The 57671-nt window shown below is 34.6% G+C and carries 55 protein-coding genes (1 of these 55 cut by a window edge); 15 read left to right on the top strand and 40 right to left on the bottom strand.

Features of this window, described 5'->3' with window-relative positions:
• Nucleotides 1-318 precede the first annotated feature (318 nt).
• Entirely contained in the window at nucleotides 319-1587 is a 1269-nt protein-coding gene (gene serS / locus AC1QSP_RS10515; RefSeq protein WP_322971343.1) for a serine--tRNA ligase, read from the top strand.
• A gap of 69 nt (nucleotides 1588-1656) precedes the next feature.
• On the opposite strand, the gene rfbD is transcribed toward serS, so the two are convergent.
• The 9 genes from rfbD to AC1QSP_RS10470 form a co-directional block, all read right to left on the bottom strand.
• Complete coding sequence (gene rfbD, locus AC1QSP_RS10510; protein ID WP_484078654.1) at nucleotides 1657-2514, bottom strand: dTDP-4-dehydrorhamnose reductase; 858 nt, start codon at nucleotides 2512-2514, stop codon at nucleotides 1657-1659.
• 2 nt (nucleotides 2515-2516) lie between these two features.
• Nucleotides 2517-3071, bottom strand: a complete 555-nt coding sequence (gene rfbC, locus AC1QSP_RS10505; RefSeq protein ID WP_484078653.1) for a dTDP-4-dehydrorhamnose 3,5-epimerase — start codon at nucleotides 3069-3071, stop codon at nucleotides 2517-2519.
• A 57-nt stretch (nucleotides 3072-3128) separates the two neighbouring features.
• Nucleotides 3129-3644, bottom strand: coding sequence for an OmpH/Skp family outer membrane protein (locus AC1QSP_RS10500; protein WP_322971346.1), 516 nt, complete (start codon nucleotides 3642-3644; stop codon nucleotides 3129-3131).
• Between the two features lie 31 nt (nucleotides 3645-3675).
• Complete coding sequence (locus AC1QSP_RS10495; RefSeq protein ID WP_484078652.1) at nucleotides 3676-4290, bottom strand: OmpH/Skp family outer membrane protein; 615 nt, start codon at nucleotides 4288-4290, stop codon at nucleotides 3676-3678.
• 58 nt (nucleotides 4291-4348) lie between these two features.
• Nucleotides 4349-6868: an outer membrane protein assembly factor BamA gene (gene bamA / locus AC1QSP_RS10490; RefSeq protein WP_484078651.1), complete on the bottom strand. Its 2520-nt coding sequence runs from the start codon at nucleotides 6866-6868 to the stop codon at nucleotides 4349-4351.
• Nucleotides 6869-6890: 22 nt separating this feature from the next.
• On the bottom strand, nucleotides 6891-7634 hold the full coding sequence (locus tag AC1QSP_RS10485) for an isoprenyl transferase (RefSeq protein WP_484080403.1): 744 nt from the start codon (nucleotides 7632-7634) through the stop codon (nucleotides 6891-6893).
• A gap of 14 nt (nucleotides 7635-7648) precedes the next feature.
• Complete coding sequence (porG, locus tag AC1QSP_RS10480; protein WP_484078650.1) at nucleotides 7649-8422, bottom strand: type IX secretion system protein PorG; 774 nt, start codon at nucleotides 8420-8422, stop codon at nucleotides 7649-7651.
• A 123-nt stretch (nucleotides 8423-8545) separates the two neighbouring features.
• Nucleotides 8546-9430 (bottom strand): NAD kinase, encoded by an 885-nt coding sequence (locus AC1QSP_RS10475; RefSeq protein ID WP_484078649.1) that lies wholly within the window; start codon nucleotides 9428-9430, stop codon nucleotides 8546-8548.
• Nucleotides 9430-10086 (bottom strand): CBS domain-containing protein, encoded by a 657-nt coding sequence (locus AC1QSP_RS10470; RefSeq protein ID WP_484078648.1) that lies wholly within the window; start codon nucleotides 10084-10086, stop codon nucleotides 9430-9432. Before AC1QSP_RS10470 ends, AC1QSP_RS10475 begins: the two co-directional genes overlap by 1 nt.
• Before the next feature lie 245 nt (nucleotides 10087-10331).
• On the opposite strand from AC1QSP_RS10470, the gene AC1QSP_RS10465 reads away from it, so the two are divergent.
• From AC1QSP_RS10465 to AC1QSP_RS10455, 3 genes are read left to right on the top strand one after another with little or no spacing between them, the layout of a single operon-like run.
• Complete coding sequence (locus AC1QSP_RS10465) at nucleotides 10332-11249, top strand: mevalonate kinase family protein (protein WP_484078647.1); 918 nt, start codon at nucleotides 10332-10334, stop codon at nucleotides 11247-11249.
• A 15-nt stretch (nucleotides 11250-11264) separates the two neighbouring features.
• A complete protein-coding gene (locus AC1QSP_RS10460; RefSeq protein WP_484078646.1) occupies nucleotides 11265-12191 on the top strand; it encodes a geranylgeranylglycerol-phosphate geranylgeranyltransferase in 927 nt (308 codons plus the stop codon).
• A gap of 2 nt (nucleotides 12192-12193) precedes the next feature.
• The gene (locus AC1QSP_RS10455; protein ID WP_322971355.1) at nucleotides 12194-13177 is read left to right on the top strand and encodes a pseudouridine synthase; all 984 of its coding nucleotides are present in this window, start codon (nucleotides 12194-12196) and stop codon (nucleotides 13175-13177) included.
• A 47-nt stretch (nucleotides 13178-13224) separates the two neighbouring features.
• Here the strand turns inward: AC1QSP_RS10455 and AC1QSP_RS10450 are convergent, their stop codons facing one another.
• The 3 genes from AC1QSP_RS10450 to rluF all read right to left on the bottom strand — a co-directional run bounded on the left by AC1QSP_RS10450 (nucleotide 13225) and on the right by rluF (nucleotide 17285).
• Complete coding sequence (locus AC1QSP_RS10450; protein ID WP_484078645.1) at nucleotides 13225-13734, bottom strand: hypothetical protein; 510 nt, start codon at nucleotides 13732-13734, stop codon at nucleotides 13225-13227.
• Nucleotides 13735-13784: 50 nt separating this feature from the next.
• Complete coding sequence (locus tag AC1QSP_RS10445; RefSeq protein ID WP_484078644.1) at nucleotides 13785-16253, bottom strand: alpha/beta hydrolase family protein; 2469 nt, start codon at nucleotides 16251-16253, stop codon at nucleotides 13785-13787.
• Nucleotides 16254-16361: 108 nt separating this feature from the next.
• Entirely contained in the window at nucleotides 16362-17285 is a 924-nt protein-coding gene (gene rluF, locus AC1QSP_RS10440; RefSeq protein WP_484078643.1) for a 23S rRNA pseudouridine(2604) synthase RluF, read from the bottom strand.
• A gap of 83 nt (nucleotides 17286-17368) precedes the next feature.
• Here rluF and AC1QSP_RS10435 point away from each other — a divergent pair, with 83 nt between their 5' ends.
• Genes AC1QSP_RS10435 through AC1QSP_RS10425 form a run of 3 tightly spaced genes read left to right on the top strand, consistent with a single transcriptional unit; the run spans nucleotide 17369 to nucleotide 21641 of the window.
• Nucleotides 17369-19120, top strand: coding sequence for a BACON domain-containing protein (locus AC1QSP_RS10435; protein WP_484078642.1), 1752 nt, complete (start codon nucleotides 17369-17371; stop codon nucleotides 19118-19120).
• A gap of 36 nt (nucleotides 19121-19156) precedes the next feature.
• Nucleotides 19157-19507: an arsenate reductase family protein gene (locus tag AC1QSP_RS10430; RefSeq protein WP_484078641.1), complete on the top strand. Its 351-nt coding sequence runs from the start codon at nucleotides 19157-19159 to the stop codon at nucleotides 19505-19507.
• A gap of 1 nt (nucleotide 19508) precedes the next feature.
• Nucleotides 19509-21641: a S9 family peptidase gene (locus AC1QSP_RS10425; protein WP_484078640.1), complete on the top strand. Its 2133-nt coding sequence runs from the start codon at nucleotides 19509-19511 to the stop codon at nucleotides 21639-21641.
• Between the two features lie 32 nt (nucleotides 21642-21673).
• Here the strand turns inward: AC1QSP_RS10425 and AC1QSP_RS10420 are convergent, their stop codons facing one another.
• The 10 genes from AC1QSP_RS10420 to AC1QSP_RS10375 all read right to left on the bottom strand — a co-directional run bounded on the left by AC1QSP_RS10420 (nucleotide 21674) and on the right by AC1QSP_RS10375 (nucleotide 32729).
• The gene (locus tag AC1QSP_RS10420) at nucleotides 21674-22714 is read right to left on the bottom strand and encodes an acyltransferase family protein (RefSeq protein WP_484078639.1); all 1041 of its coding nucleotides are present in this window, start codon (nucleotides 22712-22714) and stop codon (nucleotides 21674-21676) included.
• A 48-nt stretch (nucleotides 22715-22762) separates the two neighbouring features.
• On the bottom strand, nucleotides 22763-24964 hold the full coding sequence (locus AC1QSP_RS10415) for a M1 family metallopeptidase (protein WP_484078638.1): 2202 nt from the start codon (nucleotides 24962-24964) through the stop codon (nucleotides 22763-22765).
• Between the two features lie 84 nt (nucleotides 24965-25048).
• Entirely contained in the window at nucleotides 25049-26278 is a 1230-nt protein-coding gene (locus AC1QSP_RS10410; RefSeq protein WP_484078637.1) for a DUF6051 family protein, read from the bottom strand.
• A 160-nt stretch (nucleotides 26279-26438) separates the two neighbouring features.
• Nucleotides 26439-27050 (bottom strand): DUF4254 domain-containing protein, encoded by a 612-nt coding sequence (locus tag AC1QSP_RS10405; RefSeq protein ID WP_484078636.1) that lies wholly within the window; start codon nucleotides 27048-27050, stop codon nucleotides 26439-26441.
• Between the two features lie 91 nt (nucleotides 27051-27141).
• Nucleotides 27142-27312 (bottom strand): twin-arginine translocase TatA/TatE family subunit, encoded by a 171-nt coding sequence (locus AC1QSP_RS10400; RefSeq protein ID WP_322971364.1) that lies wholly within the window; start codon nucleotides 27310-27312, stop codon nucleotides 27142-27144.
• 37 nt (nucleotides 27313-27349) lie between these two features.
• On the bottom strand, nucleotides 27350-29017 hold the full coding sequence (locus tag AC1QSP_RS10395) for a murein hydrolase activator EnvC family protein (protein ID WP_484078635.1): 1668 nt from the start codon (nucleotides 29015-29017) through the stop codon (nucleotides 27350-27352).
• Nucleotides 29017-29808, bottom strand: coding sequence for a lipoprotein insertase outer membrane protein LolB1 (gene lolB1 / locus AC1QSP_RS10390; RefSeq protein WP_484078634.1), 792 nt, complete (start codon nucleotides 29806-29808; stop codon nucleotides 29017-29019). Before lolB1 ends, AC1QSP_RS10395 begins: the two co-directional genes overlap by 1 nt.
• Nucleotides 29809-29819: 11 nt before the next feature.
• A complete protein-coding gene (locus tag AC1QSP_RS10385; RefSeq protein ID WP_484078633.1) occupies nucleotides 29820-30842 on the bottom strand; it encodes a sugar phosphate nucleotidyltransferase in 1023 nt (340 codons plus the stop codon).
• 28 nt (nucleotides 30843-30870) lie between these two features.
• Nucleotides 30871-31302, bottom strand: a complete 432-nt coding sequence (gene dut, locus AC1QSP_RS10380; protein WP_322971369.1) for a dUTP diphosphatase — start codon at nucleotides 31300-31302, stop codon at nucleotides 30871-30873.
• A gap of 5 nt (nucleotides 31303-31307) precedes the next feature.
• Nucleotides 31308-32729: a lipopolysaccharide biosynthesis protein gene (locus AC1QSP_RS10375; protein WP_484078632.1), complete on the bottom strand. Its 1422-nt coding sequence runs from the start codon at nucleotides 32727-32729 to the stop codon at nucleotides 31308-31310.
• Nucleotides 32730-32823: 94 nt separating this feature from the next.
• Between AC1QSP_RS10375 and AC1QSP_RS10370 the strand changes: the two genes are divergently transcribed.
• The 8 genes from AC1QSP_RS10370 (at nucleotide 32824) to AC1QSP_RS10335 (ending at nucleotide 39079) form a co-directional block, all read left to right on the top strand.
• Nucleotides 32824-33825, top strand: a complete 1002-nt coding sequence (locus AC1QSP_RS10370) for an NAD(P)H-dependent glycerol-3-phosphate dehydrogenase (protein ID WP_484078631.1) — start codon at nucleotides 32824-32826, stop codon at nucleotides 33823-33825.
• 1 nt (nucleotide 33826) lies between these two features.
• Nucleotides 33827-34237 carry a hypothetical protein gene (locus AC1QSP_RS10365; RefSeq protein WP_484078630.1) on the top strand — a complete coding sequence of 137 codons (411 nt, stop codon included), beginning with the start codon at nucleotides 33827-33829 and terminating at the stop codon, nucleotides 34235-34237.
• Between the two features lie 140 nt (nucleotides 34238-34377).
• A complete protein-coding gene (locus AC1QSP_RS10360; RefSeq protein ID WP_484078629.1) occupies nucleotides 34378-34659 on the top strand; it encodes a hypothetical protein in 282 nt (93 codons plus the stop codon).
• 120 nt (nucleotides 34660-34779) lie between these two features.
• Nucleotides 34780-35088 carry a hypothetical protein gene (locus tag AC1QSP_RS10355; RefSeq protein WP_484078628.1) on the top strand — a complete coding sequence of 103 codons (309 nt, stop codon included), beginning with the start codon at nucleotides 34780-34782 and terminating at the stop codon, nucleotides 35086-35088.
• 7 nt (nucleotides 35089-35095) lie between these two features.
• Nucleotides 35096-36748: a hypothetical protein gene (locus AC1QSP_RS10350; RefSeq protein ID WP_484078627.1), complete on the top strand. Its 1653-nt coding sequence runs from the start codon at nucleotides 35096-35098 to the stop codon at nucleotides 36746-36748.
• Nucleotides 36749-36910: 162 nt separating this feature from the next.
• The gene (locus AC1QSP_RS10345) at nucleotides 36911-37789 is read left to right on the top strand and encodes a bifunctional 5,10-methylenetetrahydrofolate dehydrogenase/5,10-methenyltetrahydrofolate cyclohydrolase (protein WP_484078626.1); all 879 of its coding nucleotides are present in this window, start codon (nucleotides 36911-36913) and stop codon (nucleotides 37787-37789) included.
• A gap of 3 nt (nucleotides 37790-37792) precedes the next feature.
• Nucleotides 37793-38440 carry a 7-carboxy-7-deazaguanine synthase QueE gene (locus tag AC1QSP_RS10340; protein WP_484078625.1) on the top strand — a complete coding sequence of 216 codons (648 nt, stop codon included), beginning with the start codon at nucleotides 37793-37795 and terminating at the stop codon, nucleotides 38438-38440.
• A gap of 120 nt (nucleotides 38441-38560) precedes the next feature.
• Complete coding sequence (locus tag AC1QSP_RS10335) at nucleotides 38561-39079, top strand: plastocyanin/azurin family copper-binding protein (RefSeq protein ID WP_484078624.1); 519 nt, start codon at nucleotides 38561-38563, stop codon at nucleotides 39077-39079.
• Nucleotides 39080-39366: 287 nt separating this feature from the next.
• Here AC1QSP_RS10335 and aspA read toward each other — a convergent pair whose 3' ends face one another.
• From aspA to AC1QSP_RS10245, 18 genes are all read right to left on the bottom strand, one after another.
• On the bottom strand, nucleotides 39367-40767 hold the full coding sequence (gene aspA, locus AC1QSP_RS10330) for an aspartate ammonia-lyase (RefSeq protein WP_484078623.1): 1401 nt from the start codon (nucleotides 40765-40767) through the stop codon (nucleotides 39367-39369).
• A gap of 212 nt (nucleotides 40768-40979) precedes the next feature.
• The gene (gene pgi, locus AC1QSP_RS10325; RefSeq protein ID WP_484078622.1) at nucleotides 40980-42632 is read right to left on the bottom strand and encodes a glucose-6-phosphate isomerase; all 1653 of its coding nucleotides are present in this window, start codon (nucleotides 42630-42632) and stop codon (nucleotides 40980-40982) included.
• Nucleotides 42633-42689: 57 nt separating this feature from the next.
• The gene (locus AC1QSP_RS10320; protein ID WP_484078621.1) at nucleotides 42690-42824 is read right to left on the bottom strand and encodes a hypothetical protein; all 135 of its coding nucleotides are present in this window, start codon (nucleotides 42822-42824) and stop codon (nucleotides 42690-42692) included.
• A gap of 439 nt (nucleotides 42825-43263) precedes the next feature.
• Entirely contained in the window at nucleotides 43264-44157 is an 894-nt protein-coding gene (locus tag AC1QSP_RS10315; protein WP_484078620.1) for a hypothetical protein, read from the bottom strand.
• A gap of 36 nt (nucleotides 44158-44193) precedes the next feature.
• Nucleotides 44194-44664, bottom strand: coding sequence for a ribonuclease H family protein (locus AC1QSP_RS10310; protein ID WP_484078619.1), 471 nt, complete (start codon nucleotides 44662-44664; stop codon nucleotides 44194-44196).
• Nucleotides 44664-46517, bottom strand: coding sequence for a M1 family metallopeptidase (locus AC1QSP_RS10305; protein WP_484078618.1), 1854 nt, complete (start codon nucleotides 46515-46517; stop codon nucleotides 44664-44666). The genes AC1QSP_RS10310 and AC1QSP_RS10305 overlap by 1 nt, the downstream gene beginning before the upstream one ends.
• Nucleotides 46505-47326 (bottom strand): lysophospholipid acyltransferase family protein, encoded by an 822-nt coding sequence (locus AC1QSP_RS10300; RefSeq protein ID WP_484078617.1) that lies wholly within the window; start codon nucleotides 47324-47326, stop codon nucleotides 46505-46507. The genes AC1QSP_RS10305 and AC1QSP_RS10300 overlap by 13 nt, the downstream gene beginning before the upstream one ends.
• Before the next feature lie 344 nt (nucleotides 47327-47670).
• A complete protein-coding gene (locus AC1QSP_RS10295; protein WP_484078616.1) occupies nucleotides 47671-48807 on the bottom strand; it encodes a DegT/DnrJ/EryC1/StrS family aminotransferase in 1137 nt (378 codons plus the stop codon).
• A gap of 477 nt (nucleotides 48808-49284) precedes the next feature.
• Nucleotides 49285-49878 (bottom strand): acetyltransferase, encoded by a 594-nt coding sequence (locus AC1QSP_RS10290; RefSeq protein ID WP_484078615.1) that lies wholly within the window; start codon nucleotides 49876-49878, stop codon nucleotides 49285-49287.
• 98 nt (nucleotides 49879-49976) lie between these two features.
• Nucleotides 49977-50861 (bottom strand): hypothetical protein, encoded by an 885-nt coding sequence (locus tag AC1QSP_RS10285; RefSeq protein WP_484078614.1) that lies wholly within the window; start codon nucleotides 50859-50861, stop codon nucleotides 49977-49979.
• Complete coding sequence (locus AC1QSP_RS10280) at nucleotides 50858-51793, bottom strand: DUF2334 domain-containing protein (protein ID WP_484078613.1); 936 nt, start codon at nucleotides 51791-51793, stop codon at nucleotides 50858-50860. The genes AC1QSP_RS10285 and AC1QSP_RS10280 overlap by 4 nt, the downstream gene beginning before the upstream one ends.
• Entirely contained in the window at nucleotides 51780-52418 is a 639-nt protein-coding gene (locus tag AC1QSP_RS10275; protein ID WP_484078612.1) for a sugar transferase, read from the bottom strand. The genes AC1QSP_RS10280 and AC1QSP_RS10275 overlap by 14 nt, the downstream gene beginning before the upstream one ends.
• 21 nt (nucleotides 52419-52439) lie before the next feature.
• A complete protein-coding gene (locus tag AC1QSP_RS10270) occupies nucleotides 52440-53600 on the bottom strand; it encodes a glycosyltransferase family 4 protein (RefSeq protein WP_484078611.1) in 1161 nt (386 codons plus the stop codon).
• Entirely contained in the window at nucleotides 53590-54165 is a 576-nt protein-coding gene (locus AC1QSP_RS10265; RefSeq protein ID WP_484078610.1) for an acyltransferase, read from the bottom strand. Before AC1QSP_RS10265 ends, AC1QSP_RS10270 begins: the two co-directional genes overlap by 11 nt.
• Nucleotides 54162-55037 (bottom strand): glycosyltransferase family 2 protein, encoded by an 876-nt coding sequence (locus tag AC1QSP_RS10260; protein ID WP_484078609.1) that lies wholly within the window; start codon nucleotides 55035-55037, stop codon nucleotides 54162-54164. Before AC1QSP_RS10260 ends, AC1QSP_RS10265 begins: the two co-directional genes overlap by 4 nt.
• Nucleotides 55037-55957 (bottom strand): EpsG family protein, encoded by a 921-nt coding sequence (locus tag AC1QSP_RS10255; protein ID WP_484078608.1) that lies wholly within the window; start codon nucleotides 55955-55957, stop codon nucleotides 55037-55039. Before AC1QSP_RS10255 ends, AC1QSP_RS10260 begins: the two co-directional genes overlap by 1 nt.
• A 172-nt stretch (nucleotides 55958-56129) precedes the next feature.
• On the bottom strand, nucleotides 56130-57236 hold the full coding sequence (locus AC1QSP_RS10250; protein WP_484078607.1) for a glycosyltransferase family 4 protein: 1107 nt from the start codon (nucleotides 57234-57236) through the stop codon (nucleotides 56130-56132).
• On the bottom strand, nucleotides 57237-57671 hold the 3' end of the coding sequence (locus tag AC1QSP_RS10245) for a glycosyltransferase family 4 protein (RefSeq protein WP_484078606.1). Its footprint extends 642 nt past the window's final position; the window shows 435 of its 1077 coding nt (coding positions 643-1077); its start codon lies off the right edge, out of view — the gene reads right to left on this strand; its stop codon occupies nucleotides 57237-57239. It abuts the gene before it with no gap.

The raw sequence follows: 57671 nt of genomic DNA, 5'->3' as shown, positions 1-57671 counted from the left end.
TACCTCACATTCAATACGTTACACAGAAAATTAGTCGTAATCGAATTGTAGATTAAAATTTCTAATCATTAAAAGTTCATTCTATTGAATATCAATATGTTAATAATTTCATTGTAAAATAAAAATAAGATTTTGTAAACAATAAATTTTAGCTATTTATCTAATTAAGAACATTTTAAATTTAAATTCATCATTAAAATCGTATAATAAATATAAATTTTATAATATTCTCCCCAATCTTCCATAAAACTTAAACAATATTCTACCGATAACAATATATTCTTTTTACATTTGTATTGTATAAAATAAAAAATAGATATGCTTGTAGTTTCTTACATTCAAGAAAACAAAGACCGAGTAATTGAAGGGTTACAGAAACGTAACTTCAAAAACTTAGGTATTGTTGACGAAGTGTTAAATGTTGACGAACTTCGTCGTAAAACACAATTTGAATTAGACAATGTATTAGCAGAATCCAATAAATTAGCGAAAGAAGTCGGTAATTTATTTAAGCAAGGGAAAGCGGAGGAAGCCAATGTATTAAAAGAAAAATCGGTTGAATTAAAAGCTTCATCCAAAGAACTACAAGATGTATTATCGCAATACGAAGAGTCTTTAAAAAACTTATTATACCAAATTCCTAATATTCCTCACGAAAGTGTAAAAGCGGGGAAAGATGCGGAAGATAATGAAACGATCTTCGAGCACGGAGAAGCGATTCCAAAGCCAGAGAATTTACCACACTGGGAAGTAGCGAAAAAATTTGATTTAATTGACTTTGAATTGGGTGTTAAAATCACAGGAGCAGGTTTCCCTGTGTATAAAGGAAAAGGAGCTCGTTTACAGCGCGCCCTAACTCAATTCTTTTTAGATCAAAATGCCGATGCGGGATACAGTGAAATTGTTCCTCCATTTGTTGTGAATGAAGCTTCTGGATACGGTACGGGACAATTACCTGATAAAGAAGGGCAAATGTACTACATCAACGAAGATGATTTATATTTAATCCCTACGGCTGAGGTTCCTGTAACTAACATTTACCGTGACGTCATTGTTAAAGCTGAAGATTTACCAATTTGTAATACAGCTTATTCTCCATGTTTCCGCCGTGAAGCTGGATCTTATGGAAAAGATGTACGTGGATTAAATCGTTTACACCAATTCGAGAAAGTAGAAATTGTTCGTATCGAAAAACCTGAAAATTCTTACAAAGCATTAGAAGGGATGGTAGAACATGTTAAAATGTTATTAGAAAAATTAGAATTACCTTACCGTATTTTAAGATTATGTGGGGGTGATACTGGTTTTACTTCAGCATTAACTTACGATTTCGAAGTATTCTCTGAAGCACAAGAAAAATGGTTAGAAGTTTCATCGGTATCTAACTTTGAAACATTTCAAGCCAATCGTTTAAAATTACGTTATAAAGATGAAAATGGAACGCAATTAGCTCATACATTAAATGGTTCTGCTTTAGCATTACCGCGTATTTTAGCTTCTATTTTAGAAAATCACCAACAAGCGGATGGATCAATTCGTATTCCAGAAGCATTACGTCCTTACACGCGTTTTGACGAAATTAAATAAGAAAATTTATAATTCAAGATAAGAAAAGCCACTCAATTGAGTGGCTTTTGCTTTTTATCATTTGGGTGATTAAATCATTGCTTTTAATTCTTTTTTCAAACTTTCTTCCCAATGTGGAATAGTGATTTGATAAGTCTCTTTGATTTTTGTTTTATCCAATAAACTATACGCTGGTCGTTTTGCCGGTGTTGGATAAGCTGTGGTAGGAATCGCATGAATGATTGCTGATGCATTGGTCAATTCTTTGATTTTAGAAGCAAAATCAAACCAAGAACATTCGCCTTCATTCGAATAATTGTAAATGCCATAAGACAATTCATCTTTCGATAAAATTTGTGCAATAGCATCCGCTAAATCAATGGCATTGGTTGGAGAACCAATTTGATCATCAATGACACTTACTTCTTCGCGTTCCTTAAACAACCTTAGCATGGTTTTAACGAAGTTATTTCCATATTTCGAGTAAACCCATGCTGTACGGATAATAATCGTTTGAGGGTTGATGGAAAGAGCGTATTCTTCACCTTCTAATTTGGTTTGTCCATATATTCCTATGGGATGAACAGCATCTGTTTCTAATCGTGGAGTAGAAACCGTACCATCAAAGACATAATCTGTTGAAATATGGATCAACGGAATTTCTTTTTCTTTTGTCGCAAGCGCCAAATATTTCGTTGCAGTCGCATTGATTAATCGCGCATTTTCAATATCTGATTCTGCACGATCAACTGCCGTATAAGCTGCACAATTCACAACAGCATTTACTTCATGAGACGCAAAATAATCGTTAACCAATGCTTCATTGGTAATGTCCAATTCATTACGGGTTAAAAATATAAAATTGAATGCTTTATACGCGTTTGAAATCTCATGTAAGGCTTGACCTAACTGCCCATTAGCTCCTGTAACTACAATATTTTTAACCATGATTAACCGTTTTTAGCTTGAAACTCAGCGTATGATTGTGCTTCTTGATCTTTTTCAGATAAAATCATTTGGTCCACTGGAATTTGCCAATCGATATTTAAAGTGTCATCCAATGGATTGATTCCATCTTCTGATGCTTTGTGATATCCATTATCACACTTATAAAAGAAGGTTGCTTTTTCCGAAATCACCGAAAAACCATGTAGAAATCCACGCGGGATAAACAGTTGTTTTTTATTGTCCGCCGATAGTTCAACTGCGATCCATTGACCATACGTCTCCGAACCTGGACGAACATCAACCGCAACATCAATTACTGCACCTTCTACAACACGGACCAATTTAGCTTGTGCAAATTCTCCTGCTTGCATGTGTAGTCCACGGACTACCCCATAGGATGATTGGGATTGGTTATCTTGTACAAACGTAGGCTTATATCCTAAAATTCCTTCCATTTTGTTTTCGTTATACGATTCAAAGAAATATCCTCTTTCATCTTCAAAAACAGTAGGTTCTAGGATAAAACATCCTTTTAATTTCGTTTCAATTGCGTTCATTTGATTGTATAAAAAAAGCCACTACTAATAGTGGCTTAAAGATATTTAAAATAAGGATTATAATCCTAATTCTTTTTTCACGTCGTTGATTAAATCGTATCCTCCGTTTTTGTAGATTGTTACTCCTGCAGGGATTACATATTTAATTCCTTTTTTAGCTGCTGCTGCAGAAATTGCGTCGTTCATTCTTTTTTCGATAGGCTCGAATAAAGCTTTTTCTTTCGCTGTAATTTCTTCTTGAGCTGCTTGACGATAAGCTTGGAATTTTTGTTGTAATTCTTGATCTTTCTCTTGGTATTTATTTGCTACAATAATTTTTTGAGACTCTTCTTGAGATTTACCTGCTAATTGTTTTTGAACACCTTCTACGAAAGTTTTGTACTCAGCTTCCATTGCTGCAATTTTTTCTTGGTGTTTTTTACCTAAAGCTTCCATATCTGCTTCAGCCTTTTTGTAAGCTGGCATTGATTCTAAAACCACTTGAGGATCGATGTGAGCGATTTCTTGTGCGAAAGAGATTACACTTCCGAAAACCATCATTGCGAAAAACGCTATTGCCTTAACTTGTTTCATTTCTACGTATGTTTAGTTTTTAATTTAAAATTTATTTTTTTGTTCGATTTGGTGTCGATTTCGTATTTGTTCTACTGTTCGACGATTGATTAGAGTTGTTCGCTCTAGGGTTTGTTTGTCTATTATCTTTATTATTTTCCGGTTTTAAAACATTAATCACTTCACGCGTAATGTCAAATTTTGGATCGGTATAAATCATCACAAGATCAGAACCTTTATCAAAAACAAATCCGTAACCTCTTTTATCCGCTACTTGCTTAGTCGCATTGTAAATTTGATCTTGAATAGGCTTAACTAACGCACGACGCATAAAAACTAAATCGCCATTTGGCCCGTAACGTTTGTCTTGTAACTCTTTAATTGCCTTTAACTCGTCTGCTATTTTTTTCTCTTGTTCTTTAACTTGTTCTGGTGTTAAAAGAATTTTCTCCGCTTCAAAACTGGCTTGTACTTTCGCTAAGTTTTCTTGTTTTGCTTCAATTTCTTTTTGCCAAGCTTCTGTTTGAGTTTTTAATCGATTCTGAGAATTTGTATATTCTGGTAAACTCTCTAAAATGACTTGTGTATCTACATAACAGAACTTTTGTGCCATCACAGAGCCATAAAACCCTAAAAAAACAACAATAAAGCTAATCCATTTTTTCATATTCGATTGGTGTTAATTCTAAAACTGTGCCGTTTTTGATAATGCTAATGTAATAAAATTAGAATTGCTGTCCAATAATAAAGTGTGTTTGCCATCCAGAACGCTCCATTTGACCAAATCCTTTATCAAATCCATAACCGAAATCAAATCCTAATAATCCGAATGCAGCCATATAGATACGGACACCTGCTCCAACTGAACGTTTCAATTCGAATGGGTTATAATCACGAGTCGATCCCCAAACATTTCCACCTTCTGCGAATGTTAATCCATAAATTTTAGCCTGTTGGCTCATGGTAATTGGATAACGTAACTCCAATGAAAATTTATTATAAATTGATCCTCCTCCAGATGGTGTGATATCTCCGACTTGTCCACCAGCATTTGATGCATCTTCATATCCACGTAATGAAACAATTTCACGTCCATCAAAACGAGATTGCGCTAATCCTGTACCTCCTAAGTAAAAACGTTCGAAAGGAATAGTTCCTACTTTACGGTTGTAGTTTCCTAAAACTCCGAATTCACCTCCTACTCTTAACACTAATTTTCCTGCTACTTGTTTGTACCAATACGCTCTTGCTTTGATCTTGTAGTATTCCAACCATTCGAATTTTTCCGTATCCTTCATATTCGCATAGTCTTTATTTCCACCAAGCAAAGAGTATGGTAAAGTTGCAGTAGCCGAAATACTCATCTCTGAACCATCTTCTGGGAAAATTGGGTCAGGACCAGCTGAATTACGCGTTAAACCAATCGTATAATTGATATTATTCGATGATCCATTTTCATAATTCAAGTTACCTACTGATAAGTTATAGTTATCAAAGTTATAACGTTGGAAAGAGATGGAGTTCGATAAACGGAAGTAATCATCTGGCCACGTTAATAATTTCGTTAAACCAATAGTGGCTCCTAAGATATCTAAATTCGCTTTTTCACCCCATTGATCGGTATACCCATACTGAGACAAATAGAATGACGTAGATAACGCTGTAGGACGTTTTCCTCCAATCCAAGGCTCTGTAAACGATAAGCTATAGTTGGTATATCCGTTCCCTGCTTGCGCACGAATGGATAACGATTGACCATCTCCCATAGGAACAGGTTTCCATGCTTCACCGCGGAATAAATTTCCAATAGAGAAGTTACCAAACGTTAAACCTAATGTACCAATGAAACGTCCTGCCCCATAACCACCTTGTAACTCAACTTGAGATGATGATTTTGGTGCTACTTTCCACTCGATATCTACCGTATTATTTTCTGGATTCGGTTGAATATCTGGTGAAATTTGCGTTGGCTCAAGGTATCCTAAAGAAGCCAACTCCATTAATGTACGACGAATCTCTGTTTTAGAGAATAAGTCTCCTGGTTTTGTTCTTAACTCACGATATAAAATGTGATCGTGGGCTTCAGAATTCCCAAGAATAGTCACTTTATTTAATGTTGCTTGTGTTCCTTCGTAAATTTTAATGTCTAAATCGATTGTATCATTTTTGACATTTTTCTCTACGGGGAATACACGAGCGAATAAATATCCGTTGTTCATGTATAATGTTTGGATATCATCATCTTTATCTGATCCTGAAATCTTTTTATTGATACCCACAGCATCATAACGATCTCCTGATTTGTATGAAAACACACGTTGTAATTGTTCTGACGTATAAATAGAGTTACCAGAGAATGTTACATTTCCTAAGAAATATGGTTTTCCTTCTTCTACTTTTACTTTAACTACGTAGTTTTTTGGATCAACTTGGATAATGGTATCCGATACAATTTTTGCATCACGGAAACCCACCGATTTGTATTCGTTCACAACATTTACCAAATCCGCTTCATATTTTTCAGGTATTAACTTTGAAGCTTTGAAAATGTTGATGGATTTACGCTTTGTATCTTTCATGGATTTGCGTAATCGTTTAGAAGATAATTCATTATTCCCCTCGAAAACAATGTCTTTAATCTTAACACGTTCTCCACGATTCACATTTACCAATAAGTTTTCTTTATCTGATGTATCTGCTACAGCTTCACGATTAAAAGTAACTACTGCATTTGGAAAACCTTTCCCCGTATAGTATGTTTTAATTTTGTTTTTGGTAGCGTTCATCAAATTACTCGTAATCTTAACCCCAGGATTTAATTTATTATCTTTGATAATATCCTCGCGTTGCGATTTCTTAATCCCTTCAATTTTGATATCTGCTAGTTCAGGTACCGAAACCAAAGCTAAAGTCAAAACAACTTTATTGTCTTTTATTTCTTTGATGTAAATATCAATATCCGAGAACATTTTAGAACGCCATAACTTTTTTACAGCATTGTTCACTTTAGTTCCTGGTAACTCGATTTCTTCACCAATAGAGAATCCAGCATAACGAATAATCTGATTTTTTGAGAATTTAATATCCCCTACTACTTCAATGTCTGATAAAGTAAAGGTTCTTGGATTCATATAATCCAATTCGTTATTCTCTAGCTGTGTTGAAACAATGTTTTGTGTGGAATCTACTTGCCCATGAGCATAGTATGCTCCTAACATACACATCGTCCAAATAATTTTCTTCATAATCTCCCTATTTCCAGTCTGGTCAGTTCGTTAATTGTTCACTTGTTTTGCCAAAACGCCTCTCTCTTCCTTGATAATTTAAAATGGCTTCATAAAAATGCTCATGCGTAAAATCAGGCCATAAAACAGGCGTAAAATAGAGTTCTGCATAAGCAATTTGCCATAAAAGAAAGTTGCTAATACGTGTTTCACCACTGGTACGGATCATTAAATCGACCATAGGCATATCATGCGTATATAAGTTTTTTTCGACAAGTTCTTCGGTTAAATCTTGATCTGTAATTGAACCATTTTTGAATTGATTGGCAATATTTTTAATTGCCACAAGAAGTTCTTCCTTTGCACCATAGTTTAGGGCTAAAGTAAGGACTGGTCCTGTATTATTTTTGGTTAGATCAAGTGCTTTCTCTAAATCTTTGCGAGCGGATGAAGGTAATTTCGATAAGTCGCCAATGATATTGAATCGTACATTCCCTTCATGAAGTTCTTTAATTTCTGCCTTAATGGTAGAGCTTAATAAGGTCATTAAAAAACTAACCTCCAATTTAGGGCGATTCCAATTTTCTGTAGAGAAGGCATAAAGTGTTAAATACTTAATTCCTAAATCTCTACACGTTTCAATAGATGCTCTTACTGCCTTCAAGGCATTTTTATGCCCAAAAGTGCGTTCTTTTCCATTCTGTTTTGCCCAACGACCGTTGCCATCCATAATGATGGCGACATGATCGGGCAATTTATTTCTATCAATCTGATCTATTAAACTGATCTCCATTATTTAAATTAGTTGCAATAACATGCAGGTCTTCCAAAGCTGTATGTTAAGGTAATACCTGTTTGTACATACCAGTCTTTATTACTCATATTCCCAAAATTTAATCCACGCATTTCACGCGCAATGTCAGGATTAGAGTTGGCTGCATTTGTTAAATTTTTTGTATAATCAGCGACATTATAATCTAAAAAATCCTGATTAGTATATCTAAAACCAGTTTCTAATGATATCAACCAGTTGTAATTAAATCTTATTTTGTAACCTACTCCAAATGGGAAAGTTAACTTACGTTTATTGTACGTATCATGTATGATTTCGCCTTCTTCAGCATCATAATCATAGATTCTGTACTTTGCTTGAAATGCTCCTCCACCAAAGAAAATATAAGGTGAATGTGCAAATTCTTGAGCTTCGTTAATATCTTTAAAGTTATATTCAAATAATACTGCTCCTTCTACAATATCATTTTCAAAACTTTTATTTCGATCACGTTTGTATTGTTCTCCCGATTTAAAATCTCCTGCCCCTACGTGAGAATACGTTAAGTTTAGTCGAAATCCCATGTGGGGATTGATATTAAAACGGTACAATCCTCCTATCGAAATAGGTAAAACAATACTCCCTCCTTGTTCTGTTCTCGTTGGAAATGGATTAATATAATTCGCTTTTCCAACGTCCCCAATTACGTTTGCCCCTCCAGCAAAAATCCCGATTTCATGTCTTTGCGCAAAAATGCTTTGTGATATACACAATACAAAGATGAATAAAAAAAATTTCTTCATGTGTTAATGTTAATTTTTCGGCTTTTGCTTACTTATTAAAAATGTTAATTATTCGAACAAATATAAACAAAAGTCAATTCAAGATAACTGATTTAACAAAAATTAAGAAGATTTATTGTTAAATTAATTTCTTTTGTCGGATCCCCACAACATTTTATCCCTCAAAGTAGTAAAATAACTGGCCTCTTTCGCCTCTACAATGTTGATTTTAAAATCAGCTTTCGAGATACGAAGCTCAACATCAGTCGATAAAGCTATGTTTCGTGAATCTAAGGATAGGAAGTACTCGTTGGCACGACTTCTAATTTTTAAATCAATGACTGAATCCTCTGAAACAATCAATGGTTTAACGTTTAAGTTATGTGGCGCAACAGGAGTAATAATAAAATTTTGATTGGATGGATGAACAATCGGTCCTCCACAGCTCAGGTTATACCCGGTGGATCCCGTAGGAGTAGAAATAATTAAGCCATCGGACCAAAATGAATTTAAAAATTCATTATTTAAAGAAGTATCAATTGTAATCATCGAAGTCGTCTCACGACGAACTACGGTAATTTCGTTAATGGCAAAATTATCTTCAATTTCAATTCCATCATTTCGTTCAATTTTAATTAACGAACGTGGAATTATATTATAATTTCCATTAAAAAAATTATCCAATTGTTCCAATAAAACACTTTTATTTATCGTCGCTAAAAATCCTAATCGGCCCGTGTTTACTCCTACAATCGGAATTTCTGAATTGCGAACAATCGTCGCTGCAGATAAAATAGTACCATCTCCACCAAAAGTGAAAAAGAATTTCACATTTTTATCTAAATCTTCATGTGAAGTAAATGTTTCTACCGTCGTCAGATTGACGTCTGTTAACACTGAAATGGTCCTTAAAAACTTTTTTTCAATACAAAACTCAATGTGGTGTACTGATAAGTAGTTTAAAAATGGTGTGATAATGTCTTCTAACGAAGTGCTTGTTTTTTGGCCGAAAAGAGCGACTTTAATCATTATGTGTTCATGTATTTTAAAAGTTGTGCGTATCGATTTTGCAACAACTCTTGTTTCTCATCATTATAAAATTTCTGAATCACTTGGTATCCATAACGCTCGAATGTTTCACCAATTGAAAGTAAATTAGACGAAGCAAATCGAACTAATACATTTACTTGATCATCCGATTCATCAATCACCATCAAACCAAATACTTTCCCATTATTGGACTCGATGATATTGGTAATGACGCTCATGGATAAATCTTTGGCTGCAATAGAGACAATCATCGAAACGGCAACTTCAGCAATGAACGGAAATTTTGCCATGGCTTCGATAATGCATTGCTCATTAACTAGTCCAAGATACTGATGTTCTTTTGATAATACAGCCAATACGTTGGTGTGATTCGTGTACATCATCTGGATGGCATCAAAGATGGTTTGTTCTTCTGTTAAAAAATAATTTTCCGTGAAGTCCGACAAGGATTCCTTTTGATCTGAAAATGTCAATTCAACCAAATCTTCTTCCGCAATATTTCCTACAAATTCCAATCCATCAAAAATCGGTAAATGCGTCAATTTCATCTCCTGTACCATTTGTAGCAAACGTTCAGCAGAGTAAGTGGCTTTACCAGGTTTTAATTCGTGGGATAAATACGATGTGATGTACATGATGCAAATTTAAAATTTTTAATAAGAAATGGCGAAACTTTATAATTCCTTTTCGTTTTTAACAATTTCTTTTCATTATTGTTAAAATTTTAATCTTTAATCACTTAAACAAATAACATTCCATTTTAAATAATATCATTTTCGGAAAAGAGTGGTTTACTTCTTGCTATAAAATGGATACCTTTAATTTTAAATCACGAACGAGAAAGTTTTTGTAAATTTGCTCAACAGAATTAACTTATTCAATGAAAAATCCATTGTTTTACGCTAAAATCTTGTTATTTGGAGAATACGGGATTATTGAAAACTCGAAAGGGCTAACAATTCCTTATAACTTCTATCAAGGTGCATTAAAATTTGAGCCCTCTGAAATGGCTGCAGATTCGAATGCTCATCTTCGCAAATATGCCCACTATATTGCGGAACATTTTTCAAATCAATTCGATACAGAGGCTTTACACCGTGATGTAGAGGCCGGAATGTATTTTGATTCGAATATTCCACAAGGGTATGGTGTCGGAAGTTCTGGCGCTTTAGTAGCTGCGATTTATGACAAATATGCGTTAAACAAAATTGAAATTCATAACGATTTAACGAAGGAAAAGATTTCTGAATTAAAAGCCACTTTTGGTTTGATGGAATCGTATTTTCATGGAAAATCTTCAGGAATTGACCCTTTGATCTGTTACATGAACATTCCTTTATTAATCCAATCCAAAGATGACATTTCTACTGTTGGATTACCCGAAGCCTCAGCTAACGGAAAAGGAGCAGTCTTTTTAATTAATTCTGGCGAACCTGGAGAGACGGCTCCAATGGTTCAAATCTTCTTTGAAAAAATGAAAAAAGAAGGATTTCGTAATACCTTAAAAGAAGAATTCATCAAATACAATAATGCCTGCATTGAATATTTTGTAAAAGGAGAATACAATCCTTTATTCCATAATTTGCAAAAGTTATCGTCTTGGGCATTTGAACACTTCCGTCCAATGATTCCACAAAAACTGGTGAACGCTTGGAAGACAGGAATCGATACGAATACGTATTATCTTAAACTTTGCGGATCTGGTGGCGGCGGATATGTGTTAGGATTTACGCAAGATTATGAGAAAGCGAAAACATATCTTAAAGATTTCAATACTGAAGTGATCTACCGTTTCTAATCTAAAATCATTACTATGAATGTGCAGAAGATAATCGTTCAACTTTTTGCATTATTTTCTGTGGTGCGTGGCTACAATCTGATTATTTTGATGTTGGCCCAATACCTTGCATCTTTATTTATTTTTGCTCCACATGAAAGCCATTTGAGCATCTTAACCAATCATAAGATCAATGGAATTATTTTGGTTTCGGTCATGTGCGTAGCTGCAGGCTATATCATCAATAACTTTTATGATTTAGAAAAAGATCTTATCAAACGGCCGATGCAGACGTATTTGCAAAAACAAGTCTCGCAAGGATTTAAGCTCACCGTATACATCATTCTTAATGCTTCAGCTTTGCTGATTGCCGCAGCTATATCGTGGCGGGTTTTTGTTTATTTCTTTATTTATCAATTTTTGATGTGGTTTTATAGTCATAAGATGAATCGCTTTGCACTTATCAAAAATTTTTACCTGGTGATTCTTCGCATCTTGCCCTTTTTTGCGTTATTAATTTATTTTGATAATTATGAGTTTGGCTTATTTATGCACGCGGGTTTCTTAACCCTTTTACTTTTGATTACTGATATCGTTAAAGATTTAGCTTCAAAACGAGTCGATTTAATCTATAATTACAATTCCATTCCCATCAAATATGGGAATACATTCACTAAAAATATTGTCTTTCTCTTAATCGGAATCGATTGTTGTATTGGTTTTTATCTGATTAAGAGTCATGAAATTGGGTTAATGAAATATTTTTTTATCGGTGCAATAATTCTATTCATAATCAATACGTTCCTCTTATTTAGGGCGAAAACCGAGCAAGAATATAAAATTTTACATTATTTTTTTAAAGGAATGATCGTTGCAGGGGTTTTCAGTATCGCATTTATCGAAATAAATCCCTTAACTTTGCAAACTATTGCGCAAAATTTTAGGGCGCATCAATCAATATAATCATGAATAATAGACGAAATCAATCCAACAACAGAAATTCCCAAGGCGGGAATAATCGTGGTAAAGGAGGAAACAGTGGTTCTTCTTCATCAAGACCTAACGGCGGGAAAGGTAAACCAAGTTTTGGAGCTAAGAAAACTGAAGGTGGGAAACCAAGCTTTGGTGGAGGAAGCAGAACAGAAGGTGGGAAACCAAGTTTTGGACCTAAAAAAACGTTCAATCGACCAGGAGAGAAACCTTTTGTAAAAAGGTTAAAAGCTGCTCCAGTTGATGACGGGACTATTCGTTTAAACAAATATGTAGCGAATGCAGGGATTGCATCCAGAAGAGAGGCTGACGAACTGATCAAGACTGGAATCGTTACAGTGAATGGTCAAGTTATCACCGAAATGGGATATAAGGTTCAACCCGATGATGAAGTACGTTTCGACGGAAAAAGAATCTCTTCACAGAAGAATGTATACTTCTTATTAAACAAACCAAAAGGTTACATTACCACATCGAAAGATGAGAAAAACCGTAAAACAGTAATGGACTTAGTGGCTGGTGCAACAACAGCACGTATCTTCCCTGTAGGACGTTTAGACCGCCAAACAACTGGTGTTCTTTTGTTTACAAACGATGGATACTTAACGAAAAAGTTAACTCACCCAAGCCACGACATCAAGAAAATCTACCATGTAACTCTTGATAAAAAATTAACAGCAAATGATTTAGCTGAAATTAAGAAAGGGGTACGTTTAATTCCTGAAGGAATTGCAGTAGTAGATGAAATTTCTTACATCGAAAATCGTCCGAAAAATGAAGTTGGTTTAGAAATCCACATTGGATGGAACCGTGTTGTACGTCGTATTTTCGAAAAGTTAGGGTATAAAGTAGAAGCTTTAGATCGTGTATCTTTCGCTGGTTTAACGAAAAAAGGTTTAAACCGTGGAGATTACCGCCCATTAACCGAATTAGAAGTGAACTTCTTAAAAATGATGTAATCAAAATTTGATTCAACATATAAAGCCTCGCAATGCGAGGCTTTTTTTTATCTTTTAAAATAGAAATAATAATGATCCGGATTCGTTCTACTTTCTCTAATTCGAATAGATTTTATGGTATCTCCTTTAAGAATATTGGAATAACCATCATACATAGAGGTATCAAGCTGAGAAATATAAATGGATCCTTTTTCTTCAGTAATTAATTGATGATTTACCCAGTTATAATGGGTGGAATAGACTATTTTTTTAATCGTAAGTTCCTTTGAAATACCAAAATCGATTGCCTTTAACGTATCATAAAAAAAATAAACCGAGAAAAAATAAGTTGTTGGAAAAAGCAGTATTAAAGTTAAAAAACGAAAGATGAAAGGAATTTTAGTTCCCATTATACTAACTGTAATTGAAAAGACCAAACTTAAGATTAAAGCTATTAAATAAAAATTGAAATCTGAACTTGCATAAGGCCATGGTGTCCCTATAAAAATATAGAACAATTTAAAACAAATAATGGTCAATAGAAGTATTCCTAAAAATAGTAATGGTTTATTTTTCATGGCATAAAATAAGCGATTACCGAAGTAATCGCTTTTAGAATTTTTAAAAATTATTTCTTCTTTGTTTCTTTTTTAACATCTGAAGAAGTCTCTTTTCCTTTATTTTTCACATATTTTTCTAACCATTGGTCTTGTTCCCATAACATGTGCATAATGTTTTCTTTCGCTGCATAACCATGAGATTCCTTTGGTAATAAAACTAAACGAGTAGTCGCTCCTAATCCTTTTAACGCATTAAAGTAACGTTCCGATTGCATTGGGAAAGTTCCTGTATTATTATCCGCATCACCATGGATTAATAATAACGGCGTTTTCATTTTCTCTGCATTCATAAATGGTGACATTGTATTGTACACTTCCGGTGCTTCCCAGTAATTACGTTGTTCTGATTGGAATCCAAATGGCGTTAATGTACGGTTATAAGCTCCTGAACGCGCAATTCCTGCAGCGAATAAATTCGAATGAGACAATAAATTTGCCGTCATAAATGCACCGTAAGAATGTCCACCCACTGCAACTCTTTCACGATCGATATATCCTAACGCATCAACAGCATCAATTGCTGCTTTGGCATTAGCTACCAATTGAGGAACGAATGTATCATTTGGTTCAGTTTTTCCTTCTCCAATAATTGGGAAAGCTGCATCATCTAATACTGCATATCCTCTCAACGCCCAATACACTGGACCTCCGTATGAAGGCGAAGTGAATTTATTTTCGGATGTCGTTACCTGACCTGCTGTAGCCGCATCTTTAAACTCACGGGGATAAGCCCACATTAACATCGGTAATTTCTCTTTTTTCGATTTATCGTAATTTGGTGGTAAGTATAATGTTCCCGATAACGCTACCCCATCTGCACGTTTGTAGGTAATTAATTCTTTTGAAACTTGATTCATCGCTTCAAAAGGATTCTTTGTAAACGTGACTTGTTTTGGCTTTCCTCCTTTTTGGAAGATGTTACGCACATATAAATTCGGATAATCCGTTTTCGATTGAATTTGCTCTAAAATAATTCCTTTTTTCGGATCAATTACACGAGCAATTGATTCCAATTGATTGGATTTTTGCGCTCTCCACAAACGAGATGTTTTTAAAGTTTTGATATCAAATTCATCAACAAATGGTAAAATTCCATCTTTCGAAACCCCATCACCAACTAACATTAATTTTCCTTTATTCATGGATAACACACTGAATCCATTTTCATTCACTTCTGTTGCAAAGTTTCCTGGATTGTTATAAGCGTCTTGTGAATTACGATTAAAGAAACGTCTTGGAGCTTCATTCGGATTAGATGGATTAAAAATATATGTACTTTCCGAACGTGTATCGTACCATGTATCACGGACTAAAGCTACTTCATCATTCCCCCAAGTTACGCCACGGTAACGATCCTTTGTTTTAACAACCAATTGCTTTTCTGCAGTAAATGGAGCTGCTAATTGATAAACAGCATCACGATACTCTGCCGGTTTATTCGCGTCTCCACCATCTAAAGCTTCAACCCAATACAATGTGTTTGGTTTGTCCGCTCTCCAATAGATCCCACGCTTACCTGTTGTAGTTGAAGAGAAACCTTTCGGAACCACTTCTTGTAAATCTTTACGATCCACTTCTTTCACTAACTTTCCATTTACGTCATAAACCGTTTCTACTGATGGGAAACGGTTATAAGTCACCAAGTAAGAGAATGGCTTTTGGATTTCTCCCACTAAAATATACTTTCCATCAGGTGAAGCCGTAACATCCGTATACATGGCTGCATCTTTCCATTTTGTTTTCGTACCATTTTCGATGTTCACTTTTACCAATTCCGATATCGCCAATTGCTCAAAGTTAAATTCATCATTCTTATTTTGTAATAAATCTTGATACGTTCTGTTTTGTGCTTCTTTACCATCGGCTACAGAAACCGTTGGTCCTGTTGGAATCGCCTCCTTAGTATCAATTAAAGGTTGACGTGTGGAAGGAATGACATTCACAATCACTTCATTCGTTGAAATCCAATGGTATGGACGACCTAAGTTCGCATTTAATTTATCTTCATATACTTTTGTGGCAGCTTTTGACTTCACATCAATCACCCATAATTCCACTCCTTTCTCAGTAGTATTCGTGACAGCATATTTGGTTTGAGCTGAATTCCATGAAGCATTTGAAAAACGCCCTTTTGCTGGTAATCCTGCAATTGTAGATTCTTTTGCTGACTTTAAATCGTAGAAAGTAATTTTCTCAACGAAAGTCTCTCTCGAGTTAATATTTGTTACAGGATTAATACGTAAACCTGCTAAGCGTAATTCAGTTTCCGCTAATTCATTTAATGTTTTATAACGGCTTCTATAAGATAAAAATGCATTTTCTGCTTTACGATCGGTACTGATCGATGGTGGCATATCGGCATCCGCTAATTGTAAAATTTCTTGAGGGGGTGTCTGAAATGTAATGTTCTCTTGTGCATTTAACGTAGACCCCATAGTCAACGCTAAAAACATCAAAGAATAAAATATCTTTCTCATGTCTATTTGTTAATTTAAACTAAGATAAACATTTTAAACCATTTTGATTGTCCTACAACCTTCTGTATAAGGGAAAAAAAAGGAACCTCAACTTGAGATTCCTCTAACTTATCTTTTTTTTCCGAATTTCCCTCCCTTAGATGTCGTTGGTGCTTTACTCTTACCAATACGTGCTTGAGAAGTGGATTTCGGTTTATTGGTTTTCTTTTTTTGTGCTGGACGACCTTTGTCATCTTTAAAATTAGGCGACACATCTGTGGCCTTTTTTGCTGGCGATTTCTTAGCTTTATTCGCAGGCTTTTTTTCTGCTGTTTTTTCAGAATCTGCCGTTAAACGATGCAATTCAGCCAATTCTTCCGGGGTTAAATCTCTGAATTGTCCCACTGGCACATTTAACGTTAAATTCATAATGCGAACACGCTCTAACTTCTTCACCGTGTACCCAAAATATTCGCACATGCGACGGATCTGACGGTTTAAACCTTGAATTAAGGTAATTTTAAAAACCGTTGAACTGACTTTCTCTATCTTACATTTTTTAGTGACTTGATTTAAGATCGGAACCCCTTTTGCCATGCGTTCACAAAATTCATCTGTAATGGGTTTGTTTACCGTCACAATGTATTCCTTCTCGTGATTATTACCGGCACGTAAAATCTTATTTACAATATCACCATCACTGGTTAATAAGATTAAACCTTGGGAATCTTTATCCAATCGTCCAATCGGAAAAATACGTTCTCCGAACGATAAGAAATCAACGATATTATCAGGATCTGTTGGATCGGTAGTACACGTAATTCCAACTGGTTTATTCAACATAATATAGGCTGCATGGGCTTTATCACGAGGTTCAATCTCCACCCCTTTTACCGTTACCACATCATTCGGACCAACATGCTGTCCCGTTTTGGCCACACGTCCGTTGATTAGAACCAAGCGGTTCTCAATGTATTGATCCGCTTCACGTCTTGAACAGTACCCACTATCACTGATGTATTTATTTAATCGTATGTTCTTCTTCTCGTCCATTGGACAAAGATAATACAAATTAAAAATTCGAATTCTACCCTTCAATTTCTTAACTTTACAACTTAACTAATAAATAAACGATTATGCGTTATTTCAAAAATCTAAACTTACTTAAATTTTTAGTAATGACTCTATCTGGGTTTTTACTATTAAATTGTAATAGCGATGATAACTTTCAACCTATTACAAAATTCTTATCTGAAAACAAAGTCATTGAAATAGGTGATTTTGAAACAAGTATCGAAATAGAAGTTGTATCAAATGAAAATTGGATGATCGAAACAACTGCAGATTGGATTAATCCTGTAAAAGTAGATGATAAAGTCATTTTAAATTTTTCAACCAATGAAAGTGATGTCAATCGAGAAGCTATCCTTTATTTAAAGGGAAATGATCATCAAATTAGAGATCAAATCAAAATTATTCAATCCAAGTTAATTCCATCCATCAAAATTAATGAGGGAATCAAATTTATTTCAGTTGATCATCAACAGCAAACGGTTCAATTAACAGTTCAGTCCAATAGGCCATGGAATTTAACCAATACAATAGAATGGATTTCTATCGACACTATGGAAGGTGCAGTTGGAGAAAAGACAATTACGATTGAATTTGAAGAAAACAGGTTACAAGCACGAAATGGAAAAATATCTTTTAATTATGGGGGAGAAGAAAATTTTGATTTTGTAATCTCTCAAAGCCAAGCCAATACTGGATTTGAAGATACTACTCATAACTTTTACATTACATTTGGAACTTTACCAACGCTTTATGCAGGATTACAACTTGTATCACACGAAGTTCCAAGTTATGTGTTTTATGAAAGACAAAATACATTTGATCCACAAAATTTACCTTCATACGCAACTGTCATTAATCTAGGAGGAAATGATGTTCAATATACCATGCGTGATTATATGAAAGCAAAAATTTTAGAGATTAATGAAAGTAATCCAAATGCAGTTTTTGGACTTTATGTCGATGATTTTAGAGCTAGAATTGGATACGATTGGTTTATTGCACAAGGAATTGATAAATCAAGAGTTAAAGTAACGTTGTTATCTGATGGAACGGGTTCTTATAATGAATTCTATAATCGATATGGTGCGAATGGATCAAGCGAAACAAAATGGGTAAATACTTTAAATGAGATACAAAATTTACATTCACGTTCTAATTCTTTGGCTAAATTTAATCCTTTAGATACGAAAGCGATTCCAGAATTTGAGTCATGGGATTGGCCTTGGCCAATTTCAACGGTAAATAATTATAGATACTTTCTTCAGTATCCTGAATATTTGCAAACAAACGATTCGTATGTACAAGCGCAATTACCATTGATGAATACAGTAAATATGCCTCCATATGAAATATTAAAAAATTTAACTCCAGCACAAAAAGAAACTTTCTTAAGCATGGTTAAGCTGAATCATACCAGTTTAAATAATATGCTTAACCAATCTCCTAAAAAGAATTTAGTCATTATTTCAACGGTTAATTCTTCGTCTTTATCGGACTTAATTGATGAAACGATGAGAAGATATTCTGATGAATATGATATCTTTTTATCAAGACATCCAGCGGATTATGAATGGGTCATTTATCAAGACCGATACCCAGAATTAAATATTTTACCATATATGCCTTTTGAAGTATTTTTCTGGTATTTTAAAGATCAACTTGATGTGATTGGAGGAAGCCCGTCTTCTACTTTCTTAACAATTCCTGTAGAAAAAGTAAAATTCATGTATGCTTCAGGGCCTGAAACAATGCCTAAACCTTTGAATTTAATTATGGCCTCTTCAGAAGCTAATATTGATTGGATGACTCGATAAATAATTCCAAACTATATTTGTTTAATTATAAATCCAATGAAGAAAGTATATTTTTTAAAAACATGCGATACATGTAAAAGAATTTTAAAAGAAAATGATTTTACGGGATTTGATTTACATGAAATCAAATCGACTGCTATTCCGGAAGAAGAGCTAGAAACCATGAAAAATTTGGCCGGGAGTTATGAAGCTTTATTTTCTCGTCGTGCGCAGAATTATAAAAAGTTAGGTTTAAAAGACGTGGAATTATCGGAAGAAGAGATTAAAAATTATATCCTAACCGACTATACATTCCTAAAACGACCAGTTGTTGTAGACGGTGACACCATTTTTATTGGAAACGAAAAAAAGAATTTAGAAGCTTTAGCAGCTTACTTATCAAAATAACATGAAAACAAACTTACTTTATGCTACCCTTTTATTAAGCACTTTGACTAATGCTCAACAAAAGGAAATTACCATGAAAGATGCCGTACTGGGATTAAGTACAAATCTTCGTATTGAAAATTTAAATCAGGTACAATGGATTCCAAGTGAAGATGCTTATACGCAAAATGTAAAGACCAAATATGGAGAAGCATTGGTTAAACGTCATGTACCGAACAATAAAGTGGATACCATTTTCCGTTCGACTCAATTTGAAGGCAATCGTATTCCATCCTTAAATTGGATCAACAATCAAAAAGCATTTTTCAACCAAAAAGGCGCTTTTAAAACGGTTGCAACCAATGGTCAAATCAACAACTGGATTAATATACCAGCGAATGCAGAAGATGTAGAATTTGATGCAACAAATAATCAAGCAGGTTATACCATTGACAACAACTTATATTTTGTTGATAACGCTGGTAACACGCATCAAATCACTAAAGATGGTTCATACAATATCGTCAATGGAAAGTCAGTTCACCAAAACGAGTTTGGAATCCATAAAGGAATCTACATTTCTCCAAAAGGAAATTATGTTGCATTCTATCGTATGGATCAAACAGTGGTCACTGAATATCCAATTATTGATTGGTCGGTTCAACCTGCAGTCAATAAAAACATCAAATATCCATTTGCCGGAACAAAAAATCATACGGTAACATTAGGTGTTTATAATCCTAAAACAAAACAAACGGTTTTCTTCCAAACAGAACCAGAAAAAGATCAATACTTAACATCTGTCACTTGGTCACCCGATGAAAAACACATTTACATTGGAATTTTAAGCCGTAATCAAAAACACTTGAAATTAAACCAATACGATGCAACTTCTGGTCAATTCATTAAAACATTGTTTGAAGAACACGATGATAAGTATGTAGAACCTCAACACGAATTATATTTTATCCCGGGTAAAACAAACGAATTTGTGTGGTGGTCACAACGCGATGGATTTATGCATTTGTACCGTTTTAACACGAACGGAAAATTAATCAATCAAATCACCAAAGGGGATTGGATAGTAACCGATATCGTAGGTCAAAATGCAAAAGCAAAAGAGTTGTTAATTGTTACGACTAAAGATTCACCTAAAGAACGTCATTTATATGCTGTAAACTGGGAGAATGGAAAGTTACGTAAATTAACAAAAGAAGCAGGAACGCATCATCCTTCGGTTTCCACTTCTGGAATCTATGCGATTGATAATTGGAGTAACGATAACACGCCTCGTAAAGTCGATTTGATCAATACTACATCTGGAAAGATTGATCATTTATTAACAGCGAAAAATCCTTTAGAAGGTTATAAAACAGCGAAAGTTGAAAATGTCACATTAAAAGCCGATGATGGAACCGATTTATACGGGAAATTAATCTACCCAAATAACTTTGATGCGACGAAAAAGTATCCCGTAATCGTGTACTTATACAACGGTCCTCATGCTCAATTAATCAACAATAAATTCCCAGCTTCTGGAAACTTATGGTACGATCATTTAGCCGAAAAAGGATATGTGGTATTCACCATGGATGGACGTGGTTCGGCTAATCGTGGTTTAAAATTCGAGCAAGCCATTCATGGTAAAGCGGCTACTACAGAAATGGAAGACCAAATGAAAGGTGTGGATTATTTAAAAGCTTTACCTTTCGTGGATGCAGAGCGAATGGGAATTCACGGTTGGAGTTATGGTGGATTCATGACCACTTCTTTTATGTTACGCAAACCTGATGTATTTAAAGTTGGAGTTGCTGGAGGTCCAGTCATCGATTGGCGTCAGTACGAAATTATGTACACGGAACGTTACATGGAATCGCCACAAGATAATCCAGAAGGATACGAAGGAAACAACTTATTAACAAAAGTGGATAACTTAAAAGGAAAACTATTGGTGATTCATGGTTCGTTAGATCCTGTCGTAGTTTGGCAACAATCGATGGATTTATTAAAAGAATCTGTAAAAGCAGGAAAACAATTGGATTACTATGTGTATCCGAATCACGAACACAATGTTCGTGGCGTGGAACGCGTGCATTTAATGCAAAAAATTACCGATTACTTTGATTTATACCTTAAACCAGAGTCAACAAAATAAAAATAGTAAAGCCTCGCATTGCGAGGCTTTTTTTATCGATAATATGTTTTGAGTTTTAAGAATTGTTTCTCGAAAAGATGATAGGAAATCATACTACTGAGAATAGTAGCCGTTAAGGATAAAACAATAATTAATACAGGTTGATTTGTAAATTTAATCATCAAACTGATCCATATCGTATGGAATAAATACATCCCATATGTATACTTCCCTAACCTGCTAAAGAGATGACGATCTGAGAGTGTCAACGGCTTATCATTTGTCAATGTTAATGCGAGTAAAAAAATCGTCAATACACAAATGACCATAGATTCAACAAAAAGTTGATTCCATTTAAACATAGGAATAATCAGAAATAAAATGATTATACCAAGAGCTAACCCTTTTTTAATCGTAACAGGTATTATCGCTAATTTCTCTATCCATTCTGATTTATACCACGTGATATAGGCTAGTATGCCTCCAAATGAAAAATAATGAACATTTGTAAAAATATCCATATCAATTAACCCTATGTGTTGATAATACACTCGACAACCGAATGAAAAAATGATACTTCCTATTAAAAAATATATCACTCGATTTATCGGCAGTAACAAAAAAACAAGCCCCCAAATGATATAGAAGTGTTCTTCAATGCATAATGACCACATTACCCGTAGCGGTGAGACATTTGCAAAACTATCCGTTATCATCATTTGATAGTTCTCTAAAAATAATAAAGGATACCACCAATTCGGCGTATAACCATCATCCGACGATTCTAAAGATAAAAATTGAAGAAGATGAGGTGTAAGATAGGCAAATATCACCATAGCATAATATAAAGGCCAAATTCTTAATACCCTTCTCATCATAAAGTTTTTTAAACTAAATTCTTCCTTTTTTTGCTTTTCATGATATAAAATATAGGTGATTAGAAATCCACTTAGTATAAAGAAAATCTGAACTCCAATTCCTCCACTATGTGCTATAAAAGAAAAATAGGAATGGGATGGAATCGGTAAATGATGGAGAAATACGATAAAGAAAGCATAAAATCTTAGGGCATCAAACGTATGAAAATGTTTCATCTGGCAAAAAATAAAAAGGATGTTCCCATCCTTTTCTTAATAAATTTATTATTTCTTTTTGAATTCAAATTCTTGTACCCCTTGTTTTAAAACAAATGATTTTAAATCTTCATGATAAGTCACTACAATTTCGGCTTCATCAAATGAAAAAACGTGATCTCCTTCATAGGTCAATGGAAATGCTGGTTGATTCGGAACTTGAGCCATCAAATGATTATTTTCTAATTTAATTTCAATATCCATCCCAATCATCGCGTTATGAAATGTTCCTAAAAAAGCATTGATATCCAATCGACCAAGGGAAGCAGGTTCCTTTAATTTCATCGTATTGTTCGTTATATCTGCATCAGGATAAGCTCCTTTCGGATCCAATTTGACTTGTTTTACTTCTTTCGTTGTTGGGATTTTAAATGTCCATTCCGTATTACGTTTCCATACTTCGATCGGTAGTTTCTTTTCCATCTTCGTTCCATCCATAAATTCAACCTCAACCGTTGTAGGCATTGGCAATTGCCCTTTATTTTCCACCGTCACAACCAGCCCTTGGCTCATATCCCCATTGACATATTTAGCCGATTTGATGCCTTGATCAATTTTCCATTTGTTCAAGAACCATCCTCTCCAGAACCATGACAATTCTTCCCCTGTTACATTCTCGATGGTACGGAAAAAATCTTCTGGTGTTGGATGTTTATACGCCCAGTAATCAATGTATGTTCGTAAGGCTTTATCAAATCGTTCAGGTCCAATTATATGTTCACGCAATAATGTCAATCCTGCTCCTGGTTTGTAATACAATAAAGCACCAATATTACGTTCGCGCATATTATCCGGTTGAGTCATCACTGGTTCAAATCCATCATTATTGAACATATTCGCCATGCGTTGAAACGATTGTGGCTTATGATACTCCCCATTATTGAACTTCTCCGTAGAAATATCATTGATAAACGTATTGAATCCTTCATCCATCCATCCATGTACACGTTCATTCGACCCTACAATCATAGGGAACCAGATGTGTCCAAACTCATGATCGGTTACCCCCCATAAACTTTCACCTTTCGAATCCATATGACAAAATACAATTCCGGGATATTCCATACCTCCTTCATTTCCTGCTACATTTACTGCTGTTGGATAAGGATATTCAGACCATTGGCGTGAATAGTGTTCGATGGATGCTTTAGTATATTCCGTTGAACGAGACCATGCCTCTTGGCCATCACTTTCTACGGGATAAGCCGAAATCGCAAGGGCATGTTGACCGGATGGTAAATTAATCTTCGCTGCATCTAAAATAAATGCTGAGGAAGAAGCCCATGCAAAATCTCGGGTATTTTTAATTTTAAATTTCCATGTTTTATTTTTTGATGAGGTCTTCTGATCGGCTTCCACTTCGGCTGCTGAACGAATCATCACTGTTTGATCGCTTTTTTTAGCGCTCTCCCAACGTTTCAATTGTTCAGACGAATACACCTCTTTTGGATTCAGTAATTCTCCTGATCCCACCACATAATGATGAGCTGGTGCAGTAATGGTAGCAGTTACATCTCCATATTCCAAATAAAATTCTCCTGGTCCTAAATACGGCAACGTATTCCACCCTTGGATATCATCATATACGGCCATTCGTGGAAACCATTGGGCGATCGTATATATTTTACCATTTTTGGTCTCAATAATCCCTGTACGATCAGCCCCCTCATAAGGCACCGTATAAGAGTATTCGACTTTAATTTTGGCCTTACCTCCTTTTGGTTTTAACGCTTTTGCCAAATCAATTTGCATACGCGTATCAATCACATCATATTTCACAGGCTTACCATCGACTGTCACAGATTTGATTTGATATCCTCCATTAAATTCAGATCCTGCATCTCCGTAACGACTACCCGACATTGGCAACAAAGAAGAACCTCTTGAATTTTTATCGAATAAATTCTGATCCAATTGCAACCATAAAAATTCTAATGAATCAAAACTATTGTTGGTGTACGTAATTTCAGAGTAACCCGAAATTTCATTCGTCTGATCATTTAAAGTCACATTCAAATGATAATCGGCACGATTTTGCCAATAATTATGCCCCGGCTTTCCACTCGCAGAACGTGTTTCTGTGGCATTATTTTGATAAAATAAAGGCTTAAATGCTTCGTGATAATCATACGTTGGTGCGTCTTGAGCATTGGCTTGAAACGTTACCAAACCTAAAAGCAACACCATAGCTTTTGAAAAATTTTTATTCATTTGTCGTTTTTTATAAAAGGATGAGAGATAAAAATACCTCTTATTTTTCAATAAGAGGTAGATATAAATAAGAATTTGTATTTTTTATGAATTATAAAAATCACTGGCTGAAGTCATAAACGCATTGAATGCCGTAGTGACTTCTTCCTGAATTTTATTGGTTAATGGGAATGGAACCATATGAGAATAATCGAAAGGGAAATCTTGAATTTCGACATCTACTTTGATGCTACGATATCCCCCTTGTAATGTATTCAATGCTTCCATAGGTGGAGCCACTTCATCTTTTTCTAAAACATATGCTTTAACTTGACTTTGAATTTCTTTAATTCGTGTCTCTCTCTGTTTTTGGAAATAATTATAACGCAACATCATTTTAAACCAACTTTCTTGTTGATGCAATTCTTCATTTTGGAAGTGACCTAAACGTCGATCCGATTTGAACTCAGAACTTAATAATTCCGCAAAAACCGTTTGCATTTTAATTGCTGCGCGGGCATCCATAATGTATTTAGAAATCGGGAACATTCGGTCTATCGTCATTCCACCACAAAAACAAAATAACTTCGAATCTTTAAAGATACCTTCAGGATCCGCCATTTTAAGAATCATCGATAAAAAAGAACCAATCGAATACCCAAATAAGTCGAAAGAGGAGTCAGTTGAAATACTTTTAATTTCATTTGCTCGTATACTTTTAACCAATGAGATAACATCAGAATACGTTTGGAATCCTGACCAGAAAATTCGTTGAGGATGTGCCTCTAAACGAGAACTGATGGCAGCATTCACAAAAGAACAATCAGAATTATCTTTAAAATTCTTTTTACGGAAATTAGATACTTCTACCATCGCATGTCGATCCGACCAAATTTCTTCCGCTCGGTTCATATGGAAAGCAATTGGATACAATACAATCGCTTTTTTGGTTCTTTGTGCCAGTTCATAAGCCCATGGCAAATATTTATCCCAACGTTTTTCATTTAAACCATGAAAAAAGATAATCGACCCTTCTGCGCGATCAATATCTGCACGTTTTAAAATATAATAGTCAAAGCTTTTGTTGCACTCGATGTCATAATCTCTAGAATCTACCGAAGGTAATCCGTAGAATATGTGCGATTTATCTTCATTGGTACTAAACTCAAGATTATGCTTATCACAACGATAGGTAGGAGAACCGTGTAGTAAATTCCCTTTTTGAGAATCAAAATGAATTGTTTCAATCGTCAAATTTAAATCTTCTGCCATTTCAAAAGTAGATTTGTTTTCAAATCGTTCTTTTAAAATTTCATATAACTCATTGTAATTCATAAGTATAACATCTTAAAGTTCTAGAACTTTATTTTTTTATTCTTGTATAAATGATATAACCTCAAAGTTATAAAATTATTATGCATGCCGAACAGTTTACACCAAAAAAAAGCCCAACGAAAGTTGAGCTTTAAATGATTATCATTTCAGATTAAAAATCTTATTTTTTATTGGCGTATAAAACAGGGTTTAAAAACTCATCATTGTACATCTTCATTTGTTTGTACACTTTCATGTATTTGTTTCCTGCTTTAAAATCTTCTAATAACTCTTCGATTGCTGTTGACAAATCAATATGTTGCTGTTTTAATACGTCTAATTTTGCTTGACAAGCAGCAATATGTTCAGGAGTAGCATCTGTACGATCAACTTCTTGTTGCATGTGGTAAACTTTTAACGATAAAATCGAAAAGCGATCCACCGCCCAAGCAGGAGATTCGGTATTAATCTTTGCATCCGCTTTTACTTCAACATCGGCATATTGTTGTAAAAACCAGCTATCGACGTACTCTACCATATCCGTACGTTCTTGATTTGATTTATCAATCCATCGTTTTAAACTTAACGCTTCCACAGGATCAATTTGAGGATCACGAATGATATCTTCTAAATGCCACTGAACCGTATCAATCCAGTTTTTTTTGTATAACAAGTGCTCTAATAAATTAGACTCGTCGTAAGGATTTTCGATTGGTTTGTTAACGTCGTCGAATTTATGGTAATCGTTAATTGATTGGTTGAAAATCGCCCAAGCTTTTTCTGTAAACGTCATTACTGTACTTATGTTTTGTATTATAAAATAAAAGCATTGTAATTAAAAAGTTGTTTCAACTACAATGCTTTATATAATTTAAAATTATATTTTAATTTTCTTTCTTAGGATCTTGGTCCTTATCTTCATTTTTCGTAGCATCTTTGAATTCTTTAATTCCAGATCCTAATCCTCTCATTAATTCTGGAATTTTCTTTCCTCCAAATAATAAAAGAACTACGATAATAATAAGAATCCATTCTTTACCTCCAAACATTCCCATATTGAACTGATTTTAATGCAAATATACTTAATTTATGTTACATTCCTGCAATCCATTGTGCAGGATTTTGTCTTGTTGATCCATTCCAAACTTGGAAGTTCATCACCGTTTCCCCTGTAGGAGAGGTATCAATTAATCCTAATAATTGTCCACGCCCTACTTTATCACCTTTAGAAACATTCACACTGGATAAATTGGTATACACGGTAAAATAAGAGCCATGACTCACCAATACGGCTTTGTTTCCTCCTGGTACGGCCATTACTGTTGTTACAGTACCTTCAAATACTGCTCTTGCACTAGAACCTTTTCCTGTGGCAATATCCACACCACTGTTCACGGTTGTAATGTTTGATAAGATTGGATGCGAATTCGTTCCAAAATGACTCACTACTCGACCTTTTGCTACCGGCCATGGTAAACGTCCTTTATTGGCTAAGAAATCTCCTGACAATGATCCTGAATCAGGTTTATCGTCAAAATTCTCTGCTGGTTTTGGTTTATCCGCTACCACTACTTTTTCTTTTTCAGGAACCTTAGTTACGACTTTGGCTTCAGCTTCGGCTTTGGCTTTGGCTTCGGCTTCAGCACGGGCAGCTGCAATTTTACGTTGATCTTCTTCTTTTTGTGCTTTAAGACGCGCTTCTTCTTCCGCTTTACGTTGCGCGATAATACGCTGACGTTCGGCTTCGGCTTCTCTTTCTAATTGCTCAAATTTAGCAATTTCAGTTCGCGCCGTCGAAGCAAAACTTCCTTTCGGATGTTCTTTTAAATACAATTGATAAGAAGATTTCGTGTGATTTGATCGCGCCACATTCCATGCTTTTGCATCGGCTTGGATAATCGCAATATTACGACGAGCTGCAGAGGCATAATCACCTTTTTGGTGTTCTTTTAAATACTCATTATAAGCTGCTACAGTATTGGCAGAACGCGCAGCATCCCAATCTCTTTTGTCTTTTTCTGCTCTTAATTTGGCTTGACGAATTTCTTCTTCAATTATCGCTTTAATTTGAGCATCAATCTGACGTTGAGCAGCTTGTTTTGCATTAATTTCTGCGGCAATTACATCTTCATTTTTACGGAATTCAGCGACAGCTCGTTCTTTTTCCAAACGTTCTTTTTCCAACGATTGACTAAATAATTGCTGCTGAGTTAAGACTTTTTCTTTGTCTTGTTTTGCTTTTTCGCGTTGATCTTTCTTCTTTTTAATGTCCGAAGTTTTTCCAATAATTTCTTCAGCTTGCGCCAATTGGTAATCCGAATATTTTTCCAAATATTTTACACGACGATACGCTTGACTTAAACTTTTAGAAGATAATACAAATAAAAGTTTATTGTCAGCTGAACGGTTTTTATAAGCTTTGATTAAAATCTTTTTATAATCATCTTTTAAAACCTCTAATTCGCGCGAAAGTTTATTGATTTCTAATTGTGTCAAATAAATTTCATCCTCAATAAAGCGTTTCTCTTTGCTTAAATTGTTGACTAATTTGGTTTGAGTATCTATTTTTTTCGAAAGATTTTGCACATATTCAACATTCAACTTTGAGCCTTCTTGATTTTTTTTCAAAGCTTGGCTCAACTGTAGAATCTCTTTCTTTAATTGTGCATTTTGTTTTTGCAAATTCTCTTTGTTATACGGCACTTGGGCACTAGCCCAAATGCTAAAAGAGCATAAAATTGCGGTTAAAACAATCCTCATTATTTTATTTCTTTTTTCTTATACCCACTTGGAATTGAGAAAGGTGTGTTCGTTTCTTGATATGTAAAACTATTATATTCCAAATCCACTTGACGCGTTTTTTTATCTTTTATAATAATTTTAACATTTTTAGGAAACTCTTCCTCACCAGATTTGGTCCAATTTGCATATTCAATATCCACTTCCATGTTACGCTTCGGATCTTTTAAGTGCGCTTCTTTTAAACGAAACCCTTGATCAAAAACGTAGGTTTGGATGTATTCTCCTGCTTGGGGGTTGGACTGAATTTGAGTATTTTTATTATAGCTTACAAGATATTGATTTTGATTCAACTGAGCCGTATAATCCGAAGCATTTAAATCCACAAAAACTTTTCCTAACATTAAATTCTGAAGTTTTTGGTAATCAATAAAGTCAACTTTTAAAAGTTTGTTTGCCAATGAGAAATCGCCTTCATAATACGTACCACCAATTTTTTCATAGGCCGCAAATCCTTCAGGTGTAATCTGAGCACGCGCCCCTGTAAACCCAAATTTAGTGGCATTTACCCAAATCTTAGATCCATTTTTGACATATATTGTTGCTTTCACATCTCCTGAGATCTCTTCTAAATCGGCTGAAACATTGGCCTGGATCGTTAAGTGGTTAAACTTCGATGTTTTTGTTAAGGTTTGAGCGATGATTTTTTGAGATTCTGAAATCGTTGGAATCGTTTGATCTTCTACAACTTTGGTTGTTGTACAACTTGTTACGGCAAAGGCTAGACCTAAGATCAGGGCAATATATTTCATATGTTTTTCTTTTAAGCGTCGTGCGATTTAAAGTCCAATTCAGAGTAATCTCCTAATGAAATGCTACGAGAAACCCCATAATATTTTGCATGATTACCAATCATTGTATCTGTTAAATTCGCATTTTCGATGATTGAATGTTCTTGAATTAATGAATTGTCAATGTTAGAACATTCAACTTTTGTTCCATTTCCTAACGAAACATTTGGTCCAATTTTCGAATTTTTAATCACCACATCATCTCCAATAAAACACGGAGGGATAATTAATGAATTTTCAATTATTGCATTCGGATTTATCTCTGTATAATCCGATTGATCTAAGTTTAAGATACGTGTATTCGTTTCAACGGTTACTGCTTTGTTTCCACAGTCCATCCACTCGTCAACTTTTCCTAACGTAAATTGATCCCCTTTGGCACGCATACTTTCTAAAGCATCTGTCAATTGGTACTCTCCACCTGTTGTGATGTTGTGTTCAATCAGATGTTCAATTTCTTTGTATAACTTTTGACCGTTACTGAAGAAGTAAATTCCAATAATCGCTAAATCCGAAACAAACTCTTTCGGTTTTTCAACGAAATCTGTAATCACTTCGTTTTCGTCTAATTTTACGACTCCAAAAGCTGATGGATTATCCACTTGTTTCACCCAAACCACACCATCAGATTCCATATCTAATTTGAAATCTGCACGGAATAATGTATCTGCATAAGCCACTACTACAGGACCATCTAAGGCTTCTTTCGCCATCCAAATAGAATGTGCTGTTCCAAGTGGTTCTAATTGATGACAAATCGTTCCTTTTGCGCCTAATTTTTCTGCAATTGCAATTAAATCCGCTTCTACTTCAGCTCCGAAATCACCGATTACAAAGGCTATTTCTTCAATTTTCTCTGAACACACCTTTGCAATATCTTCTACTAAACGGTGTACAATGGGTTTACCTGCAATAGGAATTAAAGGTTTAGGCGTTGTTAATGTATGTGGGCGTAAACGTGATCCACGTCCCGCCATTGGGATAATAATTTTCATTTATTTTATTCTCTTGTTCAGTTAGTTGTTATTTACCTGTACTTCCGAAACCTCCTGCTCCACGTGCTGTTTCATCTAAAACTTCCACCGTTTCCCAAGAAATAGTTTCATGCTTTGCAATCACCAATTGAGCAATACGCTCTCCATCTTCAATCGTATACGGATCATTCGAAACATTCGCGATAATCACCCCGATTTCTCCACGATAATCAGCATCAATTGTACCCGGAGAATTTAAACATGTTAAACCATGCTTTAACGCCATACCACTACGAGGACGAACTTGTGCCTCGTATCCTGCCGGCAATTCAATGAATAATCCGGTTGGAATTAAACGTCTTTCTAAAGGTTTTAATTCAATAGGCGCATCAATATTCGCGGTTAAATCCATTCCAGCAGATAAAGCTGTTTTATATTCTGGTAAAGGGTGTTTCGATTGATTGATTACTTTTACTTTCATGGGATTTATTTCTGTATCAGTTTTTTAATTGTTTTTCGCTCTGCGATAAATAGGAATGCAATGTACGAGATTAATAAAAGATTACCAATAATCAAATTGGATTCTAAAACATAATAATTCATCGTGGCAATCCCTATGGCAAAGCACATGTAAAGGATAATTTTACGGGTTTGATATGGAATAGGATATGCTTTTTGTCCCCATACATACGAGATAATCATCATACTTCCATAAGCAATTAAAGTGGCCCAAGCGGAGACCATAAATCCGTATTTTGGCAATAAAACTAAATTTAAAATCACAGTGATTGCACCTCCGATTAAAGAGATTCGAGTTCCGACATTGGTACGATCCGTAACTTTATACCAAGTGGATAAATTATAATAGATGCCATAGAAAAGATTTGCAATCAGAATAATAGGAACAATATCCAACGCTATCCAAAATGACGATTTCGGAATAAAGATGTGTTTGATCCAATCCACGTTAGCCAATATTCCTAAAATGACTACATTACAAATCAAACTAAAAAAGAAAAGGATGTTGGCATACATTTGTTTGGCATCTTTGTCTTTCGCTACTTTAAAGAAGAAAGGTTCAATCCCCATGCGATAAGCTGTAACAAACAATGTCATTAAAGTCGCCAATTTATAGCACGCAGCATACGATCCGGCATCCGCTTCACTGATCAATTGACGTTGAACCAATTTATCAAAATTTTCATTTAAAATAAATCCAAGCCCGGCAATCATAATAGGATATCCATAAGCAAACATCTTCTTCAACAAGGCGCCATCAAATTGAAATTGAACCTTTCGGATAACACCTATTAGAAGCACTACGCCTAAAATACTAGCAATTAAATTGGATATAAAAGGATACGATATGGTATTCGTAAATCCTAAATTTACCATGAAATCAGTAGAAACATAATATAAGAGTACGATGGTTAAAACGGCTTGAAAAACGTTTTGAAAAACTTTAATGGCTGAATAGTAAATGGGTTTATTCTGGAATCGTAAAACAGCAAAAGGAATAACACAAAGGGTATCAAAAAAAGCAATCCATCCAAACCATAACAAATATTCGGGATTCTGCGTATAGTTTGCAAAATCAGCTAACGGTTGAAGAAAAGCATATAAAATAACCATCATTACTGTTGAAGTTAATGTCATAAACCAAAACGCGGTGTTTAACACTTTTTGGTACATCCCTTCTTCGGTCGCATAGCGAAAAAACGCCGTTTCGAATCCGAACGTTAAAATCACATTCAAAAAAGATACAGCAGCATACAGCTGTCCAAAAATAGAGAAATCTGTTTCGGCAGTTTTCCCAATAATAAAGGGATTTAAGGCGAACATAATCAATCGTGGCAAGATGGATCCAATCCCATAAATGATGGTTTCGCTAAATAATTTTTTATACAATTTAATAGAGTTTAAATAAAATTCAAATGCTTTTGAAAATACAAAAATAGGTATTCTACAAATTTTGTAACTTTGTAAGTTCAATAAAATTAATATGATTGAGTTATCAAATCGTAAAGTTGGGTTAATAGGGAACGGAAGTTGGGCAACAGCGATTGCTAAAATGCTGAGTAAAAACCTAGAATCATTCAACTGGTGGGTGAAGGACGAATACGTGAAAAATCACATCGAAAAAAATCGTCACAATCCCAATTATTTGACAGACGCAGAGTTTAACCCTGCACGATTAAAAATATCAACCGATATCAATGAAGTGGTAGCCAATTCGGATATCATCTTTATTGTAGTTCCTTCTATTTATGTCGAGAATTGTTTAAGCAAATTAACCATTTCGCTGAAAGATAAATTTATAGTAACCTCAATCAAAGGAATTATTCCTAACCATTATAAAGCGGTAGGTCAATATTTATTTGATGAATTCAACTTGAAACAAGAACAATTAGGAATTGTCAGTGGACCTTGTCATGCCGAAGAAGTAGCGCTAGAACGTCTATCTTATCTTACGATTGCTGCACTAGATGAAAATAAAGCCAAAATTGTTTCCGATTGTTTGGCCTGTGATTTTATCAATACCAAATTATCAAATGATATCTTCGGTACTGAATATGGTGCAATCTTAAAGAATATTTATGCCATTGCAGCAGGTATCGCCCATGGTTTAGGATATGGCGATAATTTCCAAGCCGTTTTAATGAGTAATGCCATTCGAGAAATGAATAGCATCTTAAAAGAAGTGGATAAAACGAAACGTAAAATCAATGACTCGGCCTATTTAGGTGATTTATTGGTTACCGGTTATTCTAACTTCTCGCGTAATCGAATGTTTGGAAATATGATCGGTAAAGGATATACGGTGAAATCAACCATTATGGAAATGAATATGGTTGCTGAAGGATACTATGCCACAAAAGGGGTGGCGATTATGAATGAGGGATACAAAATTAAAGCGCCTATTATTCATGCGGTATACAGTATTCTTTATGAAGGTCAAAATGCCGCAAAAACCATGGCTAAATTATCTAAAAAATTAGATTAAGATGATCAAACAAGATTTTATTTCAAAATATATCCAAGAATTAGCGAAGACCTTAGCCAAAATCATGGCTTTAGAAATTGGAAATTCTGATGAAGGATTTTTAATCCTATTCAATCAAATGTTACTCGCTTATTATAAGATTGACGACAATCAGTTGGAGGTATTATGTCTTGAAAATCAAGAACGCGATCAATTCCTGTTGGCCGATGAACTTCGCAAGAAGAACATTCTGACCTACTTAAAAGCAACTAGGCTATATCTAAGAAACAATTCCCAAGAAAAAGCTGAAAATTGTTTTAAGATCGTAGAAAGAATTAAGAATACGCATACTGGAATTTTCCAATTTCCAACCGAAGAAGATCAACGCATCGAAGAAGAATACAATAGATTAAAAGAGAAATTTTACATTTAGTTAATTTCTTTCTATCATACCAAGGGATGTTCTACAAGGAATATCCCTTTTTTTTTGTTTTTAAAAAAGGAAAAGACGCCGAATAAATTATTAAGTATTTACAAATCAATTAACACCCTTAAACAGTATTGTAAAAATAAATGTTGTTTCGTATATTTGTAGCTAATTTTTTAAACCTAACTATTACAAATCAAAAACATGAAAAAGCATTTATTTTATGTGCATTAGGTTCTATCTTGGCCTTTACACAAGTAGGGATTAACACAAACGAACCTCAAGCTTCTTTAGATGTTCAAGCAGCCCCTCATACAACTACGGTGTCGGATGGAATTATTGCTCCTCGTCTTACAGGCGATCAATTAAAAGCAAAAGACTCTGCGTATCAAACCCCTCAAACGGGAGCTATTGTGTATGTAACGTAACGTTTAACTTCTGAACCCACTTCAAAAACCATAAAAGTAAAAGATCCAGGATACTACTATTTCGACGGAGAAATTTGGCAAGCTGTTGAAAGCACTCAACAAAAGCAAGATTGGTTCTACATGCCATCATTCAACTTGGATATGAGTTCGTTGGAAGAAAAGACAGTGGATTTGTATGCTAATTACCGTTCTCAATTTACCAAGCAATCCAATAAATATTTTTCGAGCATCAACACCACTTCTCTTGTATCTAATTTAGAAGCTCCATTGTTTGAAGCCCATGAGTTAGAATACATTGTAACATTCTATGATGAACGATACATTACCATCCATGGAATTACACCTGAAGGAGTAATGACTTATACCGTGAATAACACAAATCCTCCTGTAAATTCATTCATCAACATCATTCTTAAACCTTTAAAATAACGTGGTGATGACATATTTAAAATATTTAGGAATATTGCTGAGCATATGTTCCACATTGGTGCATGCACAAAAAGAAAATTACAATTGGGTATTCGGAGACTACGCCGGTTTAACATGGAATACTTTACAGAATTATACGGGTACTGATGCTTTTGGAATCTCAGGAGGAGATGCACTATTACAAGGAATTCCTACAGCATTTACTTCTAAAATTAAAACATCTGAAGGTTGTTTTAATGTTTCTAATTATAATGGCGATTTATTGTTTTATTCCGATGGAATACAAGTTTGGGAAAGACTCCCAACAGGTGACGCCATTATTGCGAATGGTACAGGATTAACAGGAAATGCCAGCTCTGTTCAATCCGGTATTATTTTACCCTATCCAGGAAATGCATCGAGTTATATTGCCGTAACTTTAAATACAAAAGATGGATCAAATGCTCCGATTACAACAGAAGAAGTTCAAAAATACCTTTCGTGGAGTCCAATTGTGAAAAATACACAGACCAATCGCTATGAAATTCCAGAAGGGAAAAAAAATATCACCATAAACCCACCAGAAGGGCAATTTTATAAAGAAATTGTAAACGCTGTACGCCATTCCAACAAAAAAGATTTTTGGTTAGTTGCTCCATCACGGAAGATTGATAATACAACGAATCGTAATTATTACCAATTATCTGTTTATAAAGTCGATGAAGATGGAATCGCTCTAACCCCTACTTTACAAGATGGTGGTTTAGAATATGTTCAAACCAATATCGTTACCCATTTCACCTCATATGGTCAAATTAAATTCAACAAAAGTGGCAATCGTTTAGCTTTAATTTCTCATAACCGTAACGCCGGAAATACGGTGTATAACAATTTATTAATTGCGGATTTCAACAGTGAAACAGGGCAAATCACCAATTTAAGTCAACGATCGATTGGGGTTGCCAATGAACAAACTTATAGTATTGAATTTGATCCTTCGGATCAATACGTCTACATTACATCGCTAACAAATACTCCTGATGCAGTAAATAATCGAAAATATACACTTTATATCTTTAAAGTAAGTGAGCTCATCAACCCTTCCATTGCCACAGCGAATTTGACAGACTATGGGTTAAAAACGGGCACAGTAACAAACGGTTCAACAGTACACTTCGGTGCAATATCAACAGGTGTTGATAACCGTATGTACATTACTGAAAATGGAACACGAAACTTATTTGTGATTACCAATCCAGAAAATCCAGAAGCTAAAAAGATTTATCGCCTAAATAATATTTTACCTCAAGGATCTTTAGCGCGTTTAGGTCTTCCTTCCTATGCCTCTTTTTATTTTAATGTGAATATGAATGAGGTCAACATTTGTAAGGATACTCCTACTACCTTTACCATTAATATCACAGGTGGCGAAGGAGGTGATAATTATTCAAGAACTGAAATTAACTTTGGAGATCAATCACCTATTGTTACGCTCAATAATGAAGGTTTAAACAAATCTTATACCTTAACGCATCAATATCCGAACGATGGCGTTTATACGATTCAGATGACCAGCTATGATTTACAAAATCAAATCATAGAAGCTTCATCCAGTACAGTGGAAGCCGTTGTATCTACATGTCAAATCAAAGTAAATCCTCATATTCGAATCAATCTCTAATTTTGAGGAACAAAAAGACATCAGCCGTTTCAATGAAACGTTTTTTTTATTTCTTATTTTAAACCTCAATTGTCTAACGCGGCCGATAAATTCATTGAAATCATTTTCACCCTTTCTCTAAATCGTTATTTTGTTCTTATCTTTGCGCAAACACAACAAACAATGCAAATTTTAGATGGTATTAAACTTTCAAAAGAGATCAAACAAGAGATCAAGGCGAAAGTAGAATCGTTCAAAGAACAAGGAAAACGTGTACCGCATTTAGGTGCCATTTTAGTTGGAAACGACGGAGCATCACGCACCTATGTTGACAACAAAATTAAAGATTGTCATTTTGTAGGTTTTGAATCATCAGAACTTATTTTAGAAGATACAATCACACAAGAAGAATTAATTGCTAAAATCCAAGAATGGAATAACGATTCCAATTTAGACGGTTTTATCGTTCAATTGCCATTGCCAAAACACATCGATCAAGAAGCCGTGATTAATGCCATTGATCCCAACAAAGATGTGGATGGATTCCATCCGATGAATTTTGGAAAAATGGCGTTAGAAATGGAAACGTTCTTACCAGCTACTCCGTATGGAATCATGGAAATGTTAGAGCGTTATAATGTTCCAACAGCAGGTAAACATACCGTTGTTATTGGTCGTTCGCGCATTGTGGGGCGTCCGATGTCCATTTTAATGAGTAAAAATGGTCATCCTGGAAACAGTACAGTAACCATTACACATTCTAAAACACAGGATTTAGCAAAATTCACAAAAGATGCAGATATTGTCATCACCGCTTTAGGGGTTCCTGAATTCTTAAAAGCCGATATGGTAAAGGATGGTGTTGTTATTGTTGACGTTGGTATTACGCGCGTCGACGATCCAACTGCTCCAAGAGGATTTAAATTAGCAGGTGATGTGGATTTCGAAAACGTAAAAGAAAAAGCTTCTTGGATTACGCCTGTACCAGGTGGTGTGGGACCAATGACAAGAGCCATGTTATTAAAAAATACCCTATTGGCTTACAATAGAAATAATAAATAAAAAATGATTAACATTACATCCACTACAACAGAACAACAACAGCTACTAAAAGAAGGGAAGTTATTACCGATTATGGAGCACTTCTATACCATCCAAGGAGAAGGAGCTTATACCGGTGTAGCCACCTATTTTATTCGTTTAGGAGGTTGCGATGTCGGTTGCCATTGGTGTGATGTTAAAGACAGTTGGGATGCAGAAAAACATCCGTTAACATTGGTTGAAGATATCGTAGAAATTGCAACATCTCAAGCTTCGATCATCGTTATTACAGGTGGTGAACCTTTAATGTGGGATTTATCTTATTTAACGGAAAAATTACATGAAAAAGGAGCGCGCATCCATATGGAAACTTCTGGTGCATATCCCATGTCTGGAGCCATTGATTGGGTTTGTTTATCGCCTAAAAAAACAATGCTCCCAAAAGACGATGTTTGTACCGTTGCACACGAATTAAAATGCATCATCTACAATCAGCATGATTTTCAATTCGCTGAAGAACAAGCTGCTCGTGTAGGAAAAGATTGCCTTTTATATTTGCAAACAGAATGGAGTAAAAGAGATAAAAATCTTCCAGAAATTGTCGAATATGTAAAGAAAAATCCCAAATGGAGAATTTCTTTACAAACGCATAAATACTTAGATATCCCTTAGTTTTTAGTATAACATTTCAAAAAGAGTATCCTCATCGGATGCTCTTTTTTTTATCTTTTGTATTCCCTTGCACATCTCTTTAAATTAACGTAACTTCATAAGAAATTAAAAGTTTACCATATGAAAAAGTATTGTGTTATCGCCTTAGCATTACCCTTCTTTTATGCTTGTACCAAAGAAGAAAAAAGCAATGCTAACCCTGATATCATCGAATATCATGAAGGAGAACAGAAAGAAACTCCTGTTGATCAATCCGCTAAAGCCATTAATCAAATTGCCATAAAAGCGAACGAAGATATGACCTACAGCGTCAATCAATTTGTGGTGAAACAGGGGGAAGAAATTACCTTAACGTTAGTTAATGTAGGAACAAGCTCGAAAGAAGCCATGGGCCATAATCTTGTTATTTTAAAACAGGGGGTCGATTTAAATGATTTCTTATTTGCTGCCTCATCAGAGAAAGAAAACGATTATATTCCAAAAGATAAACCAAATGATATGGTGGTTTACACCAAATTATTAGGCCCAAAAGAAAGTGATCAAATTAAATTTACTTTGGATCAAAAAGGAACCTATACTTTCGTTTGTACGTTCCCAGGTCATGCGGGAACCATGCAAGGAAAAATAACAGTCATATAAGGTCAATTTCAACCATAATTGACAGATGTATTCAAATCGGACTGACATCATAAAAAAGGGAGTTTTCGGAACGCTTGATTCAGAAACTCCCTTTAATTCTATAAATCCAATAGAATTAAAATATTTTTCTATAAAAAATAGTTTTGGCACAGCATTTGTAATTAACCTATATGTATAAGATTTAGTAGAGTAAATTTTGTCCTCATGTGTTAATTTTAAGCCTGAAGAAGTTCAGGCTTTTTTTGTGCCTTCTGGCCAAGAAAAAGCCCAGCAAGCTGGGCTAAACATCAAACAATTTGTGGCGCTAACATGTTTTGAGGATTTAGAATTTCATCCAAACGACTCTTAGTTAGCAATTCATATTCAATTACGAGTTGGTAAACGCCTTTACCCGTTAATAAAGCTTCTTTTGCAATTTTCGTAGCCATTTTATAACCAATATAAGGATTTAAGGCCGTGACAATCCCGATGCTATTTTTCACCAATTGTTCCGCCACTTCTTTGTTCGCAACAATTCCTTCCACACATTTTGATTTTAAGGTAGAAATTCCATTTTGCATCAAGGTCATGGATTCCATCAATGATTGAACGATTATAGGCTCCATCACATTCAGCTGCAACTGACCTGCTTCTGCAGCCATCATAATCGTAGTATCGTTTCCGATAACTTTAAAACACACCTGATTTAACACTTCTGGAATAACGGGGTTCACCTTACCCGGCATAATGGATGATCCTGCCTGCATCGCAGGCAAAGAGATTTCTCCTAAACCAGCGCGTGGTCCAGATGAAAGCAAACGTAAATCATTACAAATTTTGGAAAGTTTGATGGCCAATCGTTTTAAAGCCGACGAATATTCCACAAAACAAGAGGTATCTGAAGTCGCCTCCATTAAATTCGGGGCCACATAAACAGGAATCCCTGTAATATTTTTTAAATTTTTAGCACACAACGCAGGAAATTCATAAGGGGCGTTAATTCCTGTACCAATCGCTGTTCCTCCCATATGAATGGCTAAAAATTCTTCTCGTGCCATTTTTAATCGTTTTAATTCCTTTTCCAGGGTAAAAGCAAACACTTCGAATTCTTGACCCATTGTCATGGGTACTGCATCTTGCAGTTGGGTACGGCCCATTTTCATGATCGACTGAAATTCAATTCCTTTAATACGAAATACCGTCACTAAGTCTTCCAATTGATGATATAAATCTTCATGCATTTGGTACAAAGCCATTTTGACTGCTGTAGGATAGGCATCATTGGTCGATTGTGCTAAATTAATATGGTCATTAGGAGAACAAAATTCATATTCCCCCTTCTTGTATCCCATAATTTCTAACGCCCGATTCGCAATCACTTCATTTATATTCATATTCACCGAAGTTCCTGCGCCTCCTTGAATCATATCGACCGGGAATTGATCATTCAGTTGGCCATCGATTACATCCAAACACGCCTGTCGAATGGCTTGATATAATTTTTCATCTAACGCATGAGTCTCCAAATTGGTTTGAGCAGCCGCTAATTTAACTTGGGCAAGAGATTGAATAAAAATTGGATAATCACTCAATTTCTCTTTCGAAAGATTAAAATTTTCGACAGCTCGCATGGTTTGAATCCCATAATAAGCATGAGCAGGAACATCCAAGTCCCCAATTAAATCACTTTCCACTCGATGTAAATTCATATTTGCGTGTTTTTGTTATTAGACCCTACAAAAAAACAATATTAATTTATAAAAAACAATATTTTAAAGCGAATCACCCTTATTTTTTAAGGGGTGTTTTAATTTTATTTAATTGTAATTCATAAAATAGGAAGTTTTTTAAGGGGTTCAAACAAAAAAAAGAGGAATATTCATCGAATACCCCTCCATTTCTTATCGTTGATGAGAAATTTTTACTTTCTCCAATATTTATACGCATTGATTAAACCATTCGTCGACGAATCATGAGACTTCACCGGCTCATCATTCGCTAATTCTGGTAAAATAACATTCGCCAATTGCTTTCCTAACTCTACACCCCATTGATCAAATGAGAATATATTCCAAATCACCCCTTGAACATAAATTTTATGCTCGTACATAGCGATTAAATTACCTAATACACGTGGTGTAAGAACTTCATATAAAATAGAATTCGTTGGACGATTTCCTTCAAAAATTTTAAAGGGTGTTAAGAATTCAATCTCTTCTGGGGATTTCCCGGCTTGTTGTAATTCTGCAATTACCGTTGCTCGATCTTTTCCAAATGCTAACGCTTCCGTTTGAGCAAAAAAGTTCGATAACAATTTCGCGTGGTGATCGCCCAATACATTCAATGAATTAGCCCCTGCAATAAAATCAGCGGGAATCAATTTCGTTCCTTGGTGAATCAATTGATAGAAGGCATGTTGTCCGTTAGTTCCTGGCTCACCCCAAATAATCGGTCCTGTTTCATAATCAACCGGCTGACCATCTCGTCCAATGGATTTACCATTAGATTCCATATCACCTTGCTGAAAATAAGCAGCAAAACGCGATAAATATTGTTCGTACGGCAATAAAGCAACGGAATCAGCACCAAAGAAATTGTTGTACCAAATTCCGATTAAAGCCAATACCACGGGAATATTTTGATCTAATGTTTCTGTTTTAAAATGAAGGTCCATTTCATGAGCCCCTTCAAGCAACTCCTCGAAATGTTCGAATCCAACGGCTAAAGCAATGCTTAAACCAATGGCACTCCACAACGAGTAACGACCACCAACCCAATCCCAGAATTGGAACATATTCGCTGTATCGATTCCAAAATCAGCGACTCCTTGAGCATTGGTAGATAACGCCACAAAATGTTTTGCAACATCAGATGCAGCTGCACCATGCTCCAATAACCATTGCTTCGCTGTAAAGGCATTCGTCATTGTTTCTTGTGTCGTGAACGTTTTCGATGCAACAATAAATAATGTCGTTTCAGGATTCACCACTTTAAATGTTTCCGCTAAATGGGTTCCATCAATATTGGATACAAAATGAACATTTAATCGTGTTTTATAATGTTTTAACGCTTCCGTCACCATCACAGGCCCTAAGTCTGAACCTCCGATTCCGATGTTGACCACATCTGTAATTTCTTTTCCCGTAAATCCTTTCCATTCACCAGAGATCACTTTTTCAGTGAAAGATTTCATTTGGTCTAATACAGCATTGATTTGAGGCATCACATCTTCACCATGAACCAAAACTTCATCATTCGAACGGTTACGTAAAGCCGTGTGCAATACAGCACGACCTTCCGTCACATTAATCACGTCCCCTTGAAACATTTGTTGAATGGCTTCATCAACACCTGTTTCTTTAGCCAATTCCACCAATAACTCAATGGTTTCAGCTGTAATGCGGTTCTTTGAATAATCCACCAATAAAGAGGGATACTGAATCGAGAATAGTTCAAAACGTTTTGGATTCGCTTCAAATAATGCTTTAATGGATGTATGTTGAATCGCTTCGTAATGGGCTTGTAATTTTTTCCAAGCCGAAGTCGTCGTTGGATTGATCGTTTTTAATGCCATAATCTGTTTGTTACTTAACAAATTTAAGCATTTCAGCTACACGATAAAAAGAGAATATTAACGATAACGATTGAAGTGTTGGATATTTTTTTTAATGGATGAATCTTTTCCTAATTCGTAATTCATAATTCGTACTTCGTAATTCATAAATCGTAAATCAGCATGGCACTGAGGTTTTACGTTATACGTCATACGTTTTACGTTTCAATTTATCTCAAAACCCATAACCCGTTAAGCGTTAAGCGTTAAGCGTTAAGCGAAGTTAGTAGTTAGTAGTTATTAGTTAGAACAAAAGTAAATTTTTCACTTTTCTCTTTTCACTTTTCACTTTTAGTTATTCACTAATCTTTTTACTTTATACAAAAAACAAAACGTATAACCTAAAACGTACCACGTATAACGTAAGACGAAGTTAGTAGTTAGAAAGTTAATTTTACAATCCATCAATCGTAATTCGTAATTCGTAATTCCTAATTCCTTACATCTTATGTCTTAGAACTTAGAACTAAAAAAGAGAACCAACTTCCATTGATTCCCTTTCCTATATCTTTGATGATTTATCATTTCGTAAATCCTAATTCACAATTCGTAATTCGTAATTCGTACTTCGTAATTCACAATTCCCTCTCCCTTATTTCACTCCCATAATTTTTTGCGCTTCATCCCTCCAAGGTTTGAAATCACAATGTTTTAGAATCGCTTCATAATACGTTTTAGAAACAGGATCATTAGGATCTAAATTATCCAATAAAAGACGGATAAACCCGAATCGAATTGTTTTCGATTGAATCTGACTCAAGATCTGTTCAGGATCAGTTCCACGGTTCAATTGTTCATCGAAATAATAAATAACAATATTGCGATAACTTGTAAACTGTTTATAATCGTCTTCGTTATCTAAATTGAAACGTTTGAAATCAATAAAATCGACCGGTAATTGGGGTTTAGTCGGATTGAAATAGGCATACGAATCGCGGTAAGCATATAACAATTGAAATTCGTTGAAGTAAATATTACGTTGTTCGATAGTTTCAAATGATTTTTCTAGCCCTTTCGATTTTAGAATTTGACGCAACTGATTGGTAAAATCATTGATGTTGTCTAAATACTGATCTGGATCCAAACGAAAAAGATGTTCGTTCGCCATCCAATCATTCAACATCACTTCTTTTTCATATAAAAATAAGTTTCGATCCGCTCCTTTACCTTTATAATAGAACGTTTGATCAAATTTTTGTAAGTCTACCGTCATCGCAATACTATCGCCCGGAATCAAATACATCGGAAATTCTTCGCGATCTAATGCTAAGGTTTTATACCCTTCTTGATTCAACTGAACGGTATCCGAAAAATTACCATCAAAATCCAAGGCGAATCCCTTTTCGCGTTCATTTAAAATCAAATAAACACTATCAAAAGTCGCATTTTTGATTTGACCACTAAATGTGATAAACTGTGTTTCTTTCTTTTTCTCTCCACAAGAAAAAAGAATTAAAATCGGAAGAATGATTCCCCAAAACTTCATTTTCATTGCTGTATTCCTTCCTTACAAAAGTATAAATTATTCGTCTTGATGTTGCTCGAAATAATGATCTATTTTAAATTTTTCAGGCTGATTCGCCGCCTGTACAGCCAACTGATCGGCACGCTCGTTCCAAACGTTTCCCGCATGCCCTTTTACCCACTGAAATTTAACCTTTTGCAATTTGTACACTTGCAGAAAACGACGCCATAAATCCTCGTTCTTTTTCCCTTTGAACCCTTTTTGTAACCATCCAAAGACCCAACGCTTTTCGACCGCATCCACCACATATTTTGAATCGGTATAAATCGTAATTTCTGTATTGGTAAATTTCAAGGATTCGAGCGCGACACAAACCGCCATCAATTCCATACGGTTATTGGTCGTCAAACGAAATCCCTGAGCTATTTCTTTCTTCACCATTTTTTCGGTCTCCAACAGAATCAATCCATACCCTCCTGGGCCTGGATTTCCTAAAGAAGATCCGTCTGTATATGCAAGGACAGCCATTAGTTTCCTTTATAATTTAACATGCCATCAATCGTATTACGTGCGACAAAATGATAGTTAGGACGAGCTGCTTTATAAATATCATGGGCTAAATCCATCTGATTGGATTCTTTTAAAGCCAAATACAAAGGCTCTAAGAATTTGCGACGTCCTACCTTCACTAAAAAGGCTTTGGCATGAGGATTCACCACATCATACTTCATTAAAAAAGCCTTTTCGTACCAAGCCGTTTGAATTTCAGGATTGTTAGAATGAGTGAAATCGTAGACCTCATCGAAATATTTAAGATCGTTAATCGTATGTTTTTTAGGATCGATCAAACGAATAAAGTGAACCCATTCATTTGTAGATTTTGTACTTATTTCAACTTTTTTAGCCGGTTGATTCGCACGTCCATTTTCAATAGCTTGATGGAATTGTGCTTCTGCCAAATCAAATAATTTGGACGTTGGTTTTTTCAAATCCTTTGGCCAACCCGTCGTATAAATCCATTCTTGGACAAAATCATCTTCCCCGTTTGTTAAGTTCGCTTTCATATAATCAATGAACTTTTCTGTAGTCATGGTTTGAAAAGCATGAGATGAAAAATAGCGGTTTAAAAATTGATCAAATTTTTCACGACCATAACGGTCTTCCAACATTTTAAGGAACAAATATCCTTTATCATAAGGCACGTCCGAAAAAGCATCATCAGGATTAGCACCTGTCATATCCACTTTAAGTGAAGTGTATTTTTCCGGAATATTACGCATTGATGTTTCCAAATCTTGGAACCCGATAACTGAAATCATATCGGCATAATCTTTTCCTTCAAGCGCTTCCATAATACGGCGTTCAAAGTAAACCGTAAATCCTTCGTTCACCCAAAAGTCATCCCATGTTGAATTCGTAACCAAATTCCCTGACCAAGAATGAGCTAATTCGTGCGCTATTAAATTGGTCATCGAACGATCCCCAACAATTGCGGTAGGCGTAGCAAACGTTAAACGAGGATTTTCCATTCCACCAAAAGGAAAAGATGGCGGTAAAACCAACACATCAAATTGTTCCCATGGATAAGGACCATATAATTGTTCAGCTGCAGTCACCATATTTCCCATTTCGGCAAATTCCCAAGCTGCTGCTTTCAACATTCCTGGCTCCGCATACACCCCTGTACGGTGATCAATCGGTTGATATTCCACATCCCCTACCGCTAAAGCCACCAAATAAGGCGCAATTGGTTGACGCATTTGGAAGGTATACACGCCATCTGCAGATTTTTCTTTTGGATTTATCGCACTCATTAACGCCATTAGTCCTTGAGGGACTTTCACTTTCGCATCATAAGTTATTCGAATGGAAGGTGTATCCTGAATAGGAATATACGAACGCGTTAAAATCGCTTGACCTTGTGTCAATAGGAATGGTGCTTTCTTATCATTCGTTTGCGCAGGATCTAACCATTGCAATGCATGGGCTTCGGGCGAAGTTTTATAATAAATCGTAACCAGGGTATCATTTTTAGACACTTCGATGTGTAAAGGTTGCCCTTTAATCGAGTCTTGTTCCCCTAAAGTATATTTTGTTTTTTTCCCATGGGCTAATACGACCGAATCAATGGTTAATTTTTCGGTATCAAAAATAATCTCATCCGCATGGTTATTCTCAAACGTATATTGGGCTGAACCAATAATCATTTTCTGATTGAAATCGGTTTCGATGTCCAAAGAAAGATGTTTTACTTTGGCTCTCGAAAGATCGGCGAAAGTTTGGGTATCTCTTCCTTCATTTTCGGGATGGGCTGTCGTAACTTGTTTATTACAAGCGACTGCCAATAATGTTCCTGCTGCTATTAATGCTACTTTTCGCATGATTCTAATTCTTTTCGAATGATAGTATAGGTATAATCCTTAATTGCTGATTTATGTTCTTTTGTATTCTTTCCTGCTGTTGGCACAATATCCAATAATTTCACATGGACTTTCCCCGGATAGCCCTTGAACCAATCAAAGGGAAACATTTCTTTTAATCCTTCGATGGATAATACAGCGATTGGCGTCTGAGTTTCAATGGCAATGTTAAATGCGCCATCTTTAAATTTGTCCAACACCAAAGTGAGATCATCTGACACGCCACCTTCCGGAAAAATAAAGATGCTTAAATTTTGATTTAACTTATGCATCGCATCGGGAATCACACGGGCACGACTTTTCATACTGGAGCGATCCACCGAAATACAAATGCGTTTGTAAATTCTTCCAAAAATAGGAATTTTACCCAACTCTGCTTTCCCAACAAATACAATCGGATGATGTTTTAACACCGTGAGTACCGTCATAATATCCATCATCGAAGTATGATTGGCGATAAACACGTAGTTCTCATTCGGATTCAGAGCAACACGTTCTTCATAATTCAATCGAAAACCTGTGGCATAAAAAGTTACTTTACCCCAGTATCGGATAATGGGATAAACATATGGAAACGCTTTCTCCGAAATCAACAAAGGGATTAAAACAAACAATCCTAAGCCAATAACATAGATTCCTGCGATGAGAATCATCCAAATGCGCCAAATAAAAACAAGACTTCCTTTCATGTATTTCATGGGGTTGTATTCGTACAAACGAAGATAAGTTTTTTCAAGATGAATTGAGAATAATGCATGTTTTAATCTCATTAAATCGTAAATCAGCATGACACTAAGGTTTTACGTTATACGTCATACGTTATACGTTTCAATTCATCTCAACCCCCATACCCCGTTAAGCATTAAGCATTAAGCGTTAAGCGTTAAGCGTTAAGCGTTAAGCGAAATTAGAAGTTAGAAGTTAGTGAACTTTGTAAAATGTAAAATGTAAAATGTAAAATGTAAAATGCATTATAAATTAAAAACTTAATAACTTAACCACCTAACCACTTAATAACAAAAAAAGAGAACCAACTTCCATTGATTCCCTTTCCTATATCTTTGACGATTTATCTTTTCGTAAATCGTAATTCGTACTTCCTAATTCCTAATTCCTAATTCCCAAAAACCGCTTTCACCTTAGCTGCAATACGCCCACGATCCTCATCGGATAAATTGGAACCAGATGGAAGGCATAATCCATTCTCAAACAATTGTTCGGCTACGTGACCTCCATAATAAGGAGAATCAGCAAACACAGGTTGCATATGCATCGGTTTCCATAATGGACGCGACTCAATATCATCTGCTAAAAAGGCCAAACGTAAATCTTCTCGAGTGACACCTGCCACCACCGGATCAATAAGAATAGCCGATAACCAATGATTCGAATAAAAATCGGGTGAAGGTTCTGAAAATACAGTAACTCCATCAATATCCGCAAATAAGTCGTGATAAAATTGGTTCATAGCACGGCGAGCTTCAACACGTTGGTCTAACACTTCCATTTGACCACGTCCGATTCCAGCCGTAATATTACTCATGCGGTAATTGAATCCAATTTCAGAATGTTGGTAATGGGGCGCATTGTCACGGGCTTGAGTCGCTAAAAAGACCGTACGATCTTTCGATGCTTTGGTTTGACAAACTAACGCTCCCCCTCCTGAAGTGGTAATAATTTTATTTCCATTAAAAGATAAGGCTCCAAATTTCCCAAAAGTCCCCGCCGCTTGTCCTTTGTATGTTGAACCTAAGGCTTCAGCAGCATCTTCGATCACGGGAATATTGTATTTTTCTGCAACAGCATGCACTTGATCCACTTGATAAGGCATTCCATACAAATGAACCGCAATAATGGCTTTCGGCGTTTTTCCTTTCGCAATACGATCTTGAATAGCCTCCTCCAAAGCGATAGGACAGATGTTCCATGTTTCAGGCTCTGAATCTACAAATACAGGAGTAGCACCTTGATAAGCAATGGGATTGGCTGAAGCAGAAAATGTCATCGATTGACAAATCACCTCATCCCCATGGGAAACCCCACACTCAATTAAGGCCAAATGTAAAGCCGCTGTTCCAGCAGATAATGCTGCAACATACACCTCTTGATTCAAATAAGAGGCTAAATCCTCTTCAAAACCATTCACATTAGGTCCTAAAGGAGCAACCCAATTCGTATCGAATGCTTCGTGTATATATTTTAGTTCGTTTCCTCCCATATGCGGAGAGGATAACCATATTTTTGTGCTCATGTGTGTTGTTTTATAACTTCAACAAATTTAATTGTTCATCGGAAGAAATGAATTGATTTTCTTAAAATATTTTTTAGCTGAAATCTTATAATAAACGTTAAGCGAAGTTAGATGTTAGTAGTTAGAACAAAAGTAAATTTTTCACTTTTCTCTTTTCACTTTTCACTTTTAGTTATTCACTAATCTTTTTACTTTATACAAAAAACAAAACGTATAACCTAAAACGTACCACGTATAACGTAAGACGAAGTTAGTAGTTAGAAGTTAGTGAACTTTGTAAAATGTAAAATGTAAAATGCATTATAAATTAAAAACTTAATAACTTAACCACCTAACCACTTAATAACAAAAAAGAGAACCAACTTCTATTGATTCCCTTTCCTTTATCTTTGACGATTTATCTTTTCCTAATTCCTAATTCCTAATTCCTAATTCCTAATTCGTAAATCTTAAATCGTAATTCCTAATTCCTTACCCCTACGGTCGATTATACTTAATAATTTTCCCTGGATTACCGACCACTACCGCATAATCGGGAACATCTCGAATCACAACTGCACCTGCACCAATCATACACCATTTTCCAATGGTAATGCCTTGGATCACACATGCTCCAATACCCACTTGTGTCCCCTCACCTACGGTGACATTTCCAGCCAACCCCACATGAGGTGAAATATGGGCAAAATCTCCGATGCGGCATTCATGATCTAAAGTTGCACTGGTATTGATAATGCATTGTTTCCCAATTTGGACTTCCGAATTAATGGTTACTCCCGCCATTACAACTGTACCTTCCCCAAGTTTTGCTCTTTTCGAGACAATCGCCTTGGGATGAATTAAAGTGGGATAAGTAAATTGAGGATAAGCTTTCGCAATCCGTTGACGGGTCGCATTATTCCCCATTGAAAGAAAAACTTCTCCACTTGCTGGGGTTTGATGAATCACTGGATAATCAAAAATTGAATCGAGCTCAGCATTATTATCAATAAATCCATCAATGCCATACCCTAATTCTTCTGCAATTTCTACAATTACTTTTCCATGCCCACTGGCTCCGTATAAATACATTTTGATTCTTGTTTAATTATGTCCGTTAAAAGGTTCAATTGTGGCTTGTCCTTCTTGTGAAATGCCTTCTCGGAAATCATCAATAGACCTCATTTAGATTACATTTTATCCCCGTATTGAATATTAATATTGTTCCAATCAATATCAATTTCTCTTAATGAGGAATTTATGACTGTGAAATATCCTGGAATTATTTTTACGTCTTTATTTTCTTTCCAAGTAGAATCCGTAGACATAAAAAATACATTTTTATTATATAGTTTAGCCCAATTCAATAATACTTGAATCATAACTACACTATATGAAGAAGACCATAAAATTCTAACCGTGTGATTATTTTCTTCAGTAATTAAATACTCATTATCAATTTTAAAAATACGAACTTTTGTTCCTGAACGTTTTATAAATTGTGATTCAAATTCACATAAATTATAATCATAATGAATCACATTTTTTAAATTTTGTTCTCGTAGTTGAAAACACTTTCTTATTGAATCAGCATTAATATCTATTTCTTTGATGGTTTTATGATTAATCAATAGTAAATCATTATCAACTATGATATAATAAGTTGGAATCAATAATGATCCAAAATCTCTTAACCTTCTAAAACTAGCATTTTGTTCTGTAACATAAGCTGTAAGAAAATTGTATTTATGATTTAAGACTAATTTTTTTGAATAAGAAATAATTTCAGTAAAACACCCTTTCCCTCTAGCATTTGGAAGCGTCCATGAACCTGTCATAATACCCGTAGATATCGGATCACTTCCTGGTATCGCTAATTTTCTATACGTTAAAGCAGATCCAGCCATTAAATCATCATCTGATGTATTTAATAGAAATAAATCAGGTTTTACTAAACCACATTCTCTATAAAAAACCCATTCATATAATTGAGAATCCCCCCAATGCCCAAAACATTCATTCAAACAATTCAAATATTGTTCTTTTATTCCTTCAGGATTTAGTTTCCAATTCATTTAGTAGTTTTTAAATTTTGTGTAATTTCATTCATCGAAGTGAACCATAAATCATCTCCATATATGTCTTCTAATTGACAAAAAACTTTATCTAACTTTTCCATATACGATTTATTAATGGCATCAATTGTTTTAAAACCGTGTAACTCTTCAATGATATGTCCTTTAATCGATAATAATCCTCCTATTTCGACTATTTCTTTTGCTCTTTCATATTTAGAGGTAACTTGAAAATTTGTGGGAAAATGTAATAACTTATTATTTTGTATCCATTCAGGATATACAATTGAAACATTACGTAATCCACTCATTGAATTTTTAGCATCTATGCTAATTGGAGTATTCAAATCCCGAGCAGATGCTAAGAATTCTATACCATTATTAATTAAAGCATTTTGCAAATTATCCGAAGCATTCCAAGCTGGTGGAGTAAAACCTTTTACATATTTTAAATTTGAATTTTCAAAAATTGAAATCATCTCTTTTAATATAAGATCAATTTTAACTACAGATTCATCTTGAAATTCAACAGGAATGTTTAATCCTTTATGAATATGGTGTAAACCATGCAAACCTATTTCAATATTAGGATGTTGATTATAAAACTTCACAAATTCTGGAAATTTATCTAATCTGAATGTCCCTTTCTTTTGAATTGATGCCAAATAAAATTGATCTCTTAACCAAGGAATCTTAGAAAGTAATTTTCGAGTTGGTATTGGTGATTTTTCTCTCCAATCAGCAGTAGTAAAAAAGGTCACTTTTAATTGCGGGTGTCGATCAAATAACCAATTCAAATATCTGAAGACTCCCGTATCTAAATCGCCTCCAGCATCATAACCATGTATTATTTTTTGGGCTGGATGAAGATCATCTATTGTAAAGCAAATTGCAGCTTTTTTCCCTTCTTTTAACCAATTATTTGGATTCATAAATACGTTCTTGATTTGTTGCACAATAATCTATAAAACTATCAGTTGTTACATGACCATCTTTAGAGACTCCATCACGTATAATGACCTTTTTAATCGTTAAAAAGAAAATTTTTATATCCATTAAAAAACTTATTTGTTTTACATAGATAATATCATAATTCATTTTATCAAACCATGATAAATTGTTTCGTCCTTGAACACCTGTTAAACCTGTAATTCCTGGACGTACGTTGTGCCTTAACTTTTCTGAATTATTATAATAATTTAAATACTGAGGCAATAACGGACGAGGACCTATAATCGACATCTCTCCTTTTAAAACATTAATCAATTGTGGAATTTCATCCAAAGACGTTTTACGCACAAAGGCGCCAATAGGTGTTAAACGCTCGGCATCCGACAACAAATTTCCTTGCGCATCGGTTTTATCGTTCATCGTTTTAAACTTGATGATATGGAATATCTTTTCGTTTAATCCGGGACGCGCTTGTAAAAAAAATGGTTTACCTTGATTCGCAAAATATAATCCTATGGTCACGATGATGAATATTGGCGATAAGATTATTATTCCGATTAATGCTATGGTAAAGTCAAACAAGCGTTTGATGTAATTTTTGTACATGGTATAAAATTAGTGAATTTGCTAATTTGCTAATTTGCTAATTAATAAATTATACTCTTCCAACAACGCCTTCCAGACTACCGATTGTTCGTAACGGGATTGTATCATTGGGCGAGCATTGGATTTTAAAGTCGTATAATAAAGTTCATCATCCATCATTCTTTGCATGGCCTCTAAAATGGCTTTCGTATTTTTCACAGGAATAATGCTTCCATTTTGGCCCTCTACAATGATTTCATTGCAACCATTGATATCCGAAACAATACTTGGCAATCCCATTGCTCCTGCTTGCATCACAACATTCGGAAACCCTTCGCGATAACTTGGAAAGACTAAGGCATTAGCGATGGCAAAATAAGGTCGCACATCCTTCTGAAATCCTACGGAGATGATACGTGGATTTGACTCAATTTCTTGAAGTGTTTCGAGATGTAAAGGATCCAAGTTCGTTTCTAAAGATCCTACCAGTAAGAGTTTAGCATTAGGATTTGTGAGTTTTGAGAAAGCGGAAACCAATTCATTGATGCCTTTATCTCCAACTAGACGGCCCACAAAGATGAAAACAAAATCGTTAGAAGAAATTCCCAAAGCTTTCTTTCGTTTTTCTTGTACATCAACTGAAATTATATCCTTAGAAAAATAAGAGGTATCGATACCGTTGGAAGATCCATTGGCTATCACATGTAATTTCTCTTCAGAACAAAATTGATTCTTTAAAATAAAATCATATAATATATTAGAATTAGGATAAATTCTTGTTGCTGATAAATAGGTAAATTTCTCAACAAATATTAATATAGATTTTTTAACTCCTTTAGTTTCCATCAATGGCATCCCTGCTACTGTATGTAATCGAATCGGTACACCAGCTAATTTAGCCGCCAGCATTCCGACAATTCCTGCTTTGGGTGTATGTGTATGTACAATCAGAGGTTTTTCATTTCTGAAGAATCTATAGGTTTGCCATAATGATTTTAAATCCGCTATTGGCGTAATTTTTCGGGACATTTCAATGGGTACCACACGAATTCCTTCCGTTTCTTTAACCTCATCTAATTCAGATCCAGCAGATGAAACTCCAATAACCTCAAAACCATTTTTAGACATAAATTGATGCTGTCCTTTTAGCAAAATTCTAAGAGATATAGGAACGGTTGTAACACGTATTAATTTAGTTTTCATTAATTCTTTTGATTAATTTAGCAGGTATCCCTCCAATTAAAGAATTAGAGTTAAACGATTTATTTACTACAGCTCCAGCAGCAACAACAGATCTAGATTTTAAATGTACACCTGAAAGTATTCTTACACCACACCCTATCCAAATATCATCTTCAAGAATAATTTCTCCAAAAGTTTCTTTATTGTATTTAATAGGTAAATCAAAATTCTCCCAAGTATGATTTGTTGAAATTAATGTTGTGGCATGAGCAATTGAAACATTGTTACCTATTTTAATATTTCCAGCACCTTCTATATAACACATCGGATGAATCGAAACATTATCTCCAATCTCTATGTTTTGAGGGTTAAATAAAAAAACATTTTGTTGTATAGCTACATTATCTCCTACTTTTTTAGCTAAGTTTTTTAACAATATATATCTAATCAATATCCCTAACTTAGTAGGGAAATTCCTAAAAATAGAAAAGAGTAAACTATTAATATTTTTTCCAAAGAAACTAAAAAGCAAAACCAAAATTTTAATAATAGGTTTTATTCTTTTAAACTTATCTCTTCCGCTCATAATTTTGATTTAAGATATTTATTCAAAACTATCCCAAAAGGAATTGCCAGAATGGTTAGTATTTTATTAGAACTGTTCGAGATAATATTTTTTTCATTAATGATAATACAAGAAGAAACATAATGTATTGCATTCATAAATCTTTCTTTAAACGTATAGGCTAGTTTCATTCTGACGTTTCTTTCATAAATGAAACCACGAGGATTTTTAAAATATTGTTTTATTATATTATTGGTAGATCCATCCGCCATATATTCTACTATACATAAAGGTTCATTTAAAAACAACATATCATAATCTTGATCTATTAATAAATATTTATAACCTAAAGGTGTAAGTCTTTCTTCTTCAAACACAGGATAAGGTGGATATTTTTTTATTACATCAGTTCTGTAAACAAATTTTATATCACCAACTAATCCAAATTTTCCTTTTAATTGATAATACTTACCAGACTTCTGATCGGGGAACTTTCTATTAGAAACAATACTTCCATTTTGATAAATATCTAATCCTAATAAACCAGCATATTTTTCATCTTTATTTTCATTCCAAAAATTTAAAATTAAATCTACCGCATTATCTGGCATCATATCATCAGAATCAATGCATACGTTAAGTTCTGTATCTATTAAAGAATAGGCTAAATTATGCCCCGTATGCATTCCCCCATTTTTTTTCCAATGGTATTGAATTGTTATTTTATCTTCAGATTTCCATTGTTCAATTAATTCTTTTGTATTATCCGTTGATCCATCATCTATGACTAACCAAATAAAATTTTTATTGGTTTGATTACATAAGCTTTGATATAAACGAGGCAATAAATAGGCACGATTATAAGTCGGTGTAAAAACTGTAAGGTAATTCATTAATATATTATTACATTCATAAGAAAAGTAAATCCATAATATGCGATCATAATATAAATTAAATTTCTTTCATGATTTTTAAAGATATAGTTTTTAAGTAAGGGATACACGATAACCAAAGCCATCATAAACCATGAAAGGTAAGCAAAACGATTCGAGAAATTGGCTTTAATCACTAAAATCCAAAAGGAATTGGCGATTACATAAGTTCCATATACTAAATTATACCGTTGATCTTCAAATTTCTTTTTAAAAATATAATACCAACCAGCAAAAACTGCCGATCCACTATACAATACAAAATCCCAACGAAATCCTGTGGAGCTAAATTGGTCGTTATTTACATTACCCGCCGTTAAATAGGAGGTACGGTCATCTTCCATTAATCCCGAAAATAATCCTTGAATAGAATTACCAGCAACTAAAGAAATAGGGATACACGCCAACCAACCATAAATAATATGTTTAGGATTACGGTAAAAATAAGCTACTAAAAAAGCTGCAGTTGGAATAATCATGGAACTATGCAGTTGAATGGATAGAAAAATAATTACCCCTTGTATCCATTTTTTATTGGTCGCAAATACTAACAAAAAACAGGACGTGGCTAATCCATTTCGAATCCCATTGGTTCCATACGCCCAATAAGAAAAAGAGCCTATTAAAAGTAATATAGCGTAAAATGCTCCTTTTTTAAAATTAACTTTTGAAACAATATAGATAGGTAAAAAATATAAAAAGCTACATACTGCAAAAAAAAAATTATTTGACATTATTAATGTACAGAGGTACATAAAATAATAAAAGAAATAGTCTTTTTTAGGAATAGCATTTTGCCCTTCTTCTTGAATTTTTAAAAATGTACGATTATACGTTGCCATATCGCCATAATATCGACCACTGATTTGGCGTGTGCCCATATAATATATTGCTAATCCAAATAAAAATACCGAAAGAATTTGTATTGTAATAGTATTAGACCTATCTGATAAATTGTACTTAAACAAATATATTGATGCTATTATAATTATAAATAAAAGCACATAATAATACACATCTGTATAACTTTCGATGGGGATTAAGTCAAACATGTTACAAATTTAAAAGGTTATTCCATTGTTGCATGATGGATACGGTTGAAAAACGAACACTATTTTGTTTTGCATTGGTGCTCATCCGTTGGATTTTGGATGGATTTTGAATTAAATCAATGATATGACGGGCGAACTCTTTCGCATCTTGATTCTTTGCTAAAACTCCATCTTCACCGTTTGTTACGATATGTCGAGGTCCATGAGGACAATCATAAGATACAATGGGTAATCCTACATTTAATGCTTCTAATAAAACTGTAGGAAAACATTCGGTTACAGAAGTTAAGGCATAGAGATTATACTCCGTCATAATTGCTGGAATGTTATTTACCACCCCTTTAAAACATATGACTTCTTGTAATTGATAATTCAAGATTAATTCCTCTAACTCTTCACGTGTTGAACCGTAATTGTCCCCATAGATATGCAATTGCCAGGCTGGAGCATATTGATGAACAACTTTCCAGGCTTCAATCAACTGATCAAATCCCTTGACAGGCGCAATTCGTCCTGCTGCCATCACTTGTTTATTTTTCAAATGCGCTTTTAAATCAGTGGGATCAATCGGATTTGGAATTACGATGGCATTCCCTGTACGCACATATTTCGCCTCATCAGCATTTAGAACCACAATATAATTGTATTTTGATTCAATCCAGTCTGTTATTTTATATTTAACAAGTTCTAAAAATGAAGCCTTTTTTCGGTGCTCTGGCTCCAAATATCTTGAACCATGACGTTCTTTTATAAGTTTCGAATTACCCTTAATAAAAGGCAACCAATAATGATCAAAATTAAAATTGGGTGAAATAATCACATCTGGCTTTAATTTTTTAAAAAGCGCTTTTTGTTTTTTATAATGTAAATAAGCTTTTTTTACATTCTCTACTGAAAAGTAGGATTTGCTTCGATTATAATTAATATTCAAATCAATGCATTGTACACGTTCGTCTAAAGCATAACAAGGCTTTTTACCTTGTTGCTCCGTCGTTACAATATATATTTCTACATAGGGAAGTTTTGCCCAGTAATTCACTTTGGTGGCCATGACCTTTTCTATTCCACCATGTAAATAAATCTGATCGGTATTGAATACTATTTTCATTTACAATGATTTAAATAATTTTTGCCATTGTTGAGCAATATTACCTATAGCAAACCTTTGAACATTAACTTTTGATTTACTTCCAAATTCAGTTCTTAGATCTCCATTTTCTATTAATTGAATTAATTTATCAGACAATTCTTTGATATTACCATTGTTAATAATAAAACCATCTTCATTATTCTTGATGATATCAGATGGTCCATAATCACAATCAAAAGAAATACAAGGCACACCGCAAGACATGGCTTCTGTTAATACCATACCAAAACCTTCAAATCTTGAAGACATCACATAAATAGAACTTTCTAAATACTTATCTTCTATATCTTTTGCAGGAGGAAAATATTGAATATTATTAGATAAATTATTCGTATCTAAAATCGATAAATTCTCTTTTCCATATAAATGTAACTGCCAATCAGGATAAATTTC

Source organism: Faecalibacter sp. (assembly GCF_057177045.1).
The sequence above is the reverse complement of the archived record's forward strand: the minus strand, read 5'-3'. Positions and strand labels throughout refer to the sequence as shown.

Excerpts from the sequence above, each read along its gene's own strand:
- bamA (WP_484078651.1), bottom strand. The coding sequence starts at position 6,868 with ATGAAGAAAATTATTTGGACGATGTGTATGTTAGGAGCATACTATGCT.
- AC1QSP_RS10395 (WP_484078635.1), bottom strand. The coding sequence starts at position 29,017 with ATGAGGATTGTTTTAACCGCAATTTTATGCTCTTTTAGCATTTGGGCT.
- AC1QSP_RS10400 (WP_322971364.1), bottom strand. The coding sequence starts at position 27,312 with ATGGGAATGTTTGGAGGTAAAGAATGGATTCTTATTATTATCGTAGTT.
- AC1QSP_RS10320 (WP_484078621.1), bottom strand. The coding sequence starts at position 42,824 with ATGACGTATAACGTAAAACCTCAGTGCCATGCTGATTTACGATTTATG.
- AC1QSP_RS10295 (WP_484078616.1), bottom strand. The coding sequence starts at position 48,807 with ATGAGCACAAAAATATGGTTATCCTCTCCGCATATGGGAGGAAACGAA.
- AC1QSP_RS10450 (WP_484078645.1), bottom strand. The coding sequence starts at position 13,734 with ATGAAAAATAAACCATTACTATTTTTAGGAATACTTCTATTGACCATT.
- AC1QSP_RS10435 (WP_484078642.1), top strand. The coding sequence starts at position 17,369 with ATGCGTTATTTCAAAAATCTAAACTTACTTAAATTTTTAGTAATGACT.
- AC1QSP_RS10385 (WP_484078633.1), bottom strand. The coding sequence starts at position 30,842 with ATGAAAATTATTATCCCAATGGCGGGACGTGGATCACGTTTACGCCCA.
- serS (WP_322971343.1), top strand. The coding sequence starts at position 319 with ATGCTTGTAGTTTCTTACATTCAAGAAAACAAAGACCGAGTAATTGAA.
- AC1QSP_RS10455 (WP_322971355.1), top strand. The coding sequence starts at position 12,194 with ATGAATAATAGACGAAATCAATCCAACAACAGAAATTCCCAAGGCGGG.
- AC1QSP_RS10250 (WP_484078607.1), bottom strand. The coding sequence starts at position 57,236 with ATGAAAATAGTATTCAATACCGATCAGATTTATTTACATGGTGGAATA.
- AC1QSP_RS10500 (WP_322971346.1), bottom strand. The coding sequence starts at position 3,644 with ATGAAACAAGTTAAGGCAATAGCGTTTTTCGCAATGATGGTTTTCGGA.
- AC1QSP_RS10470 (WP_484078648.1), bottom strand. The coding sequence starts at position 10,086 with ATGTACATCACATCGTATTTATCCCACGAATTAAAACCTGGTAAAGCC.
- AC1QSP_RS10410 (WP_484078637.1), bottom strand. The coding sequence starts at position 26,278 with ATGAATTACAATGAGTTATATGAAATTTTAAAAGAACGATTTGAAAAC.
- AC1QSP_RS10415 (WP_484078638.1), bottom strand. The coding sequence starts at position 24,964 with ATGAATAAAAATTTTTCAAAAGCTATGGTGTTGCTTTTAGGTTTGGTA.
- AC1QSP_RS10305 (WP_484078618.1), bottom strand. The coding sequence starts at position 46,517 with ATGCGAAAAGTAGCATTAATAGCAGCAGGAACATTATTGGCAGTCGCT.
- AC1QSP_RS10475 (WP_484078649.1), bottom strand. The coding sequence starts at position 9,430 with ATGATTAAAGTCGCTCTTTTCGGCCAAAAAACAAGCACTTCGTTAGAA.
- AC1QSP_RS10460 (WP_484078646.1), top strand. The coding sequence starts at position 11,265 with ATGAATGTGCAGAAGATAATCGTTCAACTTTTTGCATTATTTTCTGTG.
- AC1QSP_RS10365 (WP_484078630.1), top strand. The coding sequence starts at position 33,827 with ATGATCAAACAAGATTTTATTTCAAAATATATCCAAGAATTAGCGAAG.
- AC1QSP_RS10350 (WP_484078627.1), top strand. The coding sequence starts at position 35,096 with ATGACATATTTAAAATATTTAGGAATATTGCTGAGCATATGTTCCACA.
- rfbC (WP_484078653.1), bottom strand. The coding sequence starts at position 3,071 with ATGAACGCAATTGAAACGAAATTAAAAGGATGTTTTATCCTAGAACCT.
- AC1QSP_RS10370 (WP_484078631.1), top strand. The coding sequence starts at position 32,824 with ATGATTGAGTTATCAAATCGTAAAGTTGGGTTAATAGGGAACGGAAGT.
- rluF (WP_484078643.1), bottom strand. The coding sequence starts at position 17,285 with ATGGACGAGAAGAAGAACATACGATTAAATAAATACATCAGTGATAGT.
- AC1QSP_RS10310 (WP_484078619.1), bottom strand. The coding sequence starts at position 44,664 with ATGGCTGTCCTTGCATATACAGACGGATCTTCTTTAGGAAATCCAGGC.
- AC1QSP_RS10340 (WP_484078625.1), top strand. The coding sequence starts at position 37,793 with ATGATTAACATTACATCCACTACAACAGAACAACAACAGCTACTAAAA.
- AC1QSP_RS10445 (WP_484078644.1), bottom strand. The coding sequence starts at position 16,253 with ATGAGAAAGATATTTTATTCTTTGATGTTTTTAGCGTTGACTATGGGG.
- aspA (WP_484078623.1), bottom strand. The coding sequence starts at position 40,767 with ATGAATTTACATCGAGTGGAAAGTGATTTAATTGGGGACTTGGATGTT.
- AC1QSP_RS10495 (WP_484078652.1), bottom strand. The coding sequence starts at position 4,290 with ATGAAAAAATGGATTAGCTTTATTGTTGTTTTTTTAGGGTTTTATGGC.
- lolB1 (WP_484078634.1), bottom strand. The coding sequence starts at position 29,808 with ATGAAATATATTGCCCTGATCTTAGGTCTAGCCTTTGCCGTAACAAGT.
- AC1QSP_RS10280 (WP_484078613.1), bottom strand. The coding sequence starts at position 51,793 with ATGAATCCAAATAATTGGTTAAAAGAAGGGAAAAAAGCTGCAATTTGC.
- AC1QSP_RS10285 (WP_484078614.1), bottom strand. The coding sequence starts at position 50,861 with ATGAATTGGAAACTAAATCCTGAAGGAATAAAAGAACAATATTTGAAT.
- AC1QSP_RS10345 (WP_484078626.1), top strand. The coding sequence starts at position 36,911 with ATGCAAATTTTAGATGGTATTAAACTTTCAAAAGAGATCAAACAAGAG.
- AC1QSP_RS10275 (WP_484078612.1), bottom strand. The coding sequence starts at position 52,418 with ATGTACAAAAATTACATCAAACGCTTGTTTGACTTTACCATAGCATTA.
- pgi (WP_484078622.1), bottom strand. The coding sequence starts at position 42,632 with ATGGCATTAAAAACGATCAATCCAACGACGACTTCGGCTTGGAAAAAA.
- AC1QSP_RS10300 (WP_484078617.1), bottom strand. The coding sequence starts at position 47,326 with ATGAGATTAAAACATGCATTATTCTCAATTCATCTTGAAAAAACTTAT.
- porG (WP_484078650.1), bottom strand. The coding sequence starts at position 8,422 with ATGAAGAAATTTTTTTTATTCATCTTTGTATTGTGTATATCACAAAGC.
- AC1QSP_RS10255 (WP_484078608.1), bottom strand. The coding sequence starts at position 55,957 with ATGGGCACACGCCAAATCAGTGGTCGATATTATGGCGATATGGCAACG.
- AC1QSP_RS10430 (WP_484078641.1), top strand. The coding sequence starts at position 19,157 with ATGAAGAAAGTATATTTTTTAAAAACATGCGATACATGTAAAAGAATT.
- AC1QSP_RS10355 (WP_484078628.1), top strand. The coding sequence starts at position 34,780 with ATGCCATCATTCAACTTGGATATGAGTTCGTTGGAAGAAAAGACAGTG.
- AC1QSP_RS10270 (WP_484078611.1), bottom strand. The coding sequence starts at position 53,600 with ATGAAAACTAAATTAATACGTGTTACAACCGTTCCTATATCTCTTAGA.
- AC1QSP_RS10405 (WP_484078636.1), bottom strand. The coding sequence starts at position 27,050 with ATGACGTTTACAGAAAAAGCTTGGGCGATTTTCAACCAATCAATTAAC.
- AC1QSP_RS10315 (WP_484078620.1), bottom strand. The coding sequence starts at position 44,157 with ATGAAGTTTTGGGGAATCATTCTTCCGATTTTAATTCTTTTTTCTTGT.
- dut (WP_322971369.1), bottom strand. The coding sequence starts at position 31,302 with ATGAAAGTAAAAGTAATCAATCAATCGAAACACCCTTTACCAGAATAT.
- AC1QSP_RS10260 (WP_484078609.1), bottom strand. The coding sequence starts at position 55,037 with ATGAATTACCTTACAGTTTTTACACCGACTTATAATCGTGCCTATTTA.
- AC1QSP_RS10465 (WP_484078647.1), top strand. The coding sequence starts at position 10,332 with ATGAAAAATCCATTGTTTTACGCTAAAATCTTGTTATTTGGAGAATAC.
- AC1QSP_RS10335 (WP_484078624.1), top strand. The coding sequence starts at position 38,561 with ATGAAAAAGTATTGTGTTATCGCCTTAGCATTACCCTTCTTTTATGCT.
- AC1QSP_RS10360 (WP_484078629.1), top strand. The coding sequence starts at position 34,378 with ATGTTGTTTCGTATATTTGTAGCTAATTTTTTAAACCTAACTATTACA.
- AC1QSP_RS10265 (WP_484078610.1), bottom strand. The coding sequence starts at position 54,165 with ATGAGCGGAAGAGATAAGTTTAAAAGAATAAAACCTATTATTAAAATT.
- rfbD (WP_484078654.1), bottom strand. The coding sequence starts at position 2,514 with ATGGTTAAAAATATTGTAGTTACAGGAGCTAATGGGCAGTTAGGTCAA.
- AC1QSP_RS10420 (WP_484078639.1), bottom strand. The coding sequence starts at position 22,714 with ATGAAACATTTTCATACGTTTGATGCCCTAAGATTTTATGCTTTCTTT.
- AC1QSP_RS10425 (WP_484078640.1), top strand. The coding sequence starts at position 19,509 with ATGAAAACAAACTTACTTTATGCTACCCTTTTATTAAGCACTTTGACT.
- AC1QSP_RS10290 (WP_484078615.1), bottom strand. The coding sequence starts at position 49,878 with ATGTATTTATACGGAGCCAGTGGGCATGGAAAAGTAATTGTAGAAATT.